Origin of the sequence: Streptococcus acidominimus, assembly GCF_001921825.1 — a bacterium.
In the GTDB taxonomy this organism is placed as follows: domain Bacteria; phylum Bacillota; class Bacilli; order Lactobacillales; family Streptococcaceae; genus Streptococcus; species Streptococcus acidominimus.
Window position 1 is genome coordinate 1 of record NZ_MSJL01000004.1, and the last position, 57,671, is coordinate 57,671.

The window sequence follows — 57,671 nt, forward strand, 5'->3', positions numbered from 1 at the left end:
ATTTTACAACACAGGCTGGCATCACTCTATCCATGTCACGAGTTGGGAAATGTATCGACAATGCACCAATTGAAAGTTTCTTTGGGCATTTCAAGACAGAGTCTTATCATCTCAAGAAATACAAGACCTATGAGGAGCTAGTCGCAGATGTGGAAAGCTATATCCAGTTTTACAATACACAACGTTATCAAACTAAATTAAACAACCTGACCCCTTGGGAATTCAGGAATCAGGTTGCTTAATATCTTTTATTATTTGACTGTCTACTTGACAGGGAGCAGTTCAGCTGTTCAGTTTCTAGGAGTTTTTTATAACCTTTGTAAAGAAAAAGAGTGAGAGCGAGGAAAAGTCTAACTCTTTTCAATGGGAGGAGTTCCTTTCTATTTCCTTGTTTTATCTGATTGGTACTTGTCTTTTTTGAGATAGGGTGTAAAAATGATTTGAAAAAATCTGAAATTTCTTTCTAAACATGGTATACTAGAGAAGTTATAAGTCCCGAAAAGGCGATTGCCCAGAAGATTGAGCAATCGGTGCTTTGTAACTTTTAACTTGGCAACAATGACGGTAGCACAGCTACACGTCATTGTACGGCAGCCGCCATCTGCGGTCTGCCTAGCCAACTTACTAGAACGGGAAAGGTCTTGATATCGAATCCCTTTCCCGCTCGTCGTAACTGAACTAAGAAAAACGGCTCCTTCGTCGCACTTTTTTCTACGGCTGCCGCTATTTGCGGTCAGCCTAAGCGACTTACTAGGTTTCCCCAAGCGAAAATATCGTTCGCTTGTGTAAACCGTCGTAACAGCTATGGAAACGACTTTTTCTATAATATCCGCTATCTGGGGTCAGCCTAGCCAACTTACTAGCTTTCTCTAAGTAAAACGAAGTAGTGCTGTAAGGTATAGGTTACTGCAAAGCAACAATATTATATGACAGTGAAGTCAACGGGTACGGACTTTCTTTTATCTGAGAAAGCGAGCTAAGAAAAGGTCAGTCTTGTGGTAGGAGATTGGTGCTAGTCCTTGCAGGTTAGTCTGCTGAAGCTGGATGGCTGGGAGCTGGGTAGTTGTTTTTCTAGTATCATTTTTTATTTAAAGGGGGACATGAAGATGTCAGAACGTAAACTTTTCACGTCTGAATCGGTATCAGAGGGGCATCCGGATAAGATTGCGGATCAGATCTCTGATGCGATTTTAGATGCGATTTTAGAGCAGGACAGCGAGGCCCATGTGGCAGCAGAAACCGTTGTTTACACAGGCTCTGTCCATGTATTTGGAGAAATCTCAACGACAGCCTATGTCGATATTAACCGCGTAGTCCGTGATACGATTGCAGAAATCGGCTACACCAATACAGAGTATGGATTTTCAGCAGAAACGGTAGGCGTTCATCCGTCCTTGGTGGAACAATCGCCCGACATTGCTCAAGGGGTCAATGAGGCTTTTGAAGTTCGTGGAAACGCAGACCAAGACCCACTCGATCAAATTGGTGCTGGTGACCAAGGCTTAATGTTTGGTTTTGCTGTGGATGAAACACCTGAATTGATGCCGCTACCAATCTCGCTTAGCCATCAATTGGTCAAGAAATTGGCAGATTTGAGAAAGTCTGGTGCGATTTCCTATCTTCGTCCAGATGCCAAAAGTCAGGTCACGGTCGAGTATGATGAAAAAGATCAGCCCTTGCGTGTCGATACAGTGGTTATCTCAACCCAGCATGATCCTGAAGTGAGCCAAGAAACGATTCGCAAAGACATGATTGAACAAGTCATTCAAGCGGTTATTCCAGCCCACTATCTGGATGAGCAGACCAAGTATTTCATCAATCCGACTGGTCGATTTGTTATCGGGGGACCGCAAGGAGATTCTGGTTTGACTGGGCGTAAAATCATTGTCGATACCTATGGTGGCTATTCACGTCATGGTGGCGGTGCCTTTTCTGGAAAAGATGCGACCAAGGTCGATCGATCAGCCTCTTATGCAGCCCGCTATATCGCTAAAAATATCGTTGCAGCAGGTCTAGCCAAGAAAGCAGAAGTTCAATTGGCATACGCAATTGGAGTGGCACATCCTGTGTCGGTGCGGATTGACACCTTTGGAACGAGTACGGTAGCAGAGAATCGTCTTGAAGCAGCCGTTCGGGAGCTATTTGACCTCCGCCCAGCAGGTATTATCCAAATGCTGGATTTGAAACGACCAATTTACCGCCAAACAGCAGCCTATGGTCACATGGGACGGACCGATATTGACCTGCCGTGGGAGCGTGTGGACAAGGTAGAAGCACTTAAACATATCCTTGAAGATTAAGTTCGGGAGTGGGGAGTCGCGATTTCAGAGAGAGCGATTGTCCCACTCTTTATTGAGTGTTAGCTGACGATAGAAGATATATCTCAAGAGATAGTGACTCATCCCTACCTCTTTTCTTTTATCCCAAATATGATATACTGAAATAAAGAAAACGAAGTTTTCGTTAAAAGTCGCAGGTAGTTGTCTAGTTGATAACTAGACAAGTGATAGATAAGAAAAGTGTAACTTTTCTCAATAGTACAACTCAAGATACAAAGCCCGTAAAAAACTCAAAGCGAAAATAGGAAATCTGACGAAGAGTCATTAGACTCTAGGAAGATTTATCTTTTTCGCACAGAGTTTAGGGCGTGTTCAATTACCCAAGATACGAGAGCGTTTGACACGAGTTTCACTCGTTTTATCTCCAACCTTCCACAGTCTATTCCTAGACTGTGGAAGCAACTCCTAGACAAAATAGGAAATACGACGAAGAAGCTGTGGCTTCTAGGAGTATTTATCTTTTTGTCAGTGAGTTGTAGCTCAAGTTCAATTATACAAGATACAAGGGCGTTAGACGAGCAAAGCAAAAATAGGAGTTTTGACGAGTGAAAAGCTCCAGTGGAGGTTTTCAGCCTATTTCCTAAAGAACCATCATCAGCTAAAACTGAAACAGTTATCGCTCTTCTTTGCACAGCTCGTAGCCCGAGTTCAATTATACAAGACGAGTTAACGAAGTAATAAAAATATAAACTAAATGACTATATTGAGTATAGATTTGGATTTCCAAGCAAGGAGGAAAATCATGCGGGATAATCACTTACACACGTATTTTTCTTATGATGCGGATGCACGATTTGAAGATTATTTGACGATATATGAGGGAGAAATTGTGACCACAGAACACTTTGATCTCTCCAATCCCTATCTAGGTGGACCTCGGGATGATGTACCAGATTATCAGGCTTATACAGAGCAAATTGAAAGCTTGGAGCGGGAGTATGGAAACCGGATCAAAAAAGGGATTGAAATCGGCTATTACGCCCCTCGAGAAGAAGATACTCTAGCTTATTTAGAGGGGAAAGATTTTGATTTGAAACTCTTATCCGTCCACCATAATGGTCGGTTTGATTACTTGGAAGACGAGGTTCTGTCTCTGGATCCAAAAGAGCATATCCTGACTTATTTGCAGGAATTGGAACGAGCTGTTGAGCGGGTTCCTGCGGATGTATTAGCCCACTTTGACTATGGTTTTAGAAGATTATCTTTGACCGTGGACGACCTGCGGGAGTTTGAACCAAATCTCCGATCTCTCTTCAAAAAGATGATGGACTACCACTTGGCTTTCGAGTTAAATAGTAAATCTATGTACTTGTATGACAATGAGGCGCTCTACCTCTATGCCCTTTCTATCTTGCAGGAAATGGGGTGCAGGCGCTATTCAATCGGTTCAGACGGGCACTATCAAAAGCATTTTCGACTGCACTTTGACCGTATCGAGAAAATCTTGAGTGACTACGGCATTCAAAAAGAGTGGTTGCTATGAAGAACCTACCATAGCTTAGAGAAGTAGGTAATGCTCAAACGGACAAGGGTGAAAAAATAACCAGCTTTTTCAAAGAGTAGGAGAAAAATTCAACTTATTTTCACTGGAGCGGAGTTTTTCCGCTCTCATTGGTGGATTCAGTGCCAAAATAGAGTGGAGTAATATTCAACGAAAATCAAAAGTAGACGAGGAAACGTAGTCGAAGATAGAAGTCTGTTCCTTCTTGTTTTAAAGGAATAGGCTGAAAACCCACTAGAACTTTTAGCTCATGTTCAATTCATCAATACTCTTGACAAAGTATTCTTTTGATTTTCAAAAAGCATAAGTAATGAAAGTAGGGGGGAGGCAAGTTGCCTATCTCCCTTTTCTGATTGCCCACACGAGGAAAACGAAAACTAGCTATTTACATTAAGTTATGGTACAATGAACTGTATGCCATTTTGGCGAATTTGAGAAAGAGATTTGTATAGTATGAGAAAAATTGTGATCAATGGTGGTCATCCCTTGAAAGGGAGAGTGACCGTCAGTGGAGCCAAAAATTCAGTTGTGGCTCTGATTCCAGCAATTATTTTAGCAGATGGAATTGTAACTCTGGATGGTGTGCCTGATATTTCTGACGTTGATAGTCTGATCAACATTATGGAGACCATGGGGGCTACTGTCAAGCGCAGCGGAGATTCTCTGGAAATTGATCCGCGAGGTGTCAAAGACATGCCTATGCCATTTGGTAAAATCAACAGCCTGCGAGCATCTTACTATTTTTATGGGTCTTTGCTCGGTCGTTTTGGGCAGGCTATTGTCGGCTTGCCAGGTGGCTGTGATTTAGGTCCTCGACCTATTGACCTGCATTTGAAAGCCTTTGAAGCTATGGGGGCAAGCATGACCTATGAAGGTCCCAATATGCACTTGTCTACTAATGGCAAACGGATCCACGGAGCCCATATTTTTATGGATACGGTGAGTGTGGGTGCGACGATCAATACCATGCTTGCAGCAGTTAAGGCTGAAGGCCGTACGGTGATTGAAAATGCCGCTCGTGAACCAGAGATTATTGATGTAGCAACACTCTTGAACAATATGGGAGCCCATGTCCGTGGTGCAGGTACGGAAGTGATCACCATTGAGGGGGTTGAAAAGCTACATGGTACGCGTCACCAAGTAATTCCCGACCGAATTGAAGCCGGCACCTACATTGCCCTTGCGGCGGCTGTCGGTGAAGGGATTCAGATTGACAATGTCCTCTACGAACACTTGGAAGGTTTTATCGCAAAATTAGAAGCTATGGGCGTCCGTATGACGGTGTCAGAAGATAGTATTTTTGTCGAAAAACAAGGGAAGTTGAAAGCAGTTAGTGTCAAAACCTCACCCTATCCAGGTTTTGCGACAGATCTGCAGCAGCCGCTTACTCCCTTGCTACTAAAGGCTGAAGGTACAGGGACGATTACAGATACCATTTATGAAAAGCGGATTGGTCATGTTCAAGAATTGATCAATATGGGAGCGGATATTCGTGTTCTGGGTAGTCGCATCAGCTACCAAGGCCCCAACAAGCTCAATGGTAGCCGTGTGAGGGCGACAGACTTGCGTGCAGGAGCTGCTATGGTGATTGCAGGACTAATGGCAGAAGGTCGAACTGAAATTACAAATATTGAATTTATTCTCCGAGGCTATTCGAATATTATTGAAAAACTAAAAGACTTAGGAGCAGATATTGAGCTTATTGATCCAGCTAAATAGGTTCCTGACAGGTAAGTGAGTGTGGAAAATCGAAGACATGGTGGACGATTAGCCTGCTCGCTTTTTGCTAAAGTAAAGATAGAAGATGAAAATGTGGAAACGATTGGCACAATATGCGAGCTTTGAGACAGACCGTCTCCTGCTCCGTCCTTTTTCCTATGATGATTGCAGGGACTTGCATCTGATTCTTTCCAATCCTCATAATACGAGCTACATCATGCCCAGTGTGGTGACGATTGAAGAGACGACCGACTTGTTGGTTCAAGATTTTATGCGGTCTCCGCTAGGAATTTGGGCGATAGAGGATAAGGCAAGGGGGCAGATGATTGGCTGTGTTCGTTTTGAGAATATAGACGAACGAAAAAGAGAGACAGAAATCGGCTATTTTTTACACCGATCTTTCTGGGGACAAGGTTTGATGACAGAAGTCTTGCAAACCGTGGTGTTTCTCGGATTTTCTCGGATTGGTTTTCAGAGCTTACGCCTGTTGACGCATTTGGAAAATAGGGCCAGTCAGCGCGTGGCAGAAAAAGCAGGATTTCAAAAGCTTCGCCAGTACAAAGGCAGTGACCGGTACAGTCGTAAAATGCGTGAATATATAGAGTTTCAGCTACTTGCGACGCAGGATATAGTTATTTAGTTTATCTTTTATTACTTTGATAACTTGTCTTGTATAATTGAACTCGGGCTACAACTCACTGACAAAGCGTAGTCAAAATGTTGAGTAAGCCCATAACAACAAGGTTGGAGATAGAACGAGTGAAACTCGTGTCAAACGCCCTCGTATCTTAAGTTGCACTATTGAGAAAAGTCACTATTTTTCATGTCTACCATTTGTCTAGCTATCAACTAGGCAACTACCTGCGATTTTGAAGAAACTTCGTTTTCTTCATTTCCCACCTCAAACAGTCTCTACCCAGATTGTTTGAGCTTAAACGAAACAACTATAACTAACTAGAAGAGGATGAGATGATTACGATTAAATCACAGAGAGAAATTGAGGCTATGAACCGGGCAGGAGACATTCTTGCCGGGATTCATGTTGGACTTCGTGACCTGATTAAACCAGGTCTTGATATGTGGGAAGTGGAAGAATATGTCCGCAGGCGCTGTAAGGAAGAAAATGTTCTTCCCTTGCAGATTGGTGTTGATGGTCATCTCATGGACTATCCCTATGCGACCTGTTGTGGTTTGAATGATGAAGTAGCCCATGCCTTTCCACGTCATTACATTTTAAAAGAAGGGGATTTGCTCAAGGTCGACATGGTCTTGAGTGAGCCAATTGATAAGACCATTCTTGATGTTTCCAAATTAGACTTTAACAATGTGCCTCTCATGAAAAAATATACAGAGTCATACGCAGGTGGTGTCGCAGATTCTTGCTGGGCTTATGCCGTTGGCGAGGTCAGTCAGGAAGTCAAGGATCTCATGGAGGTAACCAAGGAGTGTCTCTATCGGGGAATTGAGCAGGCAGTTGTCGGCAATCGTATCGGAGATATTGGCGCTGCCATTCAAGAGTACGCAGAAGGCAAGGGATACGGTGTGGTTCGAGACTTGGTCGGTCACGGTGTGGGACCAACCATGCACGAGGAACCGATGGTACCTCACTACGGCAGAGCAGGTCGTGGACTGCGACTGCGTGAGGGGATGGTCTTGACCATTGAGCCTATGATCAATACAGGCACTTGGGAGATTGATACTGATGAAAAGACAGGTTGGGCCCATAAAACCTTAGATGGTGGCCTATCTTGCCAGTATGAACACCAATTTGTGATTACAAAGGATGGTCCTGTGATTTTGACAAGTCAAGGAGAAGAAGGGACCTACTAATTGGATGAAAAAAGGAGGGACAATGAACAAAAAGAAGCTCTGGAGTAACTGCCAGTCATTTATCGCTTCCTTTTTATCATTTTACCAGTCAGCAGAGCTTGATTTGACGGGGGTTGCAGTAGCCTACTATCTGATTATCTCGGTTTTTCCGGTCTTATTGACCCTCGCCAATCTTTTGCCTTACTTACAGATTGATGTCCACCAAATTTTAGAGGTGCTGGCGGAAGTTTTCCCTGAAAAACTTTATCCGACAGCAGCAGATATGGTCGTCAGTATCCTGACCCAACCATCATCATCTTGGTTGGGCATTGCCATTGTTACCACACTTTGGACCCTTTCTAAAAGCATGGCGGCACTTCAAAAGGCGGTCAACAAGGCTTATGGTGTCGATCAGCACCGAGATTTTATCATCAGTCGTATCGTGGGCATGTTTCTGGGGATTGGACTGCAAGGAATTATCATTTCGAGCGTGATGATGCTCGCTTTTGGTAAGACCCTGCTCCAATTAGTATCCACAAAATTTCATTTTGATCCCCTGTTTAATACCCTGCTCAATCAGACCCAGCTAGTTGCCTATATCGCCCTCTTTCTAGCTCTGGTGATGCTCTATTTTTTCCTTCCCAATGTTCGCATTAAAAAAATCCGCTATGTTTTGCCGGGCTCCCTTTTTGTTCTAGCTATTATGGCAACAGTAGGGCAAGTCTTTGGAATCTATGTTGATTCCTATGCAAATCGCTTTTTGGATTTCCGTCTCGTCACTTCCTTGGTCATCTTAGTTCTGATGCTTTGGTTTATCTTTGTTGCTAATATCCTGATTATCGGAGCCGTCCTAAATGCTACGGTGCAGAGCCTGCAGGTGGAGGAATTTGCGCCTAGACCCGGTGATGTGATGGCGATTATACAGCGTATCAAAGAACGATTGACAAGAAACAACAAAAAGAAGAACTCCTAGTTTAGGGGTTCTCAGATTGAAGACAAAGCTCCTAGAATTCAGATTCTAAGAGCTTTTTTCAAATTTTAGGAGTATACTAAAAGAAAACGCTTGTGAGGTAAGGTAATGTTTCACAAAGAAAAGCCTGACTATAATCGCCATCAATTTGGCTTCTATACACTTGACCAACTTGTACCAGAAGACCATTTTCTCCGTCAAGTTGATAAGATGATCCATTTTGAGTTTATCTATGATGTGGTTGAGGAGACTTATTCGCCTGATAATGGTCGTCCAAGTTTAGACCCTGTCATGCTCATTAAAATTCCCCTTATCCAATGTTTCTATGGCATTCGCTCCATGCGTCAAACGATTAAAGACATTGAAGTGAACACTGCCTATCGCTGGTTCCTTGGGCTGACTTTGGACGATAAGGTTCCTCATTTCACAACCTACGGGAAAAATTATAGTCGTCGTTTTCAAGATAAAGCGGTTATTTCTAAGACTTTTAGTCAGGTGTTACATCAAGCTCTAGTAGCTGGTTTAATTGATCCCAGTGATATTTTCATAGACGGTACTCACATTAAAGCGGCTGCTAATAATCACAAGTACCGTAAGGAAATGGTCAACCAGCAGGCTAAGTTCATGAGTGACCAACTCGAGCTTGAGATTGATTTAGACAGGAGGAAACACGCAAAAAAGTCGCTAAAGCCCGCCAAAAGAAAAGAGCCTAAGGAAAAGAAAGTCTCAACGACTGACCCAGAAAGTGGCTGGTTTCATAAAGGCGAGCATAAGGAAGTGTTTGCTTACTCTGCTCAAGTTGCCTGTGACAAGCATGGTTGGGCATTGGCTTATAGTGTTGCACCTGGTCATGTTCATGACAGTCAGGCTTTTTCTGCTCTTTTTGCCAAGCTAGAACCTTTTGCCCCACAATTTCTCATCGCTGATTCAGGCTATAAAACACCAAGCATTGCTAAGTTTCTCCTAGATAAAAACATTACGCCAGTTTTTCCTTATACTAGACCCAAGGGGAAGAAAGGGAAACTCCGTCCGAAAGACTTTATTTATGATGAGTATTATGACTGTTACCTTTGCCCTGAAAATCAGACCTTGACTTATCGTACCACGACTCGAGAGGGCTATCAAGAATACAAGAGTGCCCCAAAGATTTGTGCCACTTGTCCCCTGTTATCCGTATGCACCACAAGCAAGAACCATCAAAAGGTGATGACCCGTCATGTTTGGAAAGATTACCTAGATAGTTGTGAAGATATCCGCCATCAAAGAGGGATGAAGGAGCTCTATCAGAAGCGAAAAGAGACGATTGAGCGACTTTTTGGGACAGCTAAAGAATATCACAATTTACGTTATACAAGAGAGATTGGCAAGTCCAAAATGGAAGATAAAATTGGACTGACTTTGGCGTGTTTAAATCTCAAAAAACTGATAAAATGGAGGACAGGTAAGCTTTTTTATTTTGGAGAATTCAGAGAAATTGCCTACATAGTGACCAGTTCAAGACACATTTGCCTGATGAAACTTAAAAAGACAAACTTCAAAAGGGAGTTTGTCTTCAATCTGAGAACTCCTAGTTTAGGGGTTCTTATTCTTCGTATTTTGAAAGACGAATAGCTTACTAAAAATATAGTTCAGTACAATGACAAGCACTTGTGAAATGAGGGTTGCAATAGCGTTAATGCTAGCAGGATTCTGATTGACGAACTGTCCAATGACTTGAGGGAAGGCATCGACCAGAAGATAGGCCAGTACCAAATCTAGTGCTAGGGTTGTGATCCGTGCGGAGATGAATTTGAGCAGGCGTTTTTGCCAGTCAGTCCATTCTTGCTTAAAGACAATTTGGTCATTGGTGATAAAGGCAAATAGGATGGCTAGGCAGTTAGAGATAAAGACAACCGTCAGAGTATGAGGAATGACAAAGAAAAGACCGGTTCTCGTGATAATATAGACGAGGGTCGCGGCGACTCCAAAAAACAAATAGGCTAGAATTTCATGTTCAAAAAATGCTTTTATATAGTTTTTCATATCCTTAGTCTATCATATTCTCCCATATTATGCTATACTGGAGACGTTGTAAAAATGAGAAGTTTGATAACTGACGGATACCCTAGGGCGGTAGGTTTTTCACGGCTTCACATCTTGATGAAATTGAACACGCCCTAAACTCTGTGCGAAAAAGAAAAATCTTTCTAGCTTCAAAGGTATAGTATACCTTTGGAGGCAGGAAATAGAAGTTTGCGAAGCAAACTCTCGTCTAAAAGCTCTGCGTCAGATTTCCTAGTTTTCCGTAGCCGTTGCGGACTATGTCCGCTTACGGATATGGATACTCTTGAGTGCGCTTTGAGTTCTTAACGGGCTTTGTATCTTGTTTAATCGAACGTGGGCTAAAAGCTCGGAAAATAGATAATCTTTCCTAGCTCTAAAGGTATAGGATACCTTTAGAGGCGGGAAATAGCATTTTGCGAAGCAAACTCTCGTCTGGATGCTTCATTGTCGTATTTCCTATTTTTCATTCGTTTTTTCACGGCTTCACATCTTGATGAAATTGAATGCGGTCTAAAAGCTCGGAAAATAGATAATCTTTCCTAGCTCTAAAGGTATGGGATACCTTTAGAGGCGGGAAATAGCATTTTGCGAAGCAAACTCTCGTCTAAAAGCTCTGCGTCAGATTTCCTATTTTCGCTTTGAGTTCTTAACGGGCTTTGTATCTTGTTTAATCGAACGCGGGCTAAAAGCTCGGAAAATAGATAATCTTTCCTAGAAGCTATGCTTCTGCGTCAAGATTCCTAATTTTCATTCGCTTTTTTAACGCCCTTATATCTTATACAACCCTTGGCGCTTCCTTCCTTTAGCCAAGCATATTATACGCGGTTTAGCCGCCAAAGGAGACTTACATGAATCAAACAAAATGGACAGTCCGTGACATGGCACATATTGCCTTGGTTGCGGCACTTTATGTGGTGCTAACAGTGACACCACCCCTCAACGCGATCGCTTACGGAGCCTACCAGTTCCGTTTGTCAGAAATGCTGAATTTTCTAGCCTTTTATAATCGTAAATATCTAGTAGCTGTTACGATTGGCTGTATGATTTCTAACTTTATTGGATTTGGCGTTATCGATGTATTTGTCGGTGGGAGCTCAACCCTCGTATTCGTAGCTCTGGGTGTCTATTTCTTTAGAAAATATCAGAAAGAGTATCTATTGAATGGTATTTTAAACAAGGCCTTCTTATACTTTTCGATCTTTTTTTCCATAAGCATGTTTACTATTGCTGTTGAATTATATGTACTGTACCGAAGTCCATTCTTAGTGACTTGGCTTACTACTGCCTTGGGAGAATTTGCCTCCCTCCTTGTCGGCTCTCTGGTCATTGACCGTTTAGCCCAGAGGATTGATTTTACGAAATAAAACAGATATTGGAAGGATATCGGGAGAGAGGTTCAATCGTGATTTTGAAGAAAACGATGACCTCCCTCCTTTATTTTTGCTTCCTGTTTCCCGCTTTTTTCTTTCCAATATCCATGATATAATAAGGGCTATGGAAGAAAAATATTTGAAAATCGCCCAGGAATTGGGTGTTCGTTTACAGCAGATTGAAACGGTCTTAACCCTGACAGCGGAAGGGAATACCATCCCCTTTATTGCCCGCTACCGTAAGGAAATGACGGGAAATTTAGATGAGGTTGTCATCAAGTCTATTATCGACTTGGACAAGTCCTTAACGGCTCTTGCAGAGCGCAAGGCGACCGTCTTAGCCAAGATTGAGGAGCAGGGAAAATTAACCGATTCACTGCGCAAGGCGATTGAAGAAGCTGAAAAATTAGCAGATGTGGAAGAACTCTATCTGCCCTATAAGGAGAAGCGTCGAACCAAGGCGACTGTTGCACGAGAAGCAGGTCTCTTTCCCTTGGCACGTCTCATTTTGCAAAATGTTGCAGATTTAGAGGAGCAGGCGACCTCTTTCATCTGTGAAGCTTTTGATACGGCTGGCGCCTGTTTGGCAGGTGCGGTGGATATTTTGGTTGAGGCGATTTCAGAAGATGTGAAATTACGATCTTGGACCTACCATGAAATCTTGCAATATTCCACTCTCCAGTCACAATTAAAAGATCCAGAAGCTGATGAAAAGCAAGTCTTTCAGATGTACTATGACTTTTCTGAAAAAGTGGCTAGCATGCACGGCTACCGGACACTGGCTCTCAATCGAGGGGAGAAATTAGGGATCTTAAAAGTCTCCTTTGACCATCATCTCGAGAAAATTCTCCGCTTTTTTGAAGTGCGTTTCCCTCAGAAAAATACCTATATTACGGAAGCTATCAGCCAAGCGGTCAAGAAGAAAATTGTACCGGCTATGGAACGTCGCATTCGGACTGAACTGACTGAAAAAGCCGAAGAAGGAGCGATTACCCTCTTTTCAGATAACCTCCGCAATCTCCTTTTAGTGCCACCATTAAAAGGAAAAATGGTCTTGGGATTTGACCCTGCCTTTCGGACAGGAGCCAAGTTAGCGGTCGTGGATCAGACTGGAAAACTGTTGACAACTCAGGTCATTCATCCTGTCAAACCAGCCTCTCAAGCCCAGATTGCTCAAGCTAAGGAAGAACTTGCCGCCTTGATTGGTCAATATGGTATTGAAATTATCGCGATTGGAAATGGGACAGCTAGCCGGGAATCAGAGAGCTTTGTGGCAGAAATACTGCAAGCATTCCCAGATGTTCGCTATGTGATTGTCAATGAAAGTGGAGCGTCCGTTTACTCGGCTTCCGAATTGGCACGGCATGAATTTCCAGATTTGACGGTTGAGAAACGCTCGGCGATCTCCATCGCCCGTAGGCTGCAAGATCCACTCGCAGAATTGGTCAAAATTGATCCCAAATCAATCGGTGTCGGTCAGTACCAGCATGATGTCAACCAGAAAAAATTATCCGAAAGCCTTGATTTTGTGGTCGATACAGTGGTCAATCAGGTCGGAGTCAACATCAATACCGCAAGTCCTGCCCTCCTTGCCCACGTAGCTGGTCTCAATAAGACGATTTCAGAAAATATTGTGAAATACCGAGAGGAGCATGGAGCTTTGACCTCGCGCGCAGAGCTCAAAAAAGTCCCACGCCTGGGGGACAAGGCCTTTGAGCAGGCAGCTGGTTTCTTACGGATTCCCGAGGCGAGCAATTTCTTGGATAATACAGGCGTTCACCCAGAGTCTTACCCAGCCGTCCAAAAACTATTTGACTTGCTCGGAATTCAGCACTTAGATGAGGCAGCGCAGGAAAAATTAAAGGCTGTTCAATTGACGGAAATGGCTACGGAACTTGGTCTTGGGAAGGAGACCTTGAAAGATATCCTAGCCGACTTGCTCAAGCCGGGTCGGGATTTACGGGATGACTTTGCGGCGCCTGTTCTTCGCCAAGATGTACTTGACTTCAAAGATCTGGAAATTGGTCAGAAATTAGAGGGGGTTGTTCGCAATGTGGTCGACTTCGGTGCCTTTGTTGATATTGGGATCCATGAAGATGGTTTGATTCATATCTCGAATATGAGTAAGCATTTTATCAAACATCCCAGCCAAGTCGTGTCAGTAGGCGATCTAGTAACAGTTTGGGTCTACAAGCTAGATACAGTTCGTGAAAAAGTCAATCTTAGTTTGGTAGCACCGCATGAATCTCACTGACTATGTTCGGCAGATTTCGCGTGAGGATTTTGGAAAAGAATTTCGCCACCAAGCCTACTGGAATCACCGATTGACAACGACAGGTGGTCGTTTCTTCCCCAAAGACGGGCACTTGGACTTTAATCCGCGTTACTATGAGGCAGATCTAGTCTTGTTTCGGAAAATTGTGCGCCACGAACTCTGCCATTATCACCTTTATTTTGAGAAAAAAGGTTACCGCCATAAGGACAGGGACTTTAAGGAATTGCTAAAGGCGGTGGATGGGGTACGCTATGCACCACCGCTTCCAGCCTTCGATACTGTTGACTATCTCTATCGCTGTCAGCAGTGTGCTCAAGTCTACCCTCGAAAACGGCGTGTCAATACAGCCAAATACCGCTGTGGCAAGTGTCGGGGCTTACTGGTATCCATTGATAAAAGAAATCAGTCCTTGGGCTGATTTCTTTTGCCTTGTCTATGGTATAATAGAAGAGAATCGAGGTGAGAAAATGGCACGAGAACCACAAAAACGATTGATGGAATTATATGAAAAAGGTGTTCTGACAAAAGAAGAAGCGCGTGCCTGTTTTTTAGAGTTTGATGAAGAACCAGATTTTCTGGTTGAGGAGGAAAAACCACGCTTGAGTTTTACACTTCCGAGCTTGAAAATTTTTTCTTCGTCCAAGTTGAAGCAAGACTATACCTTTTCAGATATTGAATCCCTTTTCATCAGTGTATCAGAGGGAAAAATTGCATTCATGAAAAGCAAGTCGGATCAAGTTCAGATCCATCTTGTCTATCCTCAACAGACCAGTCAAGCCTTTTTGCCTCAGATTTATGTTGAAAATCAAGGGTTGCACTTTGCTTCCAATCTTCCCTGTCACATGACAGTCTTTCTGCCAAACCAGTGGATGTCGATTTTAAATTTAGAGTTGGGAAGAGCAGATGCGAGACTAGACTATCTTCCATTTGAAGATGTTTCTATTCATAGCGCAACGGATAAAAAACAACAGGATATCCGTATCGTAGCCATGAACCAGATGTCTCAGCACCTCTTCCTACAACTCGTCGAAGCACCGATCTATTTGCAAGTGCCCAAACATCAGGGGGTACGGGGGAAGCTGGAGAGTTCAGTCGGTCAGCTTGTCATCAACAGGAAAAAGAAAACCAGTCCCTATTTTTGTGAAAAAAAAGGAGAACATCTTCTCCACCTTTATATCAAGACAGTGACCAGCCCGATTATCGTGAAAGGAGTACAACATGCCATTCGGATTTTATAAACAGCGAAATAAGAAGCTCATCTCTGGTGTGTTAGCAGGTCTAGCCGATCGCTTTCGTTGGGATTTGAGCATTACACGGGTTATTTTTGTGATCCTCTGCCTGTTCGGACGTCTAGGTCTACTTGCAGTTGCAGCTTATATCCTAGCTGCCATCCTTCTCCCCTTTAAGGAAGATGTCTATGCAGAACGCTACGGAACAGGACCTCGTAAGGTAAAAGAGGCAGAGAAAATCCATAGAGATAGATGGTAACCTAGTAGGAAGTAGGAGACTAGATTTCAAGGAAATCGAGTTTCCCTACTTCCTTTTTTGTATTCTCCTCCTATCTTGTGGTATAATAGTTGTAAAGAAATGAGGGGGATGATATGGCAGTTTTTGTCAAAGATTTGATTGACAATGTGCGTGTGAGCAGTGCTTACAGCACAGAAGCATTACTTGAAAAAGAGATCAGCACATCTGATATTACACGTCCGGGTCTTGAGATGACAGGATATTTTGACTACTATGCTCCAGAGCGGATTCAGCTCATAGGTATGAAAGAATGGTCTTACTTAATGGCGATGACCTCCCATAATCGCTACCAGGTCTTGCGGAGGATGTTTCAGCCTGAAACGCCCGTAGTGATTGTGGCGCGTGGTTTGGAAATTCCTGATGAGATGTTTCAGGCAGCGCAGGAAAAAGGAATTGCTGTTTTCCAAAGTCATACGGCAACGAGCCGCTTGGCGGGTGAATTGTCTTCTTATTTGGATTCTCGTCTAGCCCAACGCACCAGTGTCCATGGAGTGCTTATGGACATCTATGGAATGGGGGTCTTGATTCAAGGAGATTCAGGAATTGGTAAGAGCGAGACAGGCCTTGAATTGGTGAAGCGCGGACACCGAATTGTGGCGGACGACCGCGTAGATGTCTATGCCAAAGATGATGTGACCCTCTGGGGAGAGCCTGCTGAAATTTTACGGCACTTACTCGAAATTCGCGGAGTGGGCATTATTGATATTATGAGCCTGTACGGGGCTAGTGCTGTCAAGGAATCATCAGAGGTACAATTAGCGATTTACCTTGAAAATTATGAAACAGGCAAGATTTTTGATCGTTTGGGTAATAGTGGAGACTCGATTGAAATTGCAGGCATTGCGATTCCGCAGATTCGGATTCCAGTTAAAACAGGGCGGAATATCTCTGTCGTGATTGAAGCCGCAGCGATGAACTATCGTTCAAAGCAAATGGGATTTGATGCGACCAGAGAATTTGAAAAACGTCTGGGTAGACTGATTGAAAGCAATAAGGAGTAACCGATGATTGATCCAGTTGCTGTAAAATTAGGTCTCTTTGAAATCCGTTGGTATGCCTTGTGTATTATTGCAGGTTTGGTTTTGGCAGTTTTTCTGGCTTCCAAAGAAGCACCGCGGAAAAAGATTTTGCCTGAATTTATTCTCGATTTCATTTTGTACGCCTTTCCCCTAGCCATTCTTGGTGCAAGAATTTACTATGTAGCCTTTTCTTGGAACCTTTACAAGGACAACCTGCTTTCCATTTTTGCCATTTGGGAAGGGGGACTTGCTATTTATGGTGGTCTCTTGACAGGATTCCTCTTTCTTGTCTTTTTTACCCGCTATCATTTTATCGAAACCTGGGATTTTCTGGACGTGGCGGCGCCGTCTGTCATGGTTGCTCAAGCGATCGGACGGTGGGGAAATTTTTTCAACCAAGAGGCTTATGGAGTAAGCATCACACATCTTGATTACTTGCCTGCCTTTATCCGCAAGCAAATGTATATTGATGGGAGCTACCGCACTCCGACTTTCCTATACGAGTCTTTATGGAACCTGCTAGGCTTTGTTTTGATCTGTCTGCTACGTAGACGCAAACGGCTACTCAAGCAGGGGGAGATCACGCTCTTTTACTTGATCTGGTATGGGGCTGGTCGCTTTGTGATTGAAGGGATGCGGACGGATAGCCTGATGCTTTCAGGCTTGCGTGTTTCCCAATGGCTCTCTGCCTTGTTGATATTCCTTGCGCTTGTCCTAGGAATCTATCGCCGCAGGCAAGACCTGCCCTACTATCAAGATTAAGAAAAGGAGATGTTTATGTTAATTGAAGTATCTGTTTTTATCATTGCAGTAGCTCTTGCTGCTGTCGCAGTCTACGTTATCCTCTTGTTAAGGAAAGTATCAAACGTGGTGGATGAAGCCCAACAAAGTTTGAATCTGTTGACGAGTGATGTCAATGTGACCCTTTACCAAACCAATGAATTATTGGCAAAGACAAATGTCCTTGTCGAAGATGTGAATGGCAAGGTTGCTACCTTGGATCCGCTATTTGTAGCAGTTGCTGATTTATCAGAATCAGTGTCTGACCTCAATAGCTCTGCTCGTGATTTGACAGTTAGAGCTCGTACAGCAGGTCAACGCACTATCAAAGCGGGCGGAGCCTTAGCAGTTATGAGTAAGTTATCTTCCATTTTAGGAAAGAAAGGAGAAAAACATGGTTAAAAAGTCTAGTATTTTCACAAGTATCCTGTTAGGGGCGGCAGGAGGAGCAGCTGCGGCAGCTTTTCTTGCGACTAAGACTGGTCAAGTAGTCAAGAAAAAGGTGCGGAACCTTGCTAAAGATTACCGGGAAAATCATGAAGAAATCAATGCGGAATTTATCCAAAAGGCACAAGATTTGGGCCAGCAGGCTGTTGATAAATATGAATCTGTCAAGGGTCAATTGGAATCAGGTGAATTGACAGTTGATGATTTGGTACAAACAGGTAAAGAAAAAGCGCAATTGGTCAAGTCGCAATCTCTTGAAAAATTTGAGCAAATCAAAGAAAAAATGGCTGAACAAAATATCACGACAAGCGATTTGCTTGCTTCGATCAAATCGAAAGCAAAAGCAGCTCCTTCCGTAGAAGAAGTGGCAGAAGAAATTGCAGTTACGACAGAAGATATTGAGATTGACTTACCAGTGGTAGAAGAAGAATAAAAAATCCGCAGTCGCGGATTTTTTATGTATCTACATATCCAACAGTCCCTCCCCAGACTGTTTTGACGAAAACTTCGTTTTCTTCATTTCCCCCCTCCAACAGTCTCTCCCCAGACTGTTGGAGCTATTACTAAAAATAAACTAAACGGCTATAAAACAACCTCCTTTTGTTTGATTTTTTGATATATTTAATATATTGTTATTATGACTAAAACAAAAGCATTTATGTGCTAAGAAGGAGAAAATCATGAAAAGAAAGTTAATTATCTCTATTTTTGAAATAATAGCAATGGATATAATGATATTCATCTTTATACACTTCCAAAATGGGACTGTTATAGGAGGCTTTTTGAGCCTAATCCTCTTTCATTTGGTAGTTGCGATTCATCTTGTTAATCGTTTCAATCAGAATCAAACATAATAATCCTCAAAGAAAATCAAAAATAGATGAGCTTCAACTATCTTATCTCTACTGATTTGTAAAATTATTTTAGAGCTACCAGTAACTTTTGTCTTTGGTCTGAAAAATCAGTATAGACACACTCAGAATGTAGACAAGGTTTTAAAAATGGAATGATTTTAGAAAATTTATAGTCATTTAGTTTATATTTTTATTACTTCGTTAACTCGTCTTGCTGTACCCCAGTACTACCTGCGACTCGTTGCCTAGTACTAAAAATAAACTAAACGGCTATACAAGGCTGTATTGTTTACGATGAAAAAAAACAGAACCCCGCTCATTTTTTGCGGGTTCTGTTTTTGCTTATATCTTTAGATAGTCTTTTTCTTATTAGAAATTGGACGAACTTTAATCCGATCAAGCCTGTTGCGATTGCCAATAGAAAGGCTAAAAAGACAGGAATTTTGTTTGAAAGATAAATGTATGTTGCAATCACGGTAATCACACTAAAAATAGCAATGTTCAAGAAAAAGAAAAATTCCTTGACACGTTCCTTATTTGGATTAGTGGCGTGATATGCTTGGTAGGCGGCCTGTTGTTTCTCTTTCGGGATTGATTCGTCATACTGGTAATAATCAGGCCGATATTGTCTAAGTGCCATATCGTCTCCTTTGCGTTTATTTAGTCTATCATAACAATGCTGGTTTTCTGTAACAGAAATATTACGTTTACATTACAAAAAAATGAGAAAAGTCTGAACATTAAAAATCGAGGAAGTGCTGAAGATTATTAAAGACTATGATATAATGAGGGTTATGGAAAAAATTGTTATTACAGCGACTGCTGAAAGTATTGAACAAGTCAAACAACTATTAGAAGCGGGAGTAGATCGTATCTATGTCGGAGAAGAGGACCATGCTCTGCGGATACCCCATTCTTTTACTTATGACGAACTGCGGGAGATTGCGCGTTTGACGCATGAAGCTGGAAAGGAATTAACCGTTGCAGCAAATGCCCTCATGCACCAAGATATGATGGATCATATTCAACCTTTCATGGAATTGATGAAAGAAATTAAGGTCGATTATCTGGTGGTAGGCGATACGGGCATCTTTTACATCAACAAGCGTGACGGTTACAATTTTAAGTTGATCTACGACACCTCTGTTTTTGTGACTTCTAGTCGCCAGATTAACTTCTGGAAAGACCACGGTGCGGTCGGTGCGGTACTGGCTAGAGAAATTCCGTCTGAGGAGCTATTTGATATTGCTAAAAATCTTGAAATTCCAGCGGAAATTTTGGTTTACGGCGCATCTGTGATTCATCATTCTAAGCGGACTCTCTTGCAGAACTACTACAATTATACTAAGGCAGATGAGACGGATTTGTCACGGGAGCGTGGGCTTTTCCTAGCAGAACCTAGTGACCCAGATAGCCACTATTCGATTTACGAAGACAAGCATGGAACGCATATTTTCATCAACAATGACATTGACATGATGATGAAGTTGAACGAGTTGGTGGAGCACGATTACCGACACTGGAAATTAGATGGTATTTACTGCCCGGGTGAAAATTTTGTAGAGATCGCTAAGCTCTTTGTTAAAGCAAGAGACTTAGCAGAAGTGGGAGAGTTGACCTATGACCAAGCCTTTTTGCTGGATGAACAGATTCGCAACCTGCATCCAAAAGAGCGCGGGCTGGATACAGGTTTCTATGAATACGATATAGATAAGGTGAAATAGGAAAGGTATGACAGAAAGAACATTAAAACGTCCAGAGGTCTTGTCACCTGCTGGAACTTTGGAAAAATTAAAAGTGGCAATTGATTATGGAGCAGATGCCGTATTTGTTGGGGGGCAGGCCTATGGCTTGCGGAGTCGGGCTGGAAATTTCTCAATGGAGGAAATGAAAGAGGGGATTGACTATGCCCATGCACGTGGTGCTAAGGTCTATGTCGCAGCCAACATGGTGACCCACGAGGGGAACGAAGTGGGAGCAGGAGCCTGGTTCCGTGAACTGCGGGATATGGGGCTGGATGCTGTTATTGTATCAGACCCTGCCTTGATTGTGATCTGTGCGACAGAAGCGCCGGGTCTTGAGATTCATTTGTCAACACAGGCTTCATCAACCAACTATGAAACCTTTGAGTTTTGGAAAGAATTAGGCTTGACGCGGGTCGTCCTAGCGCGTGAAGTAACCATGGAAGAATTGGCTGAAATTCGCAAGCGTACCAGCGTTGAGATTGAGGCTTTTGTCCATGGAGCCATGTGTATTTCTTATTCAGGGCGCTGTGTCCTGTCCAACCACATGAGCAACCGTGATGCCAACCGTGGGGGCTGTTCCCAATCTTGCCGCTGGAAATACAATCTTTATGATTTGCCATTTGGGGAAGAACGTAGAAGCATCAAGGGACAAGTTCCAGAGGAATTTTCAATGTCAGCGGTTGACATGTGTATGATCGACCATATCCCAGACATGATAGAAAACGGAGTTGACAGTCTGAAAATTGAAGGTCGGATGAAGTCCGTTCACTATGTGTCTACTGTGACCAATTGTTACAAGGCAGCGGTTGATGCCTACTTGGAAAGTCCAGAGAAATTTGAAGCGATCAAGCAAGACCTGATTGATGAGATGTGGAAGGTTGCCCAGCGGGAATTAGCAACAGGCTTCTACTATAACCCGCCGACAGAAAATGAGCAATTATTTGGAGCCCGCCGCAAGATTCCGGAATACAAATTTATTGCAGAAGTCGTCGCCTTTGATAAGGCAACAATGACGGCAACAATTCGTCAGCGCAACGTCATCAATGAGGGAGATGAGGTCGAGTTTTACGGTCCAGGCTTCCGCCACTTTGAGACTACCATTACTGATTTGCGTGATTCAGACGGTCTTCCAATTGAACGTGCTAATCGCCCAATGGAACTCCTGACCATTAGCCTATCGCAGGAAGTTTACCCCGGCGACATGGTCCGTGCCTGCAAGTCAGGCCTGATTAACCTCTATCAAGAAGACGGACAATCCCTAACCATTCGCGCGTAATATAAGATGTGAAGCCGTTAAAAAACCGACTGAAAATTAGGAAACATGACGCAGAGCTTTTAGATGAGAGTTTGCTTCGCAAACTTCTATTTCCCAGCTCTAAAGGTATCCCATACCTTTAGAGCTAGGAATGTTTATCCCTAAAGGGAGCCGCAGCTGTAACTAGCTAAAGTTAGAATACCTGCATCTCTTTTTCACAAAGTGAGTAGTTGGAACTCAATTCTACAAGATACAAATCCGTTCAAAAGCAATTGAAAATAGGAGGCGGATATTGGTCTTTGAGGAATACAAGAGAATGCATATAAATATCAGCGTCGTTGTACTCTTCTTATCTATCTATACAAAAAATGCCTGACGGACAACCATCAGGCATTCATGCTATTGTTTTGTGATTTGCGGATACTGTCTGGTACCAGAGAAATTCGCTGAATATCATCTAGGGCGATAATGCTGTTCACGTTTCGTTTGAAGTTTTTGACAATCATGCGGTTTCTGTCAGGCTCGAACTTGACAATCTCTCCTGTGAAGCTCTTATCAGCATAGATGACGTGGATTGCTGCTTTTTTATAGAGAGCCAATTGAATCATGTCAAGATAGGGGGTGCTTTCCTCCTCTTGTGAGGTGCTATGGGGTTGCTGGTTGCCTAAAAAGACATTGAGGTGATAGAGGAGGATAGATAGAAACTTTTTCATGGTAAAATACTCCAAAGATTGATACAATTATCATATCGGAATTTTTCAGAAAAGACAAGTTTTTATACAGTTTTACGAATAGAGTATTGAGGAGGAAAAAAATGGCAGAATTTACATTTGAAATTGAAGAAAAGTTACTCGTTTTATCAGAAAACGAGAAAGGATGGACCAAGGAATTGAATCGGGTCAGCTTTAATGGAGCGCCCGCCAAGTACGACATCCGAACATGGAGCCCAGACCACAGCAAGATGGGCAAGGGTATTACCCTATCCAATGAAGAATTTCAGGTCTTACTCGACGCCTTTCGGAATTAAGAGAAAGAGTTGGAATCAAAGGGTCGAGAGGATACTCAAAGAAAATTAGCCATATTCTGAAGAGTGTAGACCTTGAGCCTTTTTGAATACTGGAGTACTATGAGATACGAGGGCGTTAAACGAGCAAAGCAAAAATAGGAGTTTTGACGCAGAACACAAGTTCTAGGAAAAGCTATCTTTTTTGCACAGCTCGTAGCCCGAGTTCAATTAAACAAGATACGAGGGCGTTTGACACGAGTTTCCCTCGTTTTATTTCCAACCTTCCACAGTCTGTCCCCAGACTGTGGAAGCGAGCAAAGTAAAAATAGGAGTTTTGACGCAGAAGCTAAAGAGAGTTTGCTCTGAAAACCTCTATTTCTCTACGGGTATGGCTCTTTTTGTACAACTCGTAATCCGAGTTCAATATTAAAAAAATAAACTAAACGACTATAATAGACGGCTAATCGGTCGGTGACTGACCGTAACAAGCAGTAGTTTGACCAGATCAGGAATGAGAAAGGGGAGGATTGTTAGGGCAAGTGTGCTTTCGATACTGCTTCGGGTGACTAGAGCAAAGACAAGGCTGCCTAGACCAAAGCAGAGGCTGTCGCCCAAAAGGTTGGCGAGGAAGACTTGCCAGAGAGTGGAGTGCGAGGATGTGAGGCTTGCTGTCACACCTGCGTAGAGCACAAATCCCCAGAGAAAGCCCGCAGTCGGACCGAAAAGGCTAGCCATACCACCTAAAAATCCAGCAAAGACAGGTAATCCAATAGCGCCTAACAGGAGATAGAGGAGGATACTTGCCATAGCTTTTTTAGGAGGGTAGAGACTAGCAATTAGCCCAACCGCTAGTGTCTGCAGTGTAAAGGGAACAGGTCCAATGGGAATGATGATTTGGGACAAGGTGGCGATAAGTCCAGCTCCCAGAGCAGGATAGATAAGCGATTTAGTATGTGAAGTCATATTGTTATCCTTTCTATTTTTAAAGGGTAACAATATAATAAAAGGATTGACAGGAAAAGTCAATCCTTTTTCTATCGGCTGTTACAGGAGAAGCCAGACTTGTTTTCCTGTCCTTGTATCCTAATTGAAGTCGAGCTAAAAGCTCGGAAAATAGATAATCTTTCCTAGAATCGTTGATTCTTCGTCAAGATTCCTAATGTTCATTCGCTTTTTCTACGCTCTCGTATCTTGTTTTACCGCATGGTAACAAATTCTTCTGCACCCGTTGGGTGAATGGCAACTGTTGCATCAAAGTCAGCCTTGGTAGCCCCCATTTTAATAGCGACTGCAAATCCTTGGATCATCTCATCAACACCGTAGCCAATGCCATGAAGACCTATGATTTTTTCTTCCGCACCAGTTGTCACCAATTTGAATCTGGCGGCCTGTCGGTGGTTCCCAAGGGCAGTGTACATAGAGGTAAAGGCAGCGGTGTAGACCTTGACCTGTTCAGCTCCAAATTCTCTTTCAGCTTCTTCTTGACTGTAGCCGATTGTCCCAATCGCAGGATGTGAAAAGACAACTGTCGGAATGAAGTGATAGTCCATCTTGGCATCGGTTTTCCCATTAAAGAGGCGTTCAGACAAGGTGCGACCAGCCTTAATCGCAACAGGGGTCAGCTCTTTTTCACCCGTCACGTCACCTAAGGCATAGATATGAGGGATGCTGGTTTCTTGAAATTCATTGACCGCAATATGACCAGATGATGTAGTAGTGATGCCGATAGCTTTTAGATTTAAATCCTCAATATTGGCCCTTCGACCGACTGCCCAGAGAATTTTTTCAGCGGTGTGATGACTGCCATCTTCAAAGTAGATGGTCAAGCTGTCATCCATATTTTTTTCAATTCGCTGAGGGATTTTATGGGAATGGAGGGCTAGACCGACCTGCTGCATTTCAGCGACGAGGGCATCAGTAATATACGAATCAAAGCGTCGCAAGGGACGATCCCGACGGACAAAAAGGTCTGTCTGTACTCCGAGAGAATGGAGGACGCCCGCCATCTCAACAGCGATATAGCCAGCCCCGATAACGGCAACAGAATGAGGGAGCTTCTCCCAGGCAAAGACATCATCTGATATGCTAGCATATTCTCCACCAGGAATGCTAGGGAGAACAGGTTTTGCCCCTGTTGCAATGACAATCTTATCTGCATAGATCTGTTCACCGTTTACTTCGACAGTGTGCGGATCAACAAAGCGAGCGAAGCCCTCGATAACTTCTACCTTATTTCGCTCAAAGCTTCCCTTATAAGAACGTCTTGCGCGTTCAATATAGGCATCACGATTTTTCTTGAGGGTTTCAAAATCAAAAGTGACAGTGTCCGCTGAAAAACCATACTCAGGTCCATAGTGATGAAAGGCTTCTGCAATTTGAGCCCCATACCACATCAGTTTCTTTGGCACACAGCCAATATTGACGCAGGTTCCACCGAGGAAATGCCCCTCAATCACAGCAACCTTAGCCCCGTATTCAGCAGCACGGTTCATGGTCGCAATACCTCCAGAACCTCCGCCAATCGCAATCATATCAAAACGTTTCATAGTAATCCTCTCTGATTTCCAATTTACTTCTATTGTAGCGCTTTTTTTGGCTTCCTGCAAAAATCGGCTACGTTGGTTCAATCTTACAAAAGTGTAAGGAAATGATTCGCAAGAGTTGTGGCAATAAATAATGTTTTTTTGTAAAATAATATCAGAAAGTGCTTGCGTTTTTGTTTGCATTGTTGTATTATATGTATAGTACAATGATTATTCATCATAAAGGAGAAACGACATGTTAAAGACAAAGAAAAGCAAAATCATTTTGTTTTCCAGTTTAGGAGTAGCAGCAGTTGCTCTTATTGGAGGAGCCTTGCTCTTTGGAGGGAATAAGACAGAAGAACCAGTTGTCGATCAAAGTTTGACCTATACAGCGGTTAAAGAAGGATCAATTGCCTCTTCAACCTTATTGTCAGGAACAGTTGCTGCTGCTGAAGAGCAATATGTTTACTATGATAATTCAAAAGGTGATTTGAATGCTGTATTGGTTGCTCAAGGTGATCAGGTGCAGGTTGGGACACCACTTGTTCAGTACGATACAGGCGAATTGCAGGCAGCCTACGATACAGCTGTGCGGGCGCGCGATAAAGTCGGGCGTCAAATCAATGACCTACGTACAAATGGACAGACCGTTGATTTGACAGGGGATGCTTCAATTGATAGCAAATCAACTGCTAATGCGCAACGGACAGTGGACATGCAACTGCAGGACTTAAATGACGCGTACGCGGATGCACAGGCAGCAGTCAATAAAGCACAATCAGCTTTTGATGAGGCGACCGTGACAAGCAATGTTGTCGGAACAGTTGTAGAAGTGAATAAATCCGTTTCAAAATCAAATACAAGCACCAGCCAAACCATTGTCCATATTGTCAATCAAGGTAGCTTGCAAGTAACAGGCGAACTGTCTGAATATGATTTGGCAAATATTTCAGTGGATCAAGAAGTGAAGATTACCTCCAAAGTTTATCCTGATAAAGTATGGACTGGAAAAATTTCTTACATTTCAAACTATCCTGCAAGTGGCCAGTCTGCAACAGCTGCCCCTGGTGCAGGAGGAGGCGCTTCAAGTTCTAAATACCCATTCAAAGTAGCGATTACAAGTGAAGTTGGGGAATTGAAACAGGGATTTTCTGTCAATATTGAGGTTGTCAATAACAGCCAAACGATTCTTGTGCCGCTTGTTGCAGTTGTGCCAGAAGGGGATAAAAACTTTGTTTGGACAATCGTTGACGGGAAAGCTAAAAAAGTTGAAGTCACCCTCGGTAACTCTGATGCAATGAATCAAGAAGTAACGGGAGGTCTAACAGTAGGCGACCACGTCATCTCCAATCCAAACGATAGCTTACAAGATGGAAAAGAGGTAGAAGCGAATGAAGAAACGACTAATCAAGCTGACCAACATCAATAAGAGCTATAAAAATGGAGAGCAAGAACTACGCGTTTTAAAAGATGTTGATTTGGAAGTAGAAGAAGGGGAATTTCTTGCCATTATGGGACCGTCAGGTTCAGGGAAGTCGACCCTGATGAACATTATTGGGCTTTTGGATCGTCCGACAGCAGGAGAATACGTCCTAGAAGATACAGAAGTCAGCCAGATTTCAGGAAATAAGTTGGCACACGTTCGCAACAACCAGATTGGTTTTGTCTTTCAGCAGTTCTTTCTTCTATCCAAGTTGAATGCCTTGCAGAACGTGGAATTGCCCTTGATTTATGCAGGTGTGCCTGCCAGTCAGCGCAAGGCCCTGTCTCAAAAATTCTTAGAAAAGGTTGAGTTGGGCGAGCGGATGACGCATTTGCCATCCGAGTTATCAGGTGGGCAAAAACAACGGGTCGCCATTGCGCGTGCCTTGGTCAATAGTCCGTCCATCATTTTAGCTGATGAACCAACAGGGGCTCTTGACACCAAGACAGGCGATCAGATCATGGAATTGTTAACGGAGTTAAACCGTGAGGGCAAGACCATTATCATGGTAACCCATGAGCCAGAAATCGCTGCCTATGCCAAACGCCGTATCGTCCTTCGTGATGGTGTCATTACAGAAGATGTTCGCAAGGAGGAGAACTAAATGGAAAATATTAAATTTGCCCTAAAATCTGTCCTTGCCCACAAGATGCGGTCGCTCTTAACCATGTTAGGGATCATTATCGGGATTGCTTCAGTTGTTGTGATTGTGGCTCTGGGTGAAGGTTTTAAAAGAAGTTTATCAGATGCCTTAGCCGGTGACCGCAATAATGTGCAACTCTATTTCTCAAATACCACTACCGAAACCCATCAAGACGGCTTGTCAACCTATATTGCTGAATCACAAATGACTACCGAGCCAGAACCAACCCTGACAGACGGGATTTTGAAAGGCTTGCTTGAAGTGGATGGTGTGAGCAATTACTATACAACGAATAATAATAACGGAGAAATTAGCGCTGGTGCAAAAAAAGTAGAGAGTGTCTTTATTACAGGTGTCAGCCAAAACTATTTTGACGTAAAAGACCTCACGCTCATAGCCGGTCGTAAATTTACTGCAAATGACTATACTCAATTCGCCCGCATTATTATGCTGAATGAGCAAGTCGCTGAGAAATTGTTCGGTGATGCGCATTCTGCCCTCAATCAGACAGTCAGTCTGGTAAATAAAGCCTACTTGGTTGTAGGTGTCTACAAAGAAGAAGGTGAGGGCGGTATCCTTGGTTTTGGTGCTGGCGGTGCTGCCTTGATGACTAATACCCAAGTTTCTGCGGAAATTGGTGTCTCTGAAAATGCCCAAGTCTATGTGCATGTCGAAGATGTTTCACGTTCTTCAGAAGTAGGTCGGGCAGCTGCTGATTATTTGACGAGAGCTACTCACCTTAAGGAAGCGAGATACGATATCCAAGATTTCTCTCAATTTTTAGAAACTTTCAATACCCAGCTATCAGGCATCACCTTATTTATCGGTTCAGTTGCAGGGATCTCACTCCTTGTCGGTGGTATCGGTGTCATGAATATCATGCTGGTATCTGTCACAGAGCGTACGCGTGAGATTGGTCTACGGAAAGCCCTAGGTGCGACCCGTAGCAACATCCTCCTACAATTCTTGATTGAGGCTATGGTCTTGACCAGTCTCGGTGGTCTCATTGGTCTCGGGATTGCTCAACTAGCTGTTACTGCTATCAATGTTACCAAGGCGCTCGGTGGAGAAATCACAGCTGTTATTTCCATTCCAGTTGTGCTAGGTAGTCTCGCCTTTTCCGCAACAGTCGGTATGCTCTTTGGTGTCCTACCAGCCAATAAGGCATCCAAGCTTGACCCAATCGAAGCCCTTCGCTATGAATAACCTAGTAGTTGTCCTTGAGTTCCATCATGACAAGGGAGTTCAAGGCTAGTCTAAAGCATTGATGATTGTTTAGTGAAGATAGTAGTGGAGCCCCTCTAAGGAGAGTAGGCTTCACTACTTTTTTATCTTAAAGTGGAGGTTTTCAGCCTATTCTCTAAGGCTAGCCATACCTGTAATTAGCTAAAGTTGCAACAGCTACGTCCCCCAAAAGGGAGCCACGCCTGTAAGCAACAGTTGCGTCTTTTTTCACAAAGAGTTTAGGGCGCGTTCAATTACAAAATAGAAACGAAATGACTATAAATAAAAAAAAGCCTGCTGTTAGCCAAGAATAGCGAACAGCGGGCTATATGCTCTATCCGATGTTATTGAAAGGTTTGAAGATAGAAAGCAATCGTATCACCGTCGGATACGTGCATTTCCTTAGCACCTTTGGGCGCTAACTCATCATTGACATCATACATCCAATAGGTGTTTTTTTCTGGCTTCTGGCTGACATCATCAATGGAGGTGACCAGACCATCCTTTTCTTCAACCTTGTGGTGTTCTTCTAAAATATCCATCACGGAGTCATCTTTTTCAAAAGTTACGATTTTCTCAACAACCTTATCTTCTGGGAAGGTGACTTTTAAGGTCGCTGTGTAGGTCTGCTCTGTCTTTGTAGCTGTTTGCGGTTGGCAAGCAACTAAAAAGAGACCAGTGATGACTGCTAGGACGCTAAGTATCCATTTTTTCATAAGGGTAGTATCTCCTAAATATAGAATAAATAATGGGGTAAAATAAAATAGTTGAAATACTGTGTAACATGTCAAACGATAAACCGTTTAGCCAAAAGGTGATCGGATTTGTCCCAAATTGCCAACCAACCGGAAAACTGATCGAAAAGCCATAGAGGACGATCACGATCCCCGCTAGGACGCTTTGCAACTCAATTCCCAGTTGCCCTCTGCGGATAAGAGGTATCACAGCCATACGCCACAAGAGCATCACGAGGGTAAAGCTGACGATCTGCCAAAAGACTACTAGGCTAAATCCAAACAAAAGACTGCTTCCTAGCATGGTCAAGGCCATCATCCATAAGCTATCACTTACAGGAAGAAAGCATAGACTGACTAAAAAGATAGCCGAAATCGGCTTGATATTTGGAAGAGCACCAAAGGCGAAGCGCAGGGCAATGGATAGGGCAGCAAGAATGACAATTTGGCTGATTCGTCTCGTCGACATCATACATGATACTTTCTCTTTTATTTCTTCTTCTAGGGTAACGGATTCTCCCCTTGCTGTCAAGATAATACTTTTTGAAAAGCAAAAGGCTACTCTAATCAAAAGTCACGGTGACCTGCATTCTATACACTGTAAGGCTAGTTTTAGGAAACAGGTTGAAAATTAAGATACGAGGACGTTAAAAGCACAAACTGAAAATGGGAAATCTGACGAAGAGATTAGAGAGACTTTGCTTTGCAACCAACGAGATTTCTCTTTTTCACACAGTGCTTAGTCCGAGTTCAATTCCACAAGATACGAGAGCGTTTGATACGAGTTGCACTCGTTCTGTCTCCAACCTCCAACTGCCTCCCAGATAGTTGAAGCTCGCTATTGTTGATTGTTGCTGAGGATAAATTCTTCTCCTTTTAGCTTATTTTTTTTGATTTTTCCGTCCATTTAGGATAAAATAAGAGCAATGAGAAAGAAAATACATCCGATCCTTGTGACCTTATTCTTCCTCTTTTTTGTAGGAATAATCCTGACGACACAGGCAATGAATCAGGAACAGGAAAAAGACAAGCAAGAAGCACTTCAACAACTTGAGGAAAGCACATCAACAGCACCCAGTTACCACGCCAGTCCCGTCCATATTACCAACGCGCTGGAGATGAAACCAATCATTGATGTGTCTGGTTGGCAGCGGCCCTCTGATATTGATTATGACATCCTTGCTTCCAATATATCTGGTGCCATCATTCGCGTACAGAGTGGTTCTCATACACGAAAAGATAACAGTGCCTCTGATAAAAACGGGATTGACAAGCACTATCAGACCCATATCAAGGAATTTCAAGCACGCGGTATTCCCGTAGCGGTCTACGCCTATGTTACTGGAAATAGTGTCGAATCCATGAAAAAAGAGGCGAAATCTTTCTATGAAGCCTCCTACAAGTTTAAACCAAGCTATTATTGGTTAGATGTCGAAGACAAGACCATGGATGATATGAATGCCGGTGTCGAAGCCTTCCGCCAAGAATTGGAAGACCTTGGGGCAAAAAATATCGGGATATATATTGGAACCTATTTTATGGAAGAGCATCAGATTTCAGTTGATAAATTTACCGCTCTTTGGATTCCGACCTACGGAACCAATTCAGGCTACTATAATGCAGCTCCTAATACGGATTTAGATTATGACCTGCATCAGTATACATCAGTTGGCTCACTCAACGGCTTTGCGCATCATCTAGACCTGAATTTGATTACCACTCTTAAAAATCCAAATGAAGTCTATCAAAAGTTGTTTACAAGCCCCCAATAATCTGTTATACTGAAGGTAATTAAATATCTATCACAAAGGAGTGCTTCGGCTGAGATCGCACCTGCGAAATCCTCGAACCTGATCTAGTTAACACTAGCGTAGGGATTGTGTTTGAAATGATACTTGTTGATGACGGGTATGATCAAAGACCAACAGCTCCTTTTGTGAAGAAAAGGAGTTTTCTTTATGTCCAAAAATCTCACGGCTCTCGTAGAAGTAGCCCTCTTTGCAGCTCTTGCTATGGTTCTCTCTTTTATCCCTGACTTCATGGGCTGGTTCAATCCCTCTTTTGGTGCCATTCCCCTAGTCCTTATCTCCCTGCGTCGGGGATCAAAATACGGCCTGCTAGCCGGTCTGATTTGGGGTTTGCTCCACTTTGTCCTAGGCAAGGTCTACTATCTATCTTTCGCCCAAGTCGTGATCGAATACATTCTTGCCTTCCTTGCTATGGGGCTTGCTGGTTATCTGGCACCTAGCTTTCAAAGAGCCTTGAAAGAAAAAGGAGAGAGAACTCAAGCACTAGGTCTTGCCTTTCTTGCAGCCATTCTTGCTGTATTTGTACGTTACCTGATTCACTATATCGCAGGTGTTATCTTCTGGAGTAGCTATGCACCAGAGGGTATGTCTGCCTACTGGTATTCTTTTACAGTCAATGGAACAGCAGGAGGCTTGACGCTCCTTGTAGTCCTCATTGTCCTAGGTATTTTAGTTCCTACCAGTCCCCGCTTTTTCTTACCGAATAAATAAGACTTAACCGATTTTCCAAAAATATGATATAATAGAATCGTTTTGAACGTTTTACGTTTGCTACTCGTCAAAGTCCATTTTGATTGCCAAAAGTCTCGATAATAGGTCTAGGTGATCAACTTGGCTTTGAGAGAAGCTAATCGATAATAGGATAGTTTATTTATGGAGGAACTGATGGCATCTTGGATTGCAAGAATAGTAAAAGGAATGATTATCGCCCTAGGATTTATCCTACCGGGTGTATCAGGCGGAGTCTTGGCTGCGATTTTAGGAATTTATGAGCGGATGATCCGCTTTCTCGCCCATATTCGGGAGAATTTTCTCGAAAATGTTCTCTTTTTCCTCCCTGTGGGAATCGGTGGTATCTTAGGAATTGCCCTCTTTTCTTATCCCGTTGAATACCTTCTCGAACACTATCAAGTCATTGTTTTTTGGGGCTTTGCCGGAGCCATTGTCGGAACGATTCCGAGTCTGATAAAGGAATCGACCCAGCAGAGCAAGCGCGACACGGTGGATCTTATCTGGCTGTGTGGCACCTTTGTTATTTCTGGACTTGTCCTTTATTTCCTGAATGACCTTGTTGGAACCCTGCCAGCCGCTTTTGCCAGCTTCGTTTTAGCCGGAGCCTTAATCGCCTTGGGAATTTTAGTGCCGGGTCTTAGTCCCTCGAATTTGCTCCTCATTTTAGGGATTTATACCCCTATGCTCAACGGCTTCAAATCGCTTGATTTGCTGGGAACTTTCCTGCCGATTGCTATCGGTGGTGTCCTTGCCATGCTTGTCTTTTCAAAAGCCATGGACTTTGCACTGAAGAATTACCATTCCCGTGTCTACCATTTCATCATCGGAATTGTTCTGTCCAGCACCCTTTTGATCCTCATTCCACAAGCAGGAAATGAAGAGTCCATCTCTTACGCTGGTGCAGGAGTCGCTACTTGGCTACTTGCGCTAGTCCTCTTTGGACTAGGTGTGTGGCTCGGATTATGGATGAGCCGACTGGAGGAAAAGTATAAATAATGGGCAAGAAGAAAATGAAGAAAACCTTGGTGGAGCAAATATTAGATAAGGCAGGCATTACCCACGATAGTCTGGCAATCAATGCCCTTGAAGGCGAACTACCAGAAGATGTCGTAGCAGATCAGATCTATAAGACCCTCGCCTTGATAGGTGACAAGACGGGGCCCATCATTGGCATCGTCCCCATTACAGAACACCTATCAGAGAAAGCCTTAGCTAAAATATCAGGCAATAAAAAAGTGACCATGATTCCACAGAAAGACTTGGAAAAAACAACTGGCTATGTCCACGGAGCCAATAATCCTGTCGGTATTCGCCAGAAACACTCCTTTCCTATCTACATTGACCAATCCGCCTTGGCATTAGGGCAAATGATTGTTTCTGCTGGGGAAGTCGGACGCTCCATTTGCATGAACAGCCAGACCCTAGCAGATTTTGTAGGTGCAACCTTTGCTGATTTGACTGTCAAATGAGAGTAGGAGAATCGTATATTTAGTAGAAAAATTAGCTATCCTAGCTGATTTTTTTCATGTTTTATGCTAGAATAAATGGGATAGACTTTGGAGGAATGAAACGACTATGTCAAATGAACATTTTGAAGAATTAAACGACCAACAATTGGTTCGCCGAGAGAAAATGGCAGCCCTTAGCGAAAAAGGTATTGATCCATTTGGGAAACGTTTTGAACGCACTGCAAATTCAGCAGAATTAAAGACCAAATATGAAGATAAATCCAAGGAGGACTTGGCTGAATTAGGTGCGACTGCTGTAATCGCAGGACGAATGATGACCAAGCGTGGAAAAGGAAAGGCGGGCTTTGCCCATATTCAAGACCGTGAAGGTCAGATCCAAATCTACGTCCGCAAGGATGATGTCGGTGAGGAAAACTACGAACTCTTCAATAAGGCTGATCTCGGAGACTTTATCGGAGTTGAGGGGGATGTGATGCGGACTAATATGGGGGAACTCTCTATCCATGCCCATAAACTGACCCATTTGTCAAAAGCCCTTCGACCACTACCAGAAAAATTCCACGGCCTTACAGATACCGAAACCATTTACCGTAAACGCTACTTGGACTTGATTTCCAACCGTGACAGCTTCGATCGCTTTGTCACTCGCAGTAAAATTATCTCTGAAATCCGCCGTTATTTGGATGGACTTGGCTTCTTAGAAGTGGAAACTCCCGTCCTTCACAATGAGGCTGGCGGTGCTGCTGCCCGTCCATTTATCACTCACCACAATGCCCAAAACATTGATATGGTCTTGCGGATTGCGACAGAATTACATCTAAAACGCTTGATTGTCGGTGGTATGGAAAGGGTCTATGAAATCGGACGTATCTTTCGTAACGAGGGGATGGATGCCACTCATAATCCAGAATTTACATCAATTGAAGTCTACCAAGCCTATGCAGATTACCTTGACATCATGGACTTGACCGAAGGGATTATCCAGCATACGGCAAAGGCTGTTGTTGGAGACGGTCCTGTCACCTATCAAGGTAAGGAAATCAATATTCACCTACCATTTAAACGGGTGCACATGGTCGACGCCATCAAGGAAGAAACAGGTGTAGATTTCTGGCAAGATATGACCTTTGAAGCAGCAGCAGATCTAGCTCGTGAACACAAGGTACCGGTTGAAAAACACTATACAGAAGTTGGACAGATCATCAATGCTTTCTTTGAAGAATTTGTTGAAGATACCTTGATACAACCAACCTTTGTCTATGGTCACCCTGTTGCTGTATCACCATTGGCGAAGAAAAATGATACAGACCCTCGCTTTACAGACCGCTTTGAGCTCTTTATCATGACTAAAGAGTACGGAAATGCCTTCACCGAGTTGAATGACCCAATCGACCAGTTGGAGCGCTTTAAAGCACAAGCCAAGGCCAAGGAATTGGGAGATGATGAAGCAACTGGTATCGACTACGACTACATAGAAGCCCTCGAATATGGTATGCCACCAACAGGTGGTCTCGGTATCGGAATCGACCGTCTCTGTATGCTCCTTACCGATACAACCACTATCCGTGACGTACTTCTTTTCCCAACCATGAAATAATATCGTCGTTTCCTTTATCTTTTATAATGAAAGACGCCTAAACTCTGTATGAAAAGAGACATAGCTGTTCCAGTGTTAACTGGTTACAGATATTGTTCCCTTTAGATACAAATTTTCAACAAAACGCTTGACTGTTGCCTTGTTCCTCGTTTCAAGAGGAGCAGGGCTATCTTTATTTTCTAGAGATAATCCACTGGCTAACTTTAGTTTAAATAGTAGCGATAAGATGCGACACTCTTTGAATATCAAAAGAGGTGTCCCTTGATTATCCGATCAACAGTTGAAGGTTGGAGATAAAACAATCCTAATCGTATCAAAAATTCTCACATCTTGCCGAATCTTCTTCGCTCGCTCATCTTATCCTTGACCTTTCATATCCTCATTCACAATTGTGAGCGCTCGTCTGTTTTGCCCAGTACTTATAGCTTCCAATAGCAAGGGAACTTTTTCCAATGAACAGCACCTTATGCGGTTTTCAAATAGAATGACATCCCTATTTTTAAGGCTTCAAATCGTTCCTACAAGCCAGCTTATATTCTATCGAAAACGCTTTCTCCTAAAATTGCCAGATTTTTCCGTATTTGCTAGGGAAATATGGTATAATGAGAGCAATACTCTAGAAGATGCATAGGAGAATAGATGAAAATTGATAAGCAGCATTTGCTGAACTATTCTATTTTAATTCCGTACTTAATTTTGTCTGTCGTTGGGCTTATTATGATTTATTCAACGACCAGTGCCTTGCAGGTACAAAGCAATGGGAATCCCTTAAAACTCTTAATCAGTCAAGCAGGTTATTGGGTGATTAGTCTGGTAGCAATCTATATCATTTACCGTATGAGATTGAGCTTTTTACGCAGGCCGGGCTTCATCTCTCTCATGTTACTGATCGAAGGATTCTTGCTGGTTATTTCCCATTTTTTTGACCCTGTCAATGGAGCTCATGGTTGGATTCGCTTTGGTCCAAATGGTATCATTGGTTTGCAGCCGGCTGAATATCTGAAACTGCTAATCGTTTGGTATCTGGCGCACCAGTTTGCTAAGATTCAGGGAGAGATCCGCACTTATGACTATCAAGCCTTGACCAAGGGACGTTGGCTTCCCAATAAACTCAATGATTGGCGTGTAGTTAGTCTGCTCTTTGTAGGCTTGGTAGCTTCACTCCCCGACTTGGGAAATGCGGTTATTGTGGCCTTGATTATAATGGTATTGGTTACAAGCAGTGGTATCGGCTATCGCTGGTTTTCGACAGCCTTGCTGGCGATTGTATCGGCTTCTGTTTTGTTGCTGGGGTCTATCCGCCTACTCGGTGTCGAGGTCGTGGCTAAGATTCCGATCTTTGGTTATATTGCCAGACGTTTTGCAGCGTACTTCAATCCCTTTGAAAATGCCACAGAATCAGGGTTACAATTGACCAATTCCTACTATGCTATGAGCAACGGCGGCTGGTTTGGTAGAGGGCTAGGAAATTCGATTGAAAAAAATGGTTATTTACCAGAGGCACACACCGATTTCGCCTTTTCGATTGTCATTGAGGAACTCGGTTTCTTTGGTGCCAGTTTGATTTTGGCGCTCTTATTCTTCTTGATTTTACGGATTCTGGTTGTCGGGATTCGGGCAAGAAATTCCTTCAATGCCATGATGGCATTTGGAGTTGCAGGTATGTTACTTGTTCAGACCTTTGTCAATGTCGGAGGAATTGCAGGCTTGATTCCAGCAACAGGGGTGACCTTTCCCTTTATTTCTCAAGGAGGGAATAGCTTGCTCATCATTTCTATCGGAATTGCCTTTGTGCTGAATATCGATGCCAATGAAAAACGCGAGCTGATTCAAGAAGAGATCGAACGAACAATGCTTTAGAAATCTATATAAGTATATTAGGAGAAAAGGAAGAGGATATGGCGATTCAAAAATTAGAAAACTACACGAACAAGGAAACTATCAAAGAAGAAGTAGCAATTCTGACGGATATTTTGCAAGATGTAGCCCGTCAGCTGATGTCTGCAGAAACCTTTGATAAAATTGTCGAACTTGGAAATCTCTCAAAACAAGATGATTATAGTCAGTTAATGGCAATCGTTAGCCAGCTGACCAATGATGAATTGGCAGTGATTTCCCGTTACTTCGCGGTGTTGCCGCTTTTAATCAATATTTCAGAAGATGTTGATTTGGCTTATGAAATCAATCATCAAAACAATCTAGGACAGGATTATCTTGGAAAAATTTCTACGACGATCGATATAGTGGCAGAGCGTGAAGATGCCGCTGAAATTCTGGAAAATCTGAATGTAGTCCCAGTCCTCACTGCTCATCCGACCCAGGTACAGCGCCAATCCATGCTTGACTTGACCAAGCATATCCACGAATTGCTCCGCCGTTATCGGGATGTCAAGCTAGGTCTGATCAACCGGACCAAGTGGTTGGATGAATTGCGGTGCTACGTGGAAATCATCATGCAGACCGAGATGATTCGTGAGAAAAAGCTCAAGGTGACCAATGAAATCACGAACGTTATGGATTACTACAATAGCTCCTTTATCAAAGCCGTCACGAAATTGCAGCGTGAATACAAGAGCCTAGCTGCTGAGCGGGGGATTGAGCTGATAAATCCACGTCCGATTACCATGGGGATGTGGATTGGGGGAGACCGTGATGGAAATCCATTTGTTACGGCGGAAACCTTGAAATTGTCAGCCCTTACCCAGTGCGAAGTGATCATGAACTATTATCATGAGCAGTTAGAAAAACTCTATCGTAACTTTTCTTTATCGACCAAGATTGTAGCAGTTAGTCCTGCTGTACAGGCCTTGGCTGATGTATCAGCAGATGCTTCGGTGTATCGGGAACACGAGCCTTATCGGAAAGCCTTTCATTATATCCAGATGAAATTGGCGCATACTCGTGACTATCTGATTCATGACCAAAAAAATGAGGAGCGCTATGCCAATGTCCGTGAGTTTAAGGCAGATATTATTGCTATTAAAGAATCCTTGGAAGAAAATAAGGGGAGCGCACTCTTAAAAGGAGACTTGACGGAGTTGCTAGAGGCTATTGAGGCTTTCGGCTTCTATTTGGCAAGTATTGATATGCGTCAAGATTCAAGCATCCACGAGGCAAGTGTAGCTGAATTGCTGGCTTCTGCGAAAATTGTGGATGATTATAGCAGCTTGTCAGAAGAGGAAAAATGCCAGATCCTCCTCAAAGAATTGGTCGAGGATCCACGAATCTTGTCTGCGACCCATGTTCCAAAATCAGAGCAGTTGGAAAAGGAGTTGGCGATTTTTGCAGCGGCGCGTGAATTGAAAGATAAGCTGGGGGAGGAAGTCATCAAGCAGCATATCATCTCTCATTCAGAGCATGTGTCTGACCTGCTGGAATTGGCTCTGCTCTTAAAAGAGGTCGGCTTAGTGGATGCCGAGCGTGCCCGCGTGCAGATTGTGCCCCTCTTTGAAACGATTGAAGATCTGGATAATGCACCTGCTACCATGCGCAATTACTTGCAGTTGGACGTTGCCAAGTCATGGATTTCTGGCAATAACAATTACCAAGAAATTATGCTGGGATACTCTGACTCCAATAAAGACGGAGGCTACCTGTCATCTAGCTGGACCCTCTATAAGGCGCAGAATGAATTGACCCAGATCGGTCAAGACTACGGCGTGAAGATTACTTTCTTCCACGGTCGTGGTGGAACAGTCGGTCGTGGTGGTGGTCCGTCCTACGCTGCCATTACCTCTCAACCATTTGGTTCGATTAAAGATCGTATCCGTTTGACGGAGCAGGGAGAAGTGATTTGGAACAAGTACGGAAACAAGGATGCCGCCTACTACAATCTTGAAATGCTGGTGTCTGCGACCTTGGATCGCATGGTCACCCAGATGATTGTTGACGCTGATGAAATTGGCGGTTACCGCGAGGTTATGAATGCTATTGTTGAAGATAGCTTTCAGATCTATCGTGAGTTGGTCTTTGGTAACCCATATTTCTATGATTATTTCTTTTCAGCAAGTCCAATTCGTGAGGTATCCAGCCTCAATATCGGTTCGCGTCCGGCAGCCCGTAAGACCATTACTGAAATCGGTGGCTTGCGTGCCATTCCGTGGGTATTTTCTTGGTCACAAAACCGGATCATGTTACCGGGTTGGTACGGGGTTGGCTCTAGCTTCAAACGCTTTATTGAGAAGGCACCAGAAAATCTGTCGAAGCTGCAAACAATGTATGAAAATTGGCCATTCTTCCGATCGCTCTTATCAAACGTCGACATGGTTCTATCCAAGTCCAACATGAATATTGCCTTTGAATACGCGAAAATGTGTGAAGATGAAGAAGTGCGCTCTGTCTTTTATACTATCTTGGATGAGTGGCAACTGACGAAGAATATCATTCTTGACATTGAGCAGACTGACGAACTGCTGGCTGAATTACCATCTCTAAAATCCAGCCTTGCCTATCGCATGCCTTATTTCAATGTTTTGAACTATATCCAAATTGAATTGATCAACCGTTTGCGCCGCGGTGAATTAAGTGCGGATCAAGAAAGCCTCATCCATATCACTATAAATGGAGTTGCGACAGGGCTTCGTAATTCAGGTTAATAAAGCAAAAAATCGGTCAATACCGATTTTTTGTCTGTTCATGCTAGACTTGTGATAGGCAAAGAACATCAAAAGAAGCGAGCTTTCATAATTGAAAACTACGGGTAGTGTAGCGAAGCTGGTGTACTGTTCCCTCAAGAAAGCCCGCAAACAGGGCTACTGACGGGATTTTCAAACAGTTATCGCTCTTTTTTGCACAGCTCGTAGTCCGAGTTCAATTATACAAGACGAGTTAACGAAGTAATAAAAATATAAACTAAATGACTATAAAATAAAACTAGACCTGTAACCTTTACAGGTCCAGTTTCGTTTTATTAGTGTAGAAAGGAGGAAAGTGCGATTAAACTAGATGCTTATGAAAAAGTCTTGATTGGTTTTGCTGGGGATGTCATTTCTTACCTGATGAAGTCAGGGGTGTCCAAAGAGCAGGCAGAGGACGTGGTTCAAGATATCTTTGTCAAGATGCTCGAGCTGCCCGTTGCTATACCAGGTGAGAAGATCCGTGCCTTTATGTACCGCTCTGCCATTCGTCGCTATATCGACAAGTACCGTAGAGACAGACGCTACATGGAAATCTTAAGACAGGAATTTTTCAAGACCCCAGAACTTTCCCCTTTTGAGACCGACCAGTATGACTTTTTAGTGGAAGAAGTAGAGAGACTCCCTAGAAAGGATGCTCTCCTCTTGGATCTCTTCTATTTTCAGAATTTCTCGATCAGTGAAATCGCAGAGCTTCTTTCCTATTCCGTCAGCAAGGTCAAGGTTGGTCTACATCGCAGTCGTCAAAAGTTGAAAAAAGCCCTCAGACAGAAAGGATATGACCATGGAAACATTTGAAGTATTGGCGAAGAAAAAGAGAAGAGAATGGAAGAAAAGGACAATTTTCATTAGTTTTGGAGCCGTTTTGCTGGCTGGTGGGCTAGCCTTTCTCATCTGGCTAGGATTATCCTTTCTCTCGACACAGCAGTACAATCAGCTCGAAGATTACTACTACCGACGGACGGTTATTGCTTTCCCGAATATGCAACGAGACAATGCTCGAATAACATCCGCTAGTCACCTCAAGGGAACCTATCAAGCAAACCTGATAAAGGATATTGATGGGATTCCAGTTAAGTATGAGGAGATTGAAGCAAACTTCTCGGTTATGAACTGGCAACATGATTTGCTAGCAGATGTTGTACTTCCCTCCTCTGTGGAGCAAGATCGCACAGAGATGGCTTACAGTTATAAAAGTCACCAAAAAGCTGCCTTGTTTTTCAATCCCAAGGCTAGTTATAATCCGGAAGACATCATCCGAAAGCCGGCTCAAGAATTTCCCTACCTAGCTGATATGAAAGGGCAGTTGGTAGAAGTGGCTATCAGTTTTGACAAGCAGTATACCCTAGCAGAACTGGAAGAAAAATTGCCGAAAAACCTAAAGATAAACTGGTATTGGATTGGCAGTGTCAGCGATTTAAATACGAGCAATCAAGCAGTTCGTCATCTCTTTGGCTGGACACCAAGGAAGCAATGGCTCGAGCCATCCTATGAAGAATTTTATAGCTTACTAGAAGGATTTAGCCAAAGTGAGGAGGCTAAAGAGATGGGGCAGGAGGAATTAGCAGAAGATGTGAAAGCGCACCTTGCTTCTGATGGAAAACTTGGAAAAGCAACCTTCGGCGGGGTCATCCTAACTGGTAAGGCGGAGAATTTTGCAGGGCTTGAAGATCAGGATTGGATTTTCGCTTCCAGCATTGGCGCAGCTATCCCAAATCAACCCTATTATCAGCTTGACGTGGAATAAATCGTAAAAAAGATAGAAAATACTTGCATTTCTGCTACATTTTGATAGAATAGTAAGGTAAAGTTAGACTGTATTGCCTACTGTCTATCTATAAAATATATTTTATTGGAGGCTTTTACCAAAATGGCAAAAGAAAAATACGATCGTAGTAAACCACACGTTAACATTGGTACAATTGGACACGTTGACCACGGAAAAACTACTTTGACTGCAGCTATCACAACTGTATTGGCACGTCGCTTGCCTTCATCAGTTAACCAACCAAAAGATTACGCTTCTATCGATGCTGCTCCAGAAGAGCGCGAACGCGGAATCACTATCAACACTGCGCACGTTGAGTACGAAACTGAAAAACGTCACTATGCGCATATCGACGCTCCAGGACACGCGGACTACGTTAAAAACATGATCACTGGTGCGGCTCAAATGGACGGAGCTATCCTTGTAGTAGCTTCAACTGACGGACCAATGCCACAAACTCGTGAGCACATCCTTCTTTCTCGTCAGGTTGGTGTTAAACACTTGATCGTCTTCATGAACAAAGTTGACTTGGTTGATGATGAAGAATTGCTTGAGTTGGTTGAAATGGAAATCCGTGATCTTCTTTCAGAATACGATTTCCCAGGTGACGATCTTCCAGTTATCCAAGGTTCAGCTCTTAAAGCTCTTGAAGGTGACTCAGCATTCGAAGACATCATCATGGACTTGATGAACACTGTTGATGAGTACATTCCAGAACCAGAACGTGATACTGACAAACCATTGCTTCTTCCAGTCGAAGACGTATTCTCAATCACTGGACGTGGTACTGTTGCGTCAGGACGTATCGACCGTGGTACTGTTCGTGTCAACGACGAAATCGAAATCGTTGGTATCAAAGAAGAAACTTCTAAAGCAGTTGTTACTGGTGTAGAAATGTTCCGCAAACAATTGGATGAAGGTCTTGCAGGAGACAACGTTGGGGTTCTTCTTCGTGGTGTACAACGTGACGAAATCGAACGTGGACAAGTTATCGCTAAACCAGGTTCAATCAACCCACACACTAAATTCAAAGGTGAAGTTTACATCCTTACTAAAGAAGAAGGTGGACGTCATACTCCATTCTTCGACAACTACCGTCCACAGTTCTACTTCCGTACAACTGACGTAACTGGTTCAATCAAATTGCCAGCAGGTACTGAAATGGTAATGCCTGGTGATAACGTAACAATCGACGTTGAATTGATCCACCCAATCGCCGTTGAACAAGGTACTACTTTCTCTATCCGTGAAGGTGGACGTACTGTTGGTTCAGGTATGGTTACAGAAATCGAAGCTTAATTCGATTACGTTCCCAGAAATAACAATTATAAACAGACATTAAAACCTTGCGAAAGCGAGGTTTTTAAATAAAAAGAAAATAAATTAGATGAAGATAAAAAAACAAAACCCATATATATATATATATATCATTGAAGACATTGGTATTTAATGTATTTACGAATATCTGTCTATTAGTGAATAATCCTAAAAAGATAACAATTTCTTTTGGGACTCAGTTGAGCAGAGGAACGAGATTGGAGGGATATAATGTAATTGAAGGAAAAACATCAATAAAAGAGTCCGTCATTGGAAGGGCAACTTATATTGCTTCAAATTGCACGCTTCCATATTCTAAAATAGGTAAATTTTGTAGTATTGCTTCCAATGTAGAAGTAATTATAGGAACGCATCCGACAGACTGGGTTTCTACACACCCGAGTTTTTATTCCTCCTTAGCTCAAGCTAATTTTACATTTAGGAATAAATCAATTCTTTCAAGTTCTAGGTTAGTAGATGAGAAATATAGTGTTGTTGTTGGTAATGATGTTTGGATAGGTAGTCATGTTAAGATTTTAAATGGTATCACGATTGGTGATGGTGCCATTATTGCTACAGGTGCAGTAGTCACAAAAGATGTGGAGCCTTATAGTATTGTAGGAGGTGTACCATCAAAATTGCTTCGCTATAGATTTAGCGAGGAAGATATAAAATATTTGCAAAAATTATGTTGGTTTGATTGGGAAATGGAAAAAATTGAAGAATATTATCATTATTTTTCAGATGTTTCTCTATTAAGGAAAAAATTAGGAAATAATCCAGAGATGGTATAAAAAAATTTTTCCTTTGACAGCCAAAATATGTTATAATAAAGTGTTGAAGAAAGACGAGGTATATGTAATGTCACGGAAACCAATTATCGCAGGAAACTGGAAAATGAACAAAACAGCAGCAGAAGCGCGTGCCTTTATCGAAGCAGTGAAAACGAAAGTACCTTCAGCTGAGCGCGTAGAAACTGTTATCGGTTCGCCTGCCCTTTTCATTGAAGGCATGAAAAAAGGTGTGCAAAACACTGAATTGAAAGTTGCAGCACAAAACTGCTATTTTGAAGACTTTGGTGCATTTACTGGGGAAAACAGTCCTGCAACACTTGCAGCACTTGAAGTTGACTATGTTATCATTGGTCATTCAGAGCGCCGTGATTACTTCCATGAAACAGATGAAGATATCAACAAAAAAGCACATGCGATTTTTAAAAATGGTATGACGCCAATCATCTGTTGTGGTGAAACTCTTGAAACTTACGAAGCTGGTAAAGCTGAAGAATTCGTAGGTGCGCAAGTATCTGCAGCTCTTAAAGGCTTATCTGCAGAGCAAGTGGCTTCCTTGGTACTTGCCTATGAGCCAATCTGGGCAATCGGTACTGGTAAATCAGCTACTCAAGATGATGCACAAAAAATGTGTAAAGCAGTCCGTGACGTGGTTGCAGCTGACTTTGGTCAAGAAGTGGCAGACAAGGTACGCGTTCAGTACGGTGGCTCTGTAAAACCTGAAAATGTAGCAGCCTACATGGCTTGTCCAGATGTAGACGGAGCACTTGTGGGTGGAGCTTCACTCGATCCAGAAAGCTTCCTTGCTCTACTTGAGTTTTAAAAATAGGCTATTATGGTCTGAAATGAGACATACTAAAACACTTCTGTTTCTAGGTTAGCCTAGAAACAGAAGTGTTTTTAGTGTCTATCAATAGAAAAAAGGAGGAAGTCCCATTCCTAGAAGGGCTTCCTCCTCTTTTTTATTTGCCCATGATTTTTTTGATCAGGGTTAGGAGTTTTGATTTGAAAGGGTTAGGGTAATAACGGAAGGTTCCCATGAGGCGGATAACGGATCCGTTGAAATTTTGTTTAAAGCGTAGCACTCCATCAGAACCGTCAAAGAGCCCTGTAATGCCAAGGAAGTTGTAGGTAGGAACCTTGGCTTCAATGGCTTGTTGCATGCTAGTGTATTGGAGCAGGAAAGGGGCTGCTAATTTTTGGAAGTGAGCATCTGAACCGCCAAAAAGGTAGGTCACTTCTGATGGAAGATAAATCATAAGACCGGCTGCAAGTGGGACGACTTCTTCCCCGTAACGCTCTGCAAAGGGCTCTAGCAGGGCAATGGCTTTTTCGATACTAGCCTTTTCCTGCTTACTGGTAGCAGTTGTGAGGGCTGTTTGGAGCTGGCGGACTGCGTCTCTGAATTGGATCTCGGCAACTAGGAAGGCTGCTTTGCTTTGGAAACTATCAAAAAAGTGTTGGTAGTAATGAATGTCCTTGCTTGCAAACCCTTGCCGTTTTCCAGTTTCCTGTACGAGCTGGGCGAAGGTTCCTAGCTCCTGCCGACCAAGCGCCCGGATGGTGATGCCTAATTGCTTGGCTTTCTTGATATTTCGCTGACTGTTTTTGTTGAAGGAAGTAAGCAGGCTGTCAGCATCAAGTGTGGTTAGATCTTTAACATAGTGCCAGCTTGGTTCTCCGTCTGGATAGCCAGTCTGTAAGCCATCGAATTGATAGCCTAAATCAGTCAGGCTTGTGATGAGCTCTGCTTGAGCAGGGCTGGTAGCAACTCCTTGGCTGTCAAAGTGCTGATAAGGATTATATGGCTTGATGACGAGCTCTAAGGCACCTTTTTCCTTTGCATAGGACTTGAGCGCCTGATAGAAAGGGCCTAGATAGGTCGCATCAGTAAAGACAGGACCCGCACTGATTTCCATGTGGAGACCGCCCGTCATCTTGAGTGTATAGACAAGAGCCGATACAGCAACTTCCCCCGTAGGAGTACGGTAGCCGACGTAGTCAATACGTGCACCGCGCTTGGCAAATAAGTCTGCCATTTCAGAAGTCTGCATAAAAGAGAGCCGAGAAGCCTTGGCAGTGTGTTGGATAAATTCTTCTTTTGTCAGGACGGTAAACGACATGTGGCTCCTTTCTAGGATTGTTTGCTGCGTAGTGATTTGCGGATCTTATAGGCAAGCTGAAAGACTGGGAATAAGAATGAAGTTGGGAGATTAAATTCTCCGATAAATTCTTCAATCATAGGATTAAACTTAGACTTGAAGTAGTACAAGCCACCGTCTAACTGGTTTTCAACTCCTCCCATATTCTGCTGTTTCATGCCTAGTTCAAACGCGTGTTGGGCAGTTTTATACCAGGTGGCCAAGGCAGGCTGGTATTGCTTAAAATCATCGTCCATGCCTGCATAGATATTCTCTGAACTGCTGCCAAAATTGAGGGAGAGGGTAGCAGCTAGGGGGACACGCTCTAAACCTTGGTCGAGGTAGCTTTTTAAGAATGCCACTTCTTCCTGCAAGCGTTCGATTTCCTTTAGGGTAGTCACCTTCTTTGTCTGGCGGGTTGATTCGGTGAAGGTACTTTTCAGGGTCTCTTGCTTGTTTAGTTCCTCTACCTGTTTGTCGTACCTTGCTTTGATATTGAGACTTGCCATGGTAATATAGGCATCATCACCATAGATAGACAAGAGTTTTTCATAATATTCTTGGTTGCGCAGGTGGATATTTTTTCGTGCTTCGGTCTTTGCCATGAGGAGGGCAAAGTCGGAAACGAACTCTCTTCCCCCAACCTCGATATTAGCTCCTTTTTTTTCAGCAACCTGAATGAGTTTACGAACTTTTTTAGGAAGGGCTTCCTCTGTAAAATGCTCTGCGTAGATATTGGCTTGAAATCTAGGTTGAATGGTTTCAGCGAGTGAGGAGGTTCGTCCTCCCCATTTGCAACCAGCCTTTTCTAGCCGTTGAACGACCTCCTGTGCCTGTGGCAGGTCGAAGGCTTCTTGGTCAACGAGGTGCTGTTGGAAGTAGATAGAAGGGTCAAACTTTACGAGGATAGCCCGATGTTTTTTAGCAGTTTTTTTCAAGGATTGCATAACAAAGGCAAGCAAGTCCTCATCGCTATAATCCATAATGGGACCGCGCGGGATATAGATCATGGTCCAGCCAAGTGGCAGCGGTTGGATAAGGATAGAAGCTACGGCGACCAATGTCTGACCGTGATAAAAGCCAATGCGCTCATTCCCCCAGTTATCCTTTACCTTTGCCCAAGAGCTACTTTGCAAGAGGTTATTTTGCGGGTGTTGCTGGACAAATGAATCGTGTTCAGCTGCTGAGATACCTGTTTTATACGTGTACATTAGTTTAATACCCACTCTCTAATAACATGTGCAACCCCGTCTTCATCATTTGATTTGGTAATATGGGTTGCAATTTTTTTGAGGTCAGGATTGCCATTTTCCATCACGACAGCCGTTCCCACGACTTCGAGCATGGATCGGTCATTTTCTTGGTCACCAATCGCCATGGTCTGATCCATGCTTAAGCCGAGAAGCGCGCTTAGTTGCTTAATGGCTTCGCCCTTATTGACGTTTTTAGGTGTTACTTCTAGATAGAAAGGTGCCGACTTGGCAACAGTGAAGCTTTCTGTCAGAGTTGCTGGAATCTGTGGAAGAGCAACATCAAGCTTTTCAGGCTCGTCGACCAACATGATCTTGATAACATCCTTGTCAGCCATTTCCTCCGGTGTGCGATAAAAGACTGGTGAATCCACTAGTTGTGCTTCATAGACAGTATATTTTCCAATATTGCGATTAGCGGTGTACATGCCATCTTTCGAGCTCGCGTGCATTGGAAGTCCCAGCTGGCGTGACAGATATTCCCATTCGAGGTAGTCGGCATAGCTCAAGCCTTTTTTGACGACCTCATTTCCAGTTGCCGTTTCTTGCACCAGCCCACCGTTAAAGGTGATGACATAGTCTCCCTCATCTAAGAGGTTTAATTCGCTTAAAATGCGTCTGACACCAGAAATCGGGCGTCCAGTGGCGATGACAATTTTCACGCCTGCCTGCTTAGCATCTTGAATAGCCTGATAAACTTCGGGTGTGATTTCATGCTTGCTATTTAAGAGGGTACCATCAATGTCGATGGCTACAAGTTTAATGCTCATCATGTTCTCCGTAAATAAATTGATCGTTGTGAATATAAGTCAAGAAAGCGGCACTTTGCGGGGCAAAGATTCCCGTTTCTTGCAACATTTCTTTAGGGAAATAGAAGCGACTATCTCCGTGAACGGTTCCTGCCAAAGAATGGACAATAGGGGAGAGTTGTGATAGTTCAATCAGGCTACCGTCCTTGCGCACCACTTCAATCTGGGTTCGCTTTTTCTTGGCATTCGGTCGATAAATATCATAGGGTAGGTCAAAATTATGGTGGATAGCAGTATAGTAACTAGGCTCAAAACCGACTTGATTGACAATTGCTTCTAAGATTGAAAGATGCTTTTCAGTTTGAGTGTCAAAGGTGATGGATTTGAAGATCTTGCGGTTAATATAGCGCTGAGCCAGATCAGACAAGATCTTGTCTGGCCCCTCAATCCAGGATTGGAAATAGGTATTCATGACACCATCATCCAAGGCTAGATAGTCGGTTAGGATGAAATCCTGTTCAAAGAAGGGGATCAGACGCGGAGAAGACAGTTTGAAGAAATCTTCCTGGTCTTGATAAAGCATCTTGGCCCGCTTCAGGAGATTTTGTAATAAGACCTCCATTGAGCGACTTGCAGGGTGAAAATAGACCTGCATGTACATTTGATAGCGACTAAGCACATAGTCCTCCACCGCGTGCATGCCGGACTCTTTAAAAGCAATCCCATTTTCTGTCGGCCGAATAACCCGTAAAATGCGTGTGAGGTCAAACTGTCCATAATTGGTGCCAGTGAAGTAGGAGTCGCGCAACAGGTAGTCCATGCGGTCTACATCAATCTGGCTCGAAATCAGCTGCACGACCTGCTTATTAGGATAGGTATGGCGGATAACGCTGGCTACCTTTTCAGGGAAGTCAGGGGAAATCTGTTGCAGTAGGGCATTGATTTCCGTATCAGGATTGGTTATAATTTGGCAGGTCATCTCCTCGTGATCTGTCTCAAATAAGCGCTCAAAGGTGTGGGAATAGGCTCCGTGTCCTATATCGTGTAGTAGGGCGGCAACCATGGTTAGGAGCGAATCATTGGTATCCCAGATTCCTGCATATTTGCTCTCAAAAGTGGAGATGATTTGCCGTGCGATTTCATAGGCTCCAAGGCAGTGTGAAAAGCGGCTATGCTCACCACCATGAAAGGTATAGGAGGTCGTTCCTAATTGCTTGATGCGGCGTAGCCGTTGAAATTCTTTACTATTGATAAGGTTGTAGATCAGTTCATTATCTACATGGATATAATTATGAACAGGGTCACGAAATACTTTTTCACTCATTCTTTCATTATATCAGAAAAACAGCAATTATGCTGTTGCGAACTATTTGACGATTTCAAGTCAAAAGCGGTTTACGAAAGGAGGGTTTCATATTATAATAAGACTTATGACAGAACAGAACATACTACACCTTATTCAGTCCCTATTGCTAGGTTTGATTGTATGGATAGCCTGGACGATCTTTTCTTATGCCAAAGAACACCGGATTCATCTTCGGGAACGTTTTTGGACAGGATTTGGTATCGGCTTTATCACCGATTTGCTCGATACCTTGGGAATCGGGACTTTTGCAACGACTACGACCCTTTTTAAAGCGACCAAGTTAGTGGAAGATGATCGAAAGATTCCTGCGACCATGACAACGGCGCATATCATCCCTGTCTTGGTAGAAGCCCTGCTTTTCATCACGATTGTCCAAGTGGATCTACTGACCTTGGTAGCTATGGCGACAGCGGCTTTTTCAGGGGCATTTGTCGGGGCGAGAGTGACCCAGCATTGGAACACCCAGAAAGTACAGCGGATTTTAGGAATCTTGCTAGTCATTGCGGCCCTCTTTATGGTCTATCGGATGGTGACCAATCCCGGAGCTGACTTGACCAATGATGTGCGCGGTCTAACAGGTTGGAAATTGCTAGTCGGAATTGTCTTTGACTTTATTGTCGGCATGCTCATGAGTATGGGGCTAGGCAACTATGCACCAGAGTTGATTTTCTTTTCCCTCATGGGAATCAGTCCAGCTATTGCCCTGCCTGTGATGATGTTGAATGCGGCGATGATTATGACCGCAGGTGCCAAGCAATTTATCAAGTCCGGTCGGGTCAGTTGGCCAGGAGTGCTTGGGATTATTGTCGGAGGCGTCTTTGGGGTGTTAACCGCTGCCAAGTTTTTAAGTAGTTTAGATGTCAATCATTTGAAAATCCTTGTAGTCTTTATTGCTTCTTACACAGGCTGGACCTTGTTGCGCTCTTCATTTGTGTCACGTATAAAGGAGGAAAAATGAAATTAGTCATTCAAAATGAGATTGATCTTGATGGTGAAATGGAAGTGGTCGAGGAGATCCGCGATGTTGAGGTCGTTGAAAAAGGTGGTTTTCTCTACCTGACCTATCACAATGAGGAAAAGGAGCGTGTGGTTTTGAAAATGAGTGATACAGACTGCACCATGACCCGCTTTTCCCATCCTAAGTCCGTCATGCAGTTTATCGCTAAGGAGAAAACCGTGACCCAGATTGCAACACCGGTTGGCATTCAAAGTCTCAATGTGATGACGGAGAGCTATCAAAAAGAGGACGCTCAAGCAAGGATTGACTATAAGCTCCAAATTCCGCAGACGGGGCAAACGCTAGCCAGCTACCATCTGAAGATGAAGTGGGGAAATTTTTAGGAAAAAATCCTTGCAAGTGGAAGAGAAATTTGCTATAATAGTCAACATATCAAGGGAGTAGCTGACGGAAGTATCCGTTACAAGGTCGTCAATCCGAAAGAAATTTCCGGCCTTGTATGAAATAGCGAGACTTGTTTGAATAAAACAGGTCTCTTTTTGTGTTTTCAAAAAGAGACGAAAAGGAGAAGAACATGTCAACAGAACAAAAGCGTCATGCTTTTTACACCCAAGATGCAGATCTTGTTTTGCGTGAGCTAGATGCGAGTGAGCAAGGTTTGTCCAGTAGTGAGGTGAAGAAGCGTCTAGAAACCTATGGTCGCAATGAACTAGAAGAGGGCGAAAAGCGCTCGCTCTTAGTGAAGTTCCTCGATCAGTTTAAGGATATGATGATTATCATCTTGCTGATTGCAGCGATTCTATCCGTTGTGACATCTGGTGGGGAAGACATTGCAGATGCGCTCATCATTTTGGCTGTGGTTATCATCAATGCGATCTTTGGTGTTTACCAAGAAGGCAAGGCTGAAGAAGCCATTGAAGCACTCAAGTCTATGTCTAGCCCAGCAGCGCGTGTCTTGCGTGATGGTCACATGATGGAGATTGATTCAAAAGACTTGGTACCAGGTGATATTGTTAGTCTCGAAGCGGGGGATGTAGTGCCTGCTGATATGCGTTTGATTGAAGCCAACTCATTGAAAATCGAAGAGGCAGCGCTGACAGGAGAATCTGTTCCCGTCGAAAAAGATGTCCGTGTGCTACTGGCAGAAGATGCAGGGATCGGTGATCGTGTCAATATGGCCTTCCAAAATTCCAATGTGACCTATGGTCGTGGACTTGGTGTAGTCGTGAATACTGGTATGTTTACCGAGGTCGGTCATATCGCAGGCATGCTTCAAGAGGCGGATGAAACCGATACACCACTGAAGCAAAACCTGAATAACCTGTCTAAGGTCTTGACTTACGTGATCTTGGTCATTGCAGCTATTACCTTTGCTGTTGCAGTCTTTATCCGCGGAGAGCACCCATTGACAGGGCTTTTGACGTCGGTTGCCCTTGCGGTAGCAGCGATTCCAGAGGGATTGCCTGCCATTGTAACCATTGTCTTATCATTGGGAACACAGGTTCTAGCAAAACGCCACTCAATTGTCCGCAAATTGCCAGCAGTGGAAACACTTGGTTCTACCGAGATTATCGCATCTGATAAGACTGGTACCTTGACCATGAACAAGATGACAGTGGAACAGGTCTATTACAATGGTCGTTTGGTTAGTGCTCAGGAAGTGATTGAAGCAGGTCTAGACTTACCGCTTCTCGGTGCAGTCGTTCTTGCGAATGATACTAAGATTGATGCAGATGGAAATTTGATTGGTGATCCGACAGAAACAGCATTTATCCAATATGCAATGGATAAAGAGTATGATGTTAAGGCATTCTTGGCACAATATCCACGCGTGGCAGAGCTACCATTTGATTCCGATCGTAAACTCATGTCAACGGTTCATCCATTGCCAGATGGCAAGTTCTTCGTGGCAGTCAAAGGGGCGCCAGACCAGCTCTTACAGCGCTCAACTATGGTGGATATGACGGGAACAGTTAGTCCAATCACAGATGAGCTAGCTGCAGATATTAAGGCTAAAAACTCTGAAATGGCACACCAAGCCCTTCGTGTCCTTGCAGGAGCTTATAAGATTATTGATAGCATTCCAGCAGAAATTACAACGGAAACGCTGGAAAGTGACCTCATCTTCACTGGTTTGATTGGGATGATTGACCCTGAGCGTGCCGAAGCTGCCGAAGCTGTGCGCGTAGCAAAAGAGGCGGGTATCCGTCCAATCATGATCACAGGTGACCACCAAGATACGGCAGAAGCGATTGCAAAACGTCTTGGAATCATTGATGCCAACGACACCGAGGGTCACGTCTTGACAGGGGCTGAATTGAACAGTCTAACAGATGAAGAATTTGAAAAAGTTGTTGCCAACTATTCTGTTTATGCGCGTGTATCCCCTGAACACAAGGTGCGTATCGTTAAGGCATGGCAAAATCAAGGGAAGGTTGTTGCCATGACAGGAGACGGTGTCAATGACGCGCCAGCTCTTAAAACAGCGGATATTGGTATCGGTATGGGGATTACAGGAACAGAGGTTTCAAAAGGTGCATCTGACATGGTTCTTGCAGATGATAACTTTGCAACCATTATCGTAGCTGTTGAGGAGGGACGGAAGGTCTTCTCTAATATCCAAAAAACCATTCAATACCTCCTTTCAGCCAATACTGCTGAAGTCTTGACAATCTTCCTTGCAACCCTCTTTGGTTGGGATGTGTTGCAACCTGTTCATCTTTTGTGGATTAACTTGGTAACCGATACCTTCCCTGCGATTGCTCTTGGTGTTGAGCCAGCAGAACCTGGTGTCATGAGCCACAAACCTCGTGGGCGTAAATCAAGTTTCTTCTCCGGAGGTGTGATGAGTTCCATCATCTATCAAGGGATCTTACAAGGTGCCTTGGTACTTGGAGTATACGGCTATGCGATTGCAAATCCAGCCCATGTAGGTGAGCAAGCAATTCATGCAGACGCGCTGACTATGGCATTTGCAACCCTTGGCTTGATTCAGCTCTTCCATGCTTATAACGTTAAGTCTGTTTACCAGTCTATTTTGACTGTTGGGCCATTCAAGTCTAAGACCTTTAACTGGTCCATCCTTGTATCCTTTATTCTCTTGGCAGCAACCATTGTGATTGAGCCATTAGAAGCGATTTTCCACGTTACCCATCTTGACCTTAGCCAATGGGCTGTTGTCCTGATTGGAAGTTTCTCCATGATTGTTATTGTAGAAATCGTCAAATTTGTGCAACGGAAATTAGGAATGGATAAAAATGCGATTTAAGCGCGCTTGAATAAGATCTACTAGCTGCCGCAAGGCAGCTTTTTTAGCTAATACTCGTCAAAAATCAACATCTGACGTCGTTAACTCATCTTGCTGCACTTCAGTTCTGCCTGCTTCAACAGTCTAGGAATAGACTGTTGAAGGTTGGAAATAGAACGAGTGCAACTCGTGTCGCCCAGTCTAGGAATAGACTGTTGAAGGTTGGAAATAGAACGAGTGCAACTCGTGTCGCCCAGTCTAGGAATAGACTGTTGAAGGTTGGAAATAGAACGAGTGCAACTCGTGTCAAACGCTCTCGTATCTTGGGTAATTGAACACGCCCTAAACTCTGTGCGAAAAAGATAAATCTTCCTAGAGTCTAATGACTCTTCGTTAGATTTCCTATTTTCGCTTTGAGTTTTTAACGGGCTTTGTATCTTGAGTTGTACTATTGAGAAAAGTTACACTTTTCTTATCTATCACTTGTCTAGTTATCAACTAGACAACTACCTGCGATTTCATTGCCTAGTCAGATGTTGATTTTTATAGAGTATCAATTATCCTAGACAGTCAGTGCTGGAAAGTGGTAAAATAGCTAGTGTGATGCCAATAGAAAACTGAAGATGATGAGGAGGAGATGAAAAAGATGAACTACGCTCAAACCTTTTTGATGACGAATATGAATGCTTTCCCGCCAGAGACCTTGCCGATTATCAAGGAAGAGCTCGAGCAGTTGGACGAGAAATCAATCACGATGTTACTGATGACCGACATTAAAAGTCCAATTACTGCGCTGATATTTTCCATTTTTCTTGGAGAATTAGGTGTGGATCGCTTTTATACTGGTCATAAAGAGTTAGGAATTGCCAAGCTGGCCTTGACAGTTATTGGCTACATCACGCTGTTTATTGTCTTGGGGATTTTCCTTTTAATCGGTGCCTATATTTGGAAATTGATTGATTGTTTCTTGATTATGAAGGCTTGTAAGCAGATGAATTTTGAGCGCCTGATGTGGCAAATCAATCAAGCAAAAACGTTTCAGCAAGCACGAACCAAATCGGCTTCAACTGCTTTTGAGGCAGAGACTATTTTATACTCGAAATAAAATGGAGTGATATAAAAAGAAAGGGTGCTTTGCCTGAAAATCTCCTGTTACCTAGAATGCCAGAGGATAAAAATAGGGCTTTAAATAGGGCTTTACAAAGAAGCACACTTCTATTATTATAGGATATGGATTATTTTTGAAAGAGGAGATTTTATGTCAACATTTTCGGATTCTTATATAGCAGCTAATGCCAGCAATTTCCCAGCAGAAGCTATTCCTGCTTTGCGTCAAAGTCTGGAGGCCTTGGATGAGTCCCAAGTATCTTCCATCCTTGCCATAGAACTAAAAAATCCAACGACTGCCTTGATTTTTTCAATCTTGCTCGGCAATTTAGGTGCAGATCGTTTTTATATTGAGCAAATCGGACTTGGCATTGCGAAGCTATGCTTGGCATGGCTGACTGTGGGAATTTGGCCCTTGATTGACTGGTTCTTAATCATGGGGGCAACCAAGCGTGCCAATCTTGAGAGAATCAACATGGCTTTGATGGCAGCATCTTATTACCAATAATAATAGGTGAGGCTGGGACAAGAGTCCCAGCCTCTCAACTTGTCCAGCTCGCCACCTTTGTTTATAATATATATGTAACTCTTCAACTCTCTTTTTCTACATAGCGACCATATCCTCGTAAAAAATCTGTAATAGGAGCTCTGATTTGTCATCAAGATGTAACGTTTTCTAGGTAATTTTTTGATATAATGGTACAATGTTTGTAAAGGAGGAAGTAGGATGCAGTCTCGCAAAATGACGATTTTCTTATTTAGCATTTATCTATTGTTTCTGACCTGGATTATCCTATTTAAGTTGGATATCTTTTCTACCCTCCAGATGACGTACTACTATAACTCAGTAGGTCCTAGCATGAACTTGATTCCCTTTGCAGGAACAGCTGTCTATGATGGCATATTTGATTATCAAGAAATCGGCTTAAATATCCTCTGTTTCATTCCCTTTGGGATTTATATAGAAATGCTAGATAGAAAGGCGACCTGGGTCAAAAACCTAACCGTGATTTTAACAGTTAGTCTAGCCTATGAAGCGGTGCAATACATCTTTCAAATCGGTGTTGCAGATATTACAGACCTCCTTGCCAATGGCTTTGGAGGTGCTATCGGGATCAATATCATGTATGTCTTGACCAGTGTCTGGCAGGAAAAAGCCTATGAGCGGGTCAATAGGATAGCCCTTTTATTAACAATCGTCGTAGCAAGCTTGCTGCTGCTCATTTAGATATTGCAAACTTTTCTATTTTTGTTACAATAAAAGAAATGAACCTAAAAGAACAAATTATCGCCCTATCACAGGAAATTGGGATCTCAAAGATTGGCTTTACAACAGCAGATGACTTTGCTTATTTGGAGAAGTCCTTGCGCATGGCTGTCGAAGAGGGACGGACTTCTGGCTTCGAGCATAAAAATATTGAAGAACGTATCAAACCAAAGTTGAGTCTCGCTTCTGCTAAGACGATTATCTCTATTGCGATCGCCTATCCCAGAAGACTGCCACAAAAGCCCAGAAAAACCCAGTATAAACGAGGGAAGATAACTCCCAATTCGTGGGGACTTGACTATCACTACATCTTACAGGATAAGCTGGCGCGCCTAGCGCGTGGGATTGAAGAGCTGACGGCTGATTTTGAGTATAAGGGCATGGTTGATACGGGTGCCTTAGTCGATACGGCAGTTGCAAGGCGGGCAGGTATCGGCTTTATCGGTAAAAGCGGGCTCGTCATTTCAAAAGAATTTGGCTCCTACATGTTTCTAGGAGAGTTAATTACAAATTTAGAGATAGAGCCTGATCAGCCCGTTGACTATGACTGTGGGGAGTGCAATCGCTGTGTTACGACCTGTCCGACTTCCTGCTTGATCGGAGACGGAACGATGAACGCAAGGCGTTGCCTATCCTTTCAGACCCAAGATAAGGGCATGATGGATCTCGAATTTCGTAAGAAAATCAAGACGGTCATTTACGGCTGCGACATCTGCCAGATTTGTTGTCCCTATAACAAGGGAATTGATAGTCCTCCAGTTGTGGACATTGATCCAGAATTAGCAGAGCCAGAGCTGATTCCTTTTTTGGAGCTCTCAAATGGACAATTCAAGGAAAAATTTGGTATGATTGCAGGGAGTTGGCGCGGGAAAAATATTCTGCAACGCAATGCCATTATTGCGCTTGCTAACGCCAATGACCGCTCGAGTATTCCCAAACTCTTAGAAATAATTGACAAGAACCAAAATCCCATTCATGTAGCAACAGCGATTTGGGCGCTCAGCCAGTTGGTCAAGCAGCCTAATGAGGAGCTGATTGACTTTATCGAGCAGATAAGGCATGATCATCCAGATGTCGTAGCAGAGCGGGAGGCATTTTTATCATTCGCCAAAAAGCCACAAATGTGATATAATAGAAAGAACACAGAAAAATGAGGTACCTATGGATATAGCAGAAATTCGACAAAAAATAGAAGAGCTCGAAACCAAATTGAACTCATTTAGGGGGTCTCTTTGACTTAGAAGGTTTGGAAGAAGAAATCGCCATCTTGGAAAATAAGATGACGGAACCAGACTTTTGGAGTGATAATTTAGCAGCTCAAAAAACATCGCAGGAGCTCAATGACTTAAAAGCAACCTATCAGAATTTTCATCAGATGTTAGAATTGTTAGATGAAGAAGGGATTCTGATGGAATTTCTAGCAGAAGACGAGTCCGTCAAAGATGAGCTGGAGGAAAAGTTGCTAGAGTTGGACAAATTGATGACCAGCTACGAGTTGACCCTCCTTTTATCAGAGCCTTATGATAGCAACAATGCCATCTTGGAAATTCACCCAGGATCGGGCGGAACGGAGGCTCAAGATTGGGGTGAGATGCTTCTACGCATGTATACGCGTTTCGGTAATGCTAAGGGATTTAAGGTGGAAACTCTAGACTACCAAGCTGGAGATGAAGCGGGAATTAAGTCCGTTACTTTGAGTTTTACAGGTCCAAATGCCTACGGCTTACTCAAGTCAGAAATGGGCGTCCATCGCTTGGTGCGCATTTCGCCATTTGATTCAGCTAAGCGCCGTCATACATCCTTTACATCTGTCGAAGTGATGCCGGAATTAGATGACACGATTGAAATTGAGATTCGGGATGACGACATCAAAATGGACACCTTCCGCAGTGGTGGTGCCGGTGGACAGAACGTCAATAAGGTGTCAACAGGGGTTCGTTTGACCCACCTTCCGACAGGAATTGTCACCCAGTCAACCGTCGACCGTACCCAGTATGGAAATAGGGATCGGGCAATGAAATTGCTGCAAGCAAAACTCTATCAATTGGAGCAGGAGAAAAAAGCAGCAGAGGTTGATTCGCTAAAGGGAGATAAAAAAGAAATTACCTGGGGCAGTCAGATTCGTTCCTATGTTTTCACCCCTTACACCATGGTCAAAGATCACCGCACGGGTCATGAAGTTGCTCAAGTGGACAAGGTTAT

General features: G+C 43.2%; 54 protein-coding genes and 2 riboswitches (1 of these 56 running past the window's edge). Of the genes, 43 read left to right on the plus strand and 11 right to left on the minus strand.

Features of this window, described 5'->3' with window-relative positions:
• From BU200_RS01265 to BU200_RS01300, 8 genes are all read left to right on the plus strand, one after another.
• Positions 1-242, plus strand: a 242-nt coding sequence (locus tag BU200_RS01265; RefSeq protein ID WP_142237004.1) for an IS3 family transposase, incomplete at its 5' end; no start/stop codon positions are given.
• Positions 243-1,106: 864 nt separating this feature from the next.
• Positions 1,107-2,300, plus strand: a complete 1,194-nt coding sequence (metK, locus tag BU200_RS01270; RefSeq protein ID WP_075098428.1) for a methionine adenosyltransferase — start codon at positions 1,107-1,109, stop codon at positions 2,298-2,300.
• A 781-nt stretch (positions 2,301-3,081) separates the two neighbouring features.
• Positions 3,082-3,822 (plus strand): PHP domain-containing protein, encoded by a 741-nt coding sequence (locus BU200_RS01275; protein ID WP_075098429.1) that lies wholly within the window; start codon positions 3,082-3,084, stop codon positions 3,820-3,822.
• Positions 3,823-4,293: 471 nt separating this feature from the next.
• Positions 4,294-5,559, plus strand: a complete 1,266-nt coding sequence (murA, locus tag BU200_RS01280; protein ID WP_075098430.1) for a UDP-N-acetylglucosamine 1-carboxyvinyltransferase — start codon at positions 4,294-4,296, stop codon at positions 5,557-5,559.
• A gap of 85 nt (positions 5,560-5,644) precedes the next feature.
• On the plus strand, positions 5,645-6,199 hold the full coding sequence (locus BU200_RS01285; protein ID WP_075098431.1) for a GNAT family N-acetyltransferase: 555 nt from the start codon (positions 5,645-5,647) through the stop codon (positions 6,197-6,199).
• A 329-nt stretch (positions 6,200-6,528) separates the two neighbouring features.
• Positions 6,529-7,389 (plus strand): methionyl aminopeptidase, encoded by an 861-nt coding sequence (locus BU200_RS01290; RefSeq protein ID WP_075098432.1) that lies wholly within the window; start codon positions 6,529-6,531, stop codon positions 7,387-7,389.
• 22 nt (positions 7,390-7,411) lie between these two features.
• A complete protein-coding gene (locus BU200_RS01295) occupies positions 7,412-8,341 on the plus strand; it encodes a YihY/virulence factor BrkB family protein (protein ID WP_075098433.1) in 930 nt (309 codons plus the stop codon).
• Between the two features lie 105 nt (positions 8,342-8,446).
• Complete coding sequence (locus BU200_RS01300) at positions 8,447-9,949, plus strand: IS1182 family transposase (RefSeq protein WP_075098434.1); 1,503 nt, start codon at positions 8,447-8,449, stop codon at positions 9,947-9,949.
• Here the strand turns inward: BU200_RS01300 and BU200_RS01305 are convergent.
• Complete coding sequence (locus BU200_RS01305) at positions 9,911-10,360, minus strand: GtrA family protein (RefSeq protein WP_075098435.1); 450 nt, start codon at positions 10,358-10,360, stop codon at positions 9,911-9,913. The two genes, BU200_RS01300 and BU200_RS01305, sit on opposite strands and share 39 nt — an antisense overlap.
• 771 nt (positions 10,361-11,131) lie before the next feature.
• Positions 11,132-11,232: riboswitch (PreQ1 riboswitch) on the plus strand.
• Between BU200_RS01305 and BU200_RS01310 the strand changes: the two genes are divergently transcribed.
• The 9 genes from BU200_RS01310 to BU200_RS01350 all read left to right on the plus strand — a co-directional run bounded on the left by BU200_RS01310 (position 11,230) and on the right by BU200_RS01350 (position 18,232).
• Positions 11,230-11,745 (plus strand): QueT transporter family protein, encoded by a 516-nt coding sequence (locus BU200_RS01310; protein ID WP_075098436.1) that lies wholly within the window; start codon positions 11,230-11,232, stop codon positions 11,743-11,745. It overlaps the preceding riboswitch by 3 nt.
• A gap of 130 nt (positions 11,746-11,875) precedes the next feature.
• Entirely contained in the window at positions 11,876-14,005 is a 2,130-nt protein-coding gene (locus tag BU200_RS01315) for a Tex family protein (RefSeq protein WP_075098437.1), read from the plus strand.
• Positions 13,992-14,444, plus strand: coding sequence for a SprT family protein (locus BU200_RS01320; RefSeq protein WP_075098438.1), 453 nt, complete (start codon positions 13,992-13,994; stop codon positions 14,442-14,444). Before BU200_RS01315 ends, BU200_RS01320 begins: the two co-directional genes overlap by 14 nt.
• 49 nt (positions 14,445-14,493) lie before the next feature.
• Complete coding sequence (locus BU200_RS01325) at positions 14,494-15,264, plus strand: hypothetical protein (RefSeq protein ID WP_075098439.1); 771 nt, start codon at positions 14,494-14,496, stop codon at positions 15,262-15,264.
• Entirely contained in the window at positions 15,245-15,514 is a 270-nt protein-coding gene (locus BU200_RS01330) for a PspC domain-containing protein (protein WP_075098440.1), read from the plus strand. The genes BU200_RS01325 and BU200_RS01330 overlap by 20 nt, the downstream gene beginning before the upstream one ends.
• A gap of 113 nt (positions 15,515-15,627) precedes the next feature.
• Positions 15,628-16,554 (plus strand): HPr(Ser) kinase/phosphatase, encoded by a 927-nt coding sequence (hprK, locus tag BU200_RS01335; protein WP_075098441.1) that lies wholly within the window; start codon positions 15,628-15,630, stop codon positions 16,552-16,554.
• Positions 16,555-16,557: 3 nt separating this feature from the next.
• Positions 16,558-17,334, plus strand: a complete 777-nt coding sequence (lgt, locus tag BU200_RS01340) for a prolipoprotein diacylglyceryl transferase (protein ID WP_075098442.1) — start codon at positions 16,558-16,560, stop codon at positions 17,332-17,334.
• Between the two features lie 15 nt (positions 17,335-17,349).
• Positions 17,350-17,754 (plus strand): DUF948 domain-containing protein, encoded by a 405-nt coding sequence (locus tag BU200_RS01345; protein ID WP_075098443.1) that lies wholly within the window; start codon positions 17,350-17,352, stop codon positions 17,752-17,754.
• Positions 17,747-18,232, plus strand: a complete 486-nt coding sequence (locus tag BU200_RS01350) for a YtxH domain-containing protein (RefSeq protein WP_075098444.1) — start codon at positions 17,747-17,749, stop codon at positions 18,230-18,232. Before BU200_RS01345 ends, BU200_RS01350 begins: the two co-directional genes overlap by 8 nt.
• A 737-nt stretch (positions 18,233-18,969) precedes the next feature.
• Here the strand turns inward: BU200_RS01350 and BU200_RS01355 are convergent.
• Positions 18,970-19,293 carry a DUF3270 domain-containing protein gene (locus BU200_RS01355; RefSeq protein ID WP_075098445.1) on the minus strand — a complete coding sequence of 108 codons (324 nt, stop codon included), beginning with the start codon at positions 19,291-19,293 and terminating at the stop codon, positions 18,970-18,972.
• Positions 19,294-19,447: 154 nt separating this feature from the next.
• On the opposite strand from BU200_RS01355, the gene BU200_RS01360 reads away from it, so the two are divergent.
• Together BU200_RS01360 and BU200_RS01365 are read left to right on the plus strand one after the other, a co-directional pair.
• A complete protein-coding gene (locus tag BU200_RS01360; RefSeq protein WP_075098446.1) occupies positions 19,448-20,377 on the plus strand; it encodes a peptidase U32 family protein in 930 nt (309 codons plus the stop codon).
• 7 nt (positions 20,378-20,384) lie between these two features.
• A complete protein-coding gene (locus BU200_RS01365; protein ID WP_075098447.1) occupies positions 20,385-21,674 on the plus strand; it encodes a peptidase U32 family protein in 1,290 nt (429 codons plus the stop codon).
• Positions 21,675-22,039: 365 nt separating this feature from the next.
• On the opposite strand, the gene BU200_RS01370 is transcribed toward BU200_RS01365, so the two are convergent.
• A complete protein-coding gene (locus tag BU200_RS01370; protein WP_075098448.1) occupies positions 22,040-22,366 on the minus strand; it encodes a hypothetical protein in 327 nt (108 codons plus the stop codon).
• A 101-nt stretch (positions 22,367-22,467) separates the two neighbouring features.
• On the opposite strand from BU200_RS01370, the gene BU200_RS01375 reads away from it, so the two are divergent.
• Positions 22,468-22,680 (plus strand): YdbC family protein, encoded by a 213-nt coding sequence (locus BU200_RS01375; protein WP_075098449.1) that lies wholly within the window; start codon positions 22,468-22,470, stop codon positions 22,678-22,680.
• A gap of 426 nt (positions 22,681-23,106) precedes the next feature.
• Here BU200_RS01375 and BU200_RS01380 read toward each other — a convergent pair whose 3' ends face one another.
• Positions 23,107-23,622, minus strand: a complete 516-nt coding sequence (locus BU200_RS01380; protein ID WP_075098450.1) for a biotin transporter BioY — start codon at positions 23,620-23,622, stop codon at positions 23,107-23,109.
• Between the two features lie 233 nt (positions 23,623-23,855).
• The gene (gene gorA / locus BU200_RS01385; RefSeq protein WP_075098451.1) at positions 23,856-25,205 is read right to left on the minus strand and encodes a glutathione-disulfide reductase; all 1,350 of its coding nucleotides are present in this window, start codon (positions 25,203-25,205) and stop codon (positions 23,856-23,858) included.
• 232 nt (positions 25,206-25,437) lie between these two features.
• Here gorA and BU200_RS01390 point away from each other — a divergent pair, with 232 nt between their 5' ends.
• From BU200_RS01390 to BU200_RS01400, 3 genes are read left to right on the plus strand one after another with little or no spacing between them, the layout of a single operon-like run.
• On the plus strand, positions 25,438-26,613 hold the full coding sequence (locus BU200_RS01390; protein ID WP_075098452.1) for an efflux RND transporter periplasmic adaptor subunit: 1,176 nt from the start codon (positions 25,438-25,440) through the stop codon (positions 26,611-26,613).
• Positions 26,576-27,271, plus strand: coding sequence for an ABC transporter ATP-binding protein (locus BU200_RS01395; protein ID WP_075098453.1), 696 nt, complete (start codon positions 26,576-26,578; stop codon positions 27,269-27,271). Before BU200_RS01390 ends, BU200_RS01395 begins: the two co-directional genes overlap by 38 nt.
• A complete protein-coding gene (locus BU200_RS01400; protein ID WP_075098454.1) occupies positions 27,272-28,516 on the plus strand; it encodes an ABC transporter permease in 1,245 nt (414 codons plus the stop codon).
• A gap of 362 nt (positions 28,517-28,878) precedes the next feature.
• Here BU200_RS01400 and BU200_RS01405 read toward each other — a convergent pair whose 3' ends face one another.
• On the minus strand, positions 28,879-29,250 hold the full coding sequence (locus BU200_RS01405; RefSeq protein ID WP_075098455.1) for a DUF4430 domain-containing protein: 372 nt from the start codon (positions 29,248-29,250) through the stop codon (positions 28,879-28,881).
• Positions 29,231-29,740 (minus strand): hypothetical protein, encoded by a 510-nt coding sequence (locus BU200_RS01410; RefSeq protein WP_244912657.1) that lies wholly within the window; start codon positions 29,738-29,740, stop codon positions 29,231-29,233. The genes BU200_RS01405 and BU200_RS01410 overlap by 20 nt, the downstream gene beginning before the upstream one ends.
• A gap of 454 nt (positions 29,741-30,194) precedes the next feature.
• Here BU200_RS01410 and BU200_RS01415 point away from each other — a divergent pair, with 454 nt between their 5' ends.
• The 12 genes from BU200_RS01415 to tpiA all read left to right on the plus strand — a co-directional run bounded on the left by BU200_RS01415 (position 30,195) and on the right by tpiA (position 44,207).
• A complete protein-coding gene (locus BU200_RS01415) occupies positions 30,195-31,040 on the plus strand; it encodes a glycoside hydrolase family 25 protein (RefSeq protein ID WP_075098456.1) in 846 nt (281 codons plus the stop codon).
• 26 nt (positions 31,041-31,066) lie between these two features.
• Positions 31,067-31,162: riboswitch (TPP riboswitch) on the plus strand.
• A gap of 64 nt (positions 31,163-31,226) precedes the next feature.
• A complete protein-coding gene (gene thiT, locus BU200_RS01420) occupies positions 31,227-31,787 on the plus strand; it encodes an energy-coupled thiamine transporter ThiT (protein ID WP_075098457.1) in 561 nt (186 codons plus the stop codon).
• Between the two features lie 174 nt (positions 31,788-31,961).
• Complete coding sequence (locus tag BU200_RS01425; RefSeq protein ID WP_075098458.1) at positions 31,962-32,804, plus strand: DUF368 domain-containing protein; 843 nt, start codon at positions 31,962-31,964, stop codon at positions 32,802-32,804.
• The gene (locus BU200_RS01430; protein WP_075098459.1) at positions 32,804-33,277 is read left to right on the plus strand and encodes an aminoacyl-tRNA deacylase; all 474 of its coding nucleotides are present in this window, start codon (positions 32,804-32,806) and stop codon (positions 33,275-33,277) included. The genes BU200_RS01425 and BU200_RS01430 overlap by 1 nt, the downstream gene beginning before the upstream one ends.
• Before the next feature lie 106 nt (positions 33,278-33,383).
• A complete protein-coding gene (lysS, locus tag BU200_RS01435; protein ID WP_075098460.1) occupies positions 33,384-34,874 on the plus strand; it encodes a lysine--tRNA ligase in 1,491 nt (496 codons plus the stop codon).
• 639 nt (positions 34,875-35,513) lie between these two features.
• Positions 35,514-36,734, plus strand: coding sequence for an FtsW/RodA/SpoVE family cell cycle protein (locus BU200_RS01440; RefSeq protein ID WP_075098461.1), 1,221 nt, complete (start codon positions 35,514-35,516; stop codon positions 36,732-36,734).
• 38 nt (positions 36,735-36,772) lie between these two features.
• A complete protein-coding gene (gene ppc, locus BU200_RS01445; protein WP_075098462.1) occupies positions 36,773-39,469 on the plus strand; it encodes a phosphoenolpyruvate carboxylase in 2,697 nt (898 codons plus the stop codon).
• A 366-nt stretch (positions 39,470-39,835) separates the two neighbouring features.
• A complete protein-coding gene (locus tag BU200_RS01450) occupies positions 39,836-40,306 on the plus strand; it encodes an RNA polymerase sigma factor (RefSeq protein ID WP_075098463.1) in 471 nt (156 codons plus the stop codon).
• On the plus strand, positions 40,293-41,255 hold the full coding sequence (locus tag BU200_RS01455) for an anti sigma factor C-terminal domain-containing protein (protein ID WP_075098464.1): 963 nt from the start codon (positions 40,293-40,295) through the stop codon (positions 41,253-41,255). The genes BU200_RS01450 and BU200_RS01455 overlap by 14 nt, the downstream gene beginning before the upstream one ends.
• A 123-nt stretch (positions 41,256-41,378) precedes the next feature.
• On the plus strand, positions 41,379-42,575 hold the full coding sequence (gene tuf, locus BU200_RS01460) for an elongation factor Tu (RefSeq protein ID WP_067089207.1): 1,197 nt from the start codon (positions 41,379-41,381) through the stop codon (positions 42,573-42,575).
• Positions 42,576-42,751: 176 nt separating this feature from the next.
• The gene (locus BU200_RS01465) at positions 42,752-43,387 is read left to right on the plus strand and encodes a CatB-related O-acetyltransferase (RefSeq protein ID WP_244912656.1); all 636 of its coding nucleotides are present in this window, start codon (positions 42,752-42,754) and stop codon (positions 43,385-43,387) included.
• Between the two features lie 67 nt (positions 43,388-43,454).
• Positions 43,455-44,207: a triose-phosphate isomerase gene (gene tpiA, locus BU200_RS01470; protein WP_075098466.1), complete on the plus strand. Its 753-nt coding sequence runs from the start codon at positions 43,455-43,457 to the stop codon at positions 44,205-44,207.
• Positions 44,208-44,346: 139 nt separating this feature from the next.
• Here tpiA and BU200_RS01475 read toward each other — a convergent pair whose 3' ends face one another.
• Genes BU200_RS01475 through BU200_RS01490 form a run of 4 tightly spaced genes read right to left on the minus strand, consistent with a single transcriptional unit; the run spans position 44,347 to position 48,848 of the window.
• Positions 44,347-45,507, minus strand: a complete 1,161-nt coding sequence (locus BU200_RS01475) for an aminoacyltransferase (protein WP_075098467.1) — start codon at positions 45,505-45,507, stop codon at positions 44,347-44,349.
• Between the two features lie 11 nt (positions 45,508-45,518).
• The gene (locus tag BU200_RS01480; protein ID WP_075098468.1) at positions 45,519-46,736 is read right to left on the minus strand and encodes an aminoacyltransferase; all 1,218 of its coding nucleotides are present in this window, start codon (positions 46,734-46,736) and stop codon (positions 45,519-45,521) included.
• Positions 46,736-47,545 carry a sugar-phosphatase gene (gene yidA, locus BU200_RS01485; protein ID WP_075098469.1) on the minus strand — a complete coding sequence of 270 codons (810 nt, stop codon included), beginning with the start codon at positions 47,543-47,545 and terminating at the stop codon, positions 46,736-46,738. The genes BU200_RS01480 and yidA overlap by 1 nt, the downstream gene beginning before the upstream one ends.
• A complete protein-coding gene (locus BU200_RS01490) occupies positions 47,535-48,848 on the minus strand; it encodes an HD domain-containing protein (protein WP_075098470.1) in 1,314 nt (437 codons plus the stop codon). Before BU200_RS01490 ends, yidA begins: the two co-directional genes overlap by 11 nt.
• 106 nt (positions 48,849-48,954) lie before the next feature.
• Between BU200_RS01490 and BU200_RS01495 the strand changes: the two genes are divergently transcribed.
• The 8 genes from BU200_RS01495 to prfB all read left to right on the plus strand — a co-directional run.
• The gene (locus BU200_RS01495) at positions 48,955-49,848 is read left to right on the plus strand and encodes a sulfite exporter TauE/SafE family protein (RefSeq protein WP_075098471.1); all 894 of its coding nucleotides are present in this window, start codon (positions 48,955-48,957) and stop codon (positions 49,846-49,848) included.
• Positions 49,845-50,231 carry a YwiB family protein gene (locus tag BU200_RS01500; RefSeq protein WP_075098472.1) on the plus strand — a complete coding sequence of 129 codons (387 nt, stop codon included), beginning with the start codon at positions 49,845-49,847 and terminating at the stop codon, positions 50,229-50,231. The genes BU200_RS01495 and BU200_RS01500 overlap by 4 nt, the downstream gene beginning before the upstream one ends.
• 191 nt (positions 50,232-50,422) lie before the next feature.
• Positions 50,423-53,116 carry a cation-translocating P-type ATPase gene (locus BU200_RS01505; RefSeq protein WP_075098473.1) on the plus strand — a complete coding sequence of 898 codons (2,694 nt, stop codon included), beginning with the start codon at positions 50,423-50,425 and terminating at the stop codon, positions 53,114-53,116.
• A gap of 616 nt (positions 53,117-53,732) precedes the next feature.
• Positions 53,733-54,200, plus strand: coding sequence for a TM2 domain-containing protein (locus BU200_RS01510; RefSeq protein WP_249024018.1), 468 nt, complete (start codon positions 53,733-53,735; stop codon positions 54,198-54,200).
• 153 nt (positions 54,201-54,353) lie between these two features.
• Positions 54,354-54,710, plus strand: coding sequence for a TM2 domain-containing protein (locus BU200_RS01515; protein WP_075098475.1), 357 nt, complete (start codon positions 54,354-54,356; stop codon positions 54,708-54,710).
• A 219-nt stretch (positions 54,711-54,929) separates the two neighbouring features.
• Complete coding sequence (locus tag BU200_RS01520; RefSeq protein WP_075098476.1) at positions 54,930-55,430, plus strand: VanZ family protein; 501 nt, start codon at positions 54,930-54,932, stop codon at positions 55,428-55,430.
• Positions 55,431-55,468: 38 nt separating this feature from the next.
• Complete coding sequence (gene queG / locus BU200_RS01525; protein ID WP_075098477.1) at positions 55,469-56,596, plus strand: tRNA epoxyqueuosine(34) reductase QueG; 1,128 nt, start codon at positions 55,469-55,471, stop codon at positions 56,594-56,596.
• Between the two features lie 34 nt (positions 56,597-56,630).
• Positions 56,631-57,671 (plus strand): peptide chain release factor 2 gene (gene prfB, locus BU200_RS01530; RefSeq protein WP_115265066.1). Its coding sequence is split into 2 segments (ribosomal slippage): positions 56,631-56,702 and positions 56,704-57,671, totalling 1,095 coding nucleotides (it continues 55 nt past the right edge of the window); the frame shifts between segments, so codons are not numbered across the junction.

Bases quoted from the DNA above. Each gene is read 5' to 3' on its own strand.
- metK (WP_075098428.1), top strand. From the start codon at position 1,107: ATGTCAGAACGTAAACTTTTCACGTCTGAATCGGTATCAGAGGGGCAT.
- BU200_RS01275 (WP_075098429.1), top strand. From the start codon at position 3,082: ATGCGGGATAATCACTTACACACGTATTTTTCTTATGATGCGGATGCA.
- murA (WP_075098430.1), top strand. From the start codon at position 4,294: ATGAGAAAAATTGTGATCAATGGTGGTCATCCCTTGAAAGGGAGAGTG.
- BU200_RS01285 (WP_075098431.1), top strand. From the start codon at position 5,645: ATGAAAATGTGGAAACGATTGGCACAATATGCGAGCTTTGAGACAGAC.
- BU200_RS01290 (WP_075098432.1), top strand. From the start codon at position 6,529: ATGATTACGATTAAATCACAGAGAGAAATTGAGGCTATGAACCGGGCA.
- BU200_RS01295 (WP_075098433.1), top strand. From the start codon at position 7,412: ATGAACAAAAAGAAGCTCTGGAGTAACTGCCAGTCATTTATCGCTTCC.
- BU200_RS01300 (WP_075098434.1), top strand. From the start codon at position 8,447: ATGTTTCACAAAGAAAAGCCTGACTATAATCGCCATCAATTTGGCTTC.
- BU200_RS01305 (WP_075098435.1), bottom strand. From the start codon at position 10,360: ATGAAAAACTATATAAAAGCATTTTTTGAACATGAAATTCTAGCCTAT.
- BU200_RS01310 (WP_075098436.1), top strand. From the start codon at position 11,230: ATGAATCAAACAAAATGGACAGTCCGTGACATGGCACATATTGCCTTG.
- BU200_RS01315 (WP_075098437.1), top strand. From the start codon at position 11,876: ATGGAAGAAAAATATTTGAAAATCGCCCAGGAATTGGGTGTTCGTTTA.
- BU200_RS01320 (WP_075098438.1), top strand. From the start codon at position 13,992: ATGAATCTCACTGACTATGTTCGGCAGATTTCGCGTGAGGATTTTGGA.
- BU200_RS01325 (WP_075098439.1), top strand. From the start codon at position 14,494: ATGGCACGAGAACCACAAAAACGATTGATGGAATTATATGAAAAAGGT.
- BU200_RS01330 (WP_075098440.1), top strand. From the start codon at position 15,245: ATGCCATTCGGATTTTATAAACAGCGAAATAAGAAGCTCATCTCTGGT.
- hprK (WP_075098441.1), top strand. From the start codon at position 15,628: ATGGCAGTTTTTGTCAAAGATTTGATTGACAATGTGCGTGTGAGCAGT.
- lgt (WP_075098442.1), top strand. From the start codon at position 16,558: ATGATTGATCCAGTTGCTGTAAAATTAGGTCTCTTTGAAATCCGTTGG.
- BU200_RS01345 (WP_075098443.1), top strand. From the start codon at position 17,350: ATGTTAATTGAAGTATCTGTTTTTATCATTGCAGTAGCTCTTGCTGCT.
- BU200_RS01350 (WP_075098444.1), top strand. From the start codon at position 17,747: ATGGTTAAAAAGTCTAGTATTTTCACAAGTATCCTGTTAGGGGCGGCA.
- BU200_RS01355 (WP_075098445.1), bottom strand. From the start codon at position 19,293: ATGGCACTTAGACAATATCGGCCTGATTATTACCAGTATGACGAATCA.
- BU200_RS01360 (WP_075098446.1), top strand. From the start codon at position 19,448: ATGGAAAAAATTGTTATTACAGCGACTGCTGAAAGTATTGAACAAGTC.
- BU200_RS01365 (WP_075098447.1), top strand. From the start codon at position 20,385: ATGACAGAAAGAACATTAAAACGTCCAGAGGTCTTGTCACCTGCTGGA.
- BU200_RS01370 (WP_075098448.1), bottom strand. From the start codon at position 22,366: ATGAAAAAGTTTCTATCTATCCTCCTCTATCACCTCAATGTCTTTTTA.
- BU200_RS01375 (WP_075098449.1), top strand. From the start codon at position 22,468: ATGGCAGAATTTACATTTGAAATTGAAGAAAAGTTACTCGTTTTATCA.
- BU200_RS01380 (WP_075098450.1), bottom strand. From the start codon at position 23,622: ATGACTTCACATACTAAATCGCTTATCTATCCTGCTCTGGGAGCTGGA.
- gorA (WP_075098451.1), bottom strand. From the start codon at position 25,205: ATGAAACGTTTTGATATGATTGCGATTGGCGGAGGTTCTGGAGGTATT.
- BU200_RS01390 (WP_075098452.1), top strand. From the start codon at position 25,438: ATGTTAAAGACAAAGAAAAGCAAAATCATTTTGTTTTCCAGTTTAGGA.
- BU200_RS01395 (WP_075098453.1), top strand. From the start codon at position 26,576: ATGAAGAAACGACTAATCAAGCTGACCAACATCAATAAGAGCTATAAA.
- BU200_RS01400 (WP_075098454.1), top strand. From the start codon at position 27,272: ATGGAAAATATTAAATTTGCCCTAAAATCTGTCCTTGCCCACAAGATG.
- BU200_RS01405 (WP_075098455.1), bottom strand. From the start codon at position 29,250: ATGAAAAAATGGATACTTAGCGTCCTAGCAGTCATCACTGGTCTCTTT.
- BU200_RS01410 (WP_244912657.1), bottom strand. From the start codon at position 29,740: ATGATGTCGACGAGACGAATCAGCCAAATTGTCATTCTTGCTGCCCTA.
- BU200_RS01415 (WP_075098456.1), top strand. From the start codon at position 30,195: ATGAGAAAGAAAATACATCCGATCCTTGTGACCTTATTCTTCCTCTTT.
- thiT (WP_075098457.1), top strand. From the start codon at position 31,227: ATGTCCAAAAATCTCACGGCTCTCGTAGAAGTAGCCCTCTTTGCAGCT.
- BU200_RS01425 (WP_075098458.1), top strand. From the start codon at position 31,962: ATGGCATCTTGGATTGCAAGAATAGTAAAAGGAATGATTATCGCCCTA.
- BU200_RS01430 (WP_075098459.1), top strand. From the start codon at position 32,804: ATGGGCAAGAAGAAAATGAAGAAAACCTTGGTGGAGCAAATATTAGAT.
- lysS (WP_075098460.1), top strand. From the start codon at position 33,384: ATGTCAAATGAACATTTTGAAGAATTAAACGACCAACAATTGGTTCGC.
- BU200_RS01440 (WP_075098461.1), top strand. From the start codon at position 35,514: ATGAAAATTGATAAGCAGCATTTGCTGAACTATTCTATTTTAATTCCG.
- ppc (WP_075098462.1), top strand. From the start codon at position 36,773: ATGGCGATTCAAAAATTAGAAAACTACACGAACAAGGAAACTATCAAA.
- BU200_RS01455 (WP_075098464.1), top strand. From the start codon at position 40,293: ATGGAAACATTTGAAGTATTGGCGAAGAAAAAGAGAAGAGAATGGAAG.
- tuf (WP_067089207.1), top strand. From the start codon at position 41,379: ATGGCAAAAGAAAAATACGATCGTAGTAAACCACACGTTAACATTGGT.
- tpiA (WP_075098466.1), top strand. From the start codon at position 43,455: ATGTCACGGAAACCAATTATCGCAGGAAACTGGAAAATGAACAAAACA.
- BU200_RS01475 (WP_075098467.1), bottom strand. From the start codon at position 45,507: ATGTCGTTTACCGTCCTGACAAAAGAAGAATTTATCCAACACACTGCC.
- BU200_RS01480 (WP_075098468.1), bottom strand. From the start codon at position 46,736: ATGTACACGTATAAAACAGGTATCTCAGCAGCTGAACACGATTCATTT.
- yidA (WP_075098469.1), bottom strand. From the start codon at position 47,545: ATGAGCATTAAACTTGTAGCCATCGACATTGATGGTACCCTCTTAAAT.
- BU200_RS01490 (WP_075098470.1), bottom strand. From the start codon at position 48,848: ATGAGTGAAAAAGTATTTCGTGACCCTGTTCATAATTATATCCATGTA.
- BU200_RS01495 (WP_075098471.1), top strand. From the start codon at position 48,955: ATGACAGAACAGAACATACTACACCTTATTCAGTCCCTATTGCTAGGT.
- BU200_RS01500 (WP_075098472.1), top strand. From the start codon at position 49,845: ATGAAATTAGTCATTCAAAATGAGATTGATCTTGATGGTGAAATGGAA.
- BU200_RS01505 (WP_075098473.1), top strand. From the start codon at position 50,423: ATGTCAACAGAACAAAAGCGTCATGCTTTTTACACCCAAGATGCAGAT.
- BU200_RS01510 (WP_249024018.1), top strand. From the start codon at position 53,733: ATGAAAAAGATGAACTACGCTCAAACCTTTTTGATGACGAATATGAAT.
- BU200_RS01515 (WP_075098475.1), top strand. From the start codon at position 54,354: ATGTCAACATTTTCGGATTCTTATATAGCAGCTAATGCCAGCAATTTC.
- BU200_RS01520 (WP_075098476.1), top strand. From the start codon at position 54,930: ATGCAGTCTCGCAAAATGACGATTTTCTTATTTAGCATTTATCTATTG.
- queG (WP_075098477.1), top strand. From the start codon at position 55,469: ATGAACCTAAAAGAACAAATTATCGCCCTATCACAGGAAATTGGGATC.